The sequence below is a fragment of the Candidatus Bathyarchaeota archaeon genome, assembly GCA_026014735.1.
Classification (GTDB): domain Archaea; phylum Thermoproteota; class Bathyarchaeia; order Bathyarchaeales; family Bathycorpusculaceae; genus Bathycorpusculum.
In genome coordinates, this window is the sequence record JAOZHT010000001.1 from 1,094,959 (window position 1) to 1,138,178 (window position 43,220).

The following is a 43,220-nucleotide window of genomic DNA, read 5'->3' on the forward strand; positions in this document are numbered from 1 at the left end:
GTTTCGCGCCGAGCCAGCGCCTCAGCCCCGCAGCGTCTCAATGAATCCCCGTATCACATCATTCATCGATTGAATCAACGGATACCGAATAGTCCGCGGCGTAAGCTTCTCAAGGCGATTCACCCGGAAGTAAATGGGTGGATGCGGATCCAGCCCTATCCATTCCTGGATACGGTAGGAGGGCACACGCTCGTAGAGCAGCCGCTGAAAACCGATTTTCTCCAGCGACCCCGCCAGAACCTGCGGATTCCCCACCACCATCGCGGAAACAAGGTCAGCTCTGGCTTCGAAGAATTTAGCGATGAAGAAAATCAGCACCATAACCGCCCAGAAGTAGGCGAAGAAGAGGAACGAGGAGAAAATCAGCGGAAACAACGGAAACAGAACGTAGAATCGGAAGAGAAACTCCGCTGATACCAACCCGTAGAGTATGAGGGGGTCTCTGCCGCGGAGGTGCCCAAACTCATGCCCTAAAACTCCCAGCAACTCATTTTCGTCTAGCTGCACAAGGATGCCTGTGGTGATTAGGACTAAGCCGCGTTTGGGGCTGGGACCGGAGGCGGCGGCGTTAGGAACCATGGTGTTTGAAACCACTATTTGAGGCATCGGGAAATGGAAGCGGTCAGCAATGTTCTTCACAAGGCCGTAAACATTGACTTTTTTGGCCTTTAGGTTCTGCAGTTCACATGGTACACCGTGTTTGAGAAAGATTTTCTGGGCCGCATCCGTGTCAACCTCGCCATTTTTAGCGATGATTTCCTCGTAAATTTCCTTTTTGATAGCTATGAGAGTTTCCCGGGGGTAAGTTTTGTAGAAGTCGCTTTTTTCGCTCACGGGCAAATAGTACTCCAGCAGATGAATGATGGGGTTAGCTGCGGTGATGTGCCAGTCGGCGCTGCGGGCGATGAAGCGGTTAGCGTAGAAAACAAAGCCAAATTGGATGCCTATCAAAATCACCGGGGCAACCCAGAAGGCATCTGGAAGCGCCGTCGCGATGGTGACGAATATGAGCATGCCAAAAACGATGAAGACAACAAAGAAGAGAACCTGAGTTTCCAAGAAAAGCCGATTGAAGGATTTCTCGGGTTTAGTGTATGCTTCAGGCACGATTTCCTCGCCTTCTCGCCAAGCAAAAAAGACGGTGGCGTTGCGTACGTTCTGAGAGAAAATCTGCATGGCGATAAGCACGTCCTGTTTGGCTTCATCTACGGTTGTTTGGGAGGCAACCGATGTGAGGGGCTCGATTTTTAGTTCAAAGGGCGTGCCGCTTTTCACTGCTACCTCTGCAAGGCGGTTCCCGTGGGGGTCAGTTACTATGTAGGATAGCTTTTCTCCCTGTGCGTTTGACACGCGGGTTATGTCGCAGAATCTTTGTTTCTGGGCAAGCAAATATTCGGCGTATATGAAGTCGAATAGTTTCTCATAGTAGCTGGGAGGAACCTCAGGATTAATTCTGTACGAAAAAGGAGCAGATATCATTTGATACTGACAAAACCTACATTAATCAACGTTTTTCCATTTAATATCTATATTGCCGACCAAAAACTGCCCTGCAGAGCAACATACAAGAGACGCTTTTCCGGGCAGTTTAGAGGGAGGAGCGTTTATTAATATCGAAATAATCATTGTTGCATTGCCGTTAGAGGAAATCAGTTCTTGTCAGATCAAATCGCTCTCGGGACGGTTTGATGGAGAAGCTTTAGCGGCGACTATACGGTCTTGAGCCGTTGTTTGGAAGGTATGTAGGTGGCAACATCTAAAAAAACAATCCTGGTTGTTGACGACGACAAATCGATACTTCGAACTTTCACTCGTATTCTACAGAAAAGCGGCTATGAAATCGTCACGGCGGAGACAGGAAAAGAAGCCATAGAGAAAGCTGAGAATCGCCACTACGACTTAGCCCTAGTAGACATACGGTTACCTGACATGGATGGCACGGATTTGTTGGCGAAACTCAAAAAGCAGCTCCAGCAAACCGTAAAAATCATGATTACGGGTTTTCCGTCGCTGGAAACGGGCGTTAAAGCCCTCGACGAAGGCGCAGACGCATATCTGGTGAAGCCCGTTAAGCCCCAAGAGCTTTTGGTGCTTCTTGAAGAGAAACTCAAGAACCGCGAGGAAGCAACCGAAGTCAGCCACTAAGATGGCGTTTTTGACTTAGCCCTAGCAAACCATAAGGGTACTGATCAACCTCTTTTTGGCATCCATAAACGCAACTCGACACAAAAGAGTTTGCATTAGAAGATGTTTTGGATTGGGTTCGCTACCTGATATTAGTGTCAGGTGCCGTTTGGCAAATATGTGCTGTGCGGGGATGCCCAAGGATGCATATCTGGGAGCCTAAGCCCCATCGTGCATAGTTGGAGACGGAGCCTCGCGCATCAGCGGTTTATCTGCCAAACGACGCTTTTTCCGGCATGGTACAGTTTAGTTAACAGAAAATAAGGGTATGTGATTGTTGGTTATCAGTCACAGAGGGCCGATGCAAAGGCTTGCCGCGCCAACAAAAAATGATGTCTGTGGTTGAAGCAGCACTATCACACAGGTTAATACGCGTTTTCTCCGCTTCTTTGATGGTGAAAAATTGTGCAGACCACAAGTTTTAGCGACAAACAAGGAATGGAGATCTGCGAGAACGTTGGACGCATGCTCGTCGACGAACTCGATAATGAGGAAGTCTGGAACAAGGTTGAGCAGATGCTTGAGGGTTACCTCAAAAGCAACAACCTAAACGAAGACGCTAAGGAATTAACTGATCGGCTGGAATGGTCAGTTAAGGTTAGGCTAAAAAAATAGCTGTTCCGATTTTGGAGGCGACAAGCGTGACAGAGCAGGAACGCGGGCAAATCACAGTGGAGCAAAAGAAGAAAAACCGTGAAATATTTGAAGAGCAAGGCAAACGTGTGGAGGTTCCCCCTGACGTAAGCGAGCAGAAAAAGAAGGCGCTGAGGCAAACGGGGGAAGATGCGACTCAGGGTTGGTGAGCCGTTTCTGGGTAAAAAAGACACATTTTGCTTGTTTTCACTGTTTAAATTCAATAATTTTCCCTACGATTTAGCTGTAGGCAAATGTTTTATTAACTAGTTCTATAGAGATTTGGTGACGCAGAGTGAGCGAACAGTGGAAGAGGACATAATAGAAATCGGGAACATAACTCACTACTTCTCAAAAATAAACGTGGCAGTCGTCGCCTTGATGCTTCCGCTCTCCATTGGCGACCGAATCCAAATCAAGGGACCCCAAACAGATTTTGAACAACTCGTCGAATCTATCCAGATAGAAAACAGGATAATCCGACGCGCCGAAGGCGGCCAGAATGTCGGCTTAAAAGTTAGTCAGCCTGTCCGCGGAAAGGACGTTGTGTACAAAAAGTTTTAGGGAATAATTTCGCAGCCGTTAAATTTCAAGTAATCGAAATCCTTCAACTCAATTTTGCCTTCAGCTATCAGCCTGCGCATCCTCGGCACTTCTCCTTTTACAGCGGCGATGAGTTCCTCGACGGTGTGGCAGACTTTCAGGTAGTTCTCATCAGTCCACCGCTTGGTGATGTTAGTGTATAGGCAGCGTCCTCCACAGACCCCAAGGATTTTGCAGTCGCTACAGGGTTTTTGCTCCACAAACAGCTTAGGCAGCCGCAGCGGATCAGAGTTTTTTAGGTGCCCCAGGTAGTACTCTTTCATGCCCCACATGGTTGGGCAGGGAATTATGTATCCGTCGGTTTGGATGGAATAGTTAATCCAGCCGCTGCCGCATCTCATCAAGCATTCCTTCTCATCGTAGAGCAGCGAGTTAGCGATGCCCAGAAGCGGATAAAGCCTGAGCACAACACCTTTCTGCTCCATATAATCCACCCAAAACCGAGTTAACGCATGCACCCCGGGGATGTAGCTGCTTTGGCTCCACTGCTCAAAGTTCCGCCGGGGATAATCATTTCCCCAAAAGCCAGCGTTGAGTTGCCAATGAATCGAAGTGAAGCTGAAGTCCTCGTTGTCCAGCAGCCATCTAACCTGCTTTTCGATGTCGGTCTGCTCCATAACCGTCATTCGAGCAATCAATTCGCCGCTAAACCCGTTGCGCCGAACCAGCTTAAGGTTATCAACTACACGACGGAAGGTTCCTGAACCGCGGTAATGGTTCGTTAGGGTTTCTTGGCCGTCGATTGAAACCAGCAGTGTATGGAGGCGGTTGATGTATTTGGGTTCGAGTTTATCGAGCAGCAACCCGTTGGTCTGCATCATATACAGCTTAGGCGAGATTGCATCCATGATTTGGCGCAGTTTATCCATCTGCATCAGGGGCTCCCCGCCATAGAAAGTTAAAACGCAGTCGGGGTCCTTCTCCACAAACGCCTTCAGGTCCGCTATGTCGTAGGTGACTTTGCGGGGGAGGTTGTAGTCGATTTGTATGTCGTCTCCGAATTCCTCGTCGAAGTCATCGAGGCTTTCGCCGAAGCAGTAGCGGCATTGCAGGTTACAGTCACTGGTGAGGAGCAGATGAAAGAACATAGCTACTCATAGAATACGGGGTGCTTAATAGTATTTTTCCGCCAACTTTCGCGCTTCCTCGTACTCAGCGGAATCATCATCTTGTTTTTCTGGCTCTTGGCTCTGATCTTCTTGGTTTCCATCGGCTGGTTTCTTGGTTTCTTTTGTCACCATTTTTTGAGCTTTTTCAATGTAGCTTTTGAGTTCCCGGTCCTTCATGGTTTTCTCAGGCAAAGTTTCAGGTGCATACATCAAGGGAATAACTGCCAAGAACAAGAAGAAACTGGCAATAGAGAACGCGGTAGAAAGGGGAATGCTGTCTGCGTATGGCGTTACTATTATGGTTAAAAAAGTTGATAACAGAAAAGGCATGCCGCCGACAGTATAGAATTTCTCTTTCTCATATCTCTCACCTAGATCGCCCCAAATTACGGTAAAGAAGACTGAAAATAGTAAGCCCCAGGTGATGCCGTCAAGTATCAAAAATAGGTAGGCAACTGTCTGAGAGCCGGAAAAAGCGCTAAGTACAGCATATTCAATGCCAAGCATCACAAAACCTACAATTACAATTCGTTTTCTCCCAATAATGTCTGACAAAGCACCCCCTATAATCGCGAAGATTCCTGCGAGAGCATACTCAAACACTTGCATAGAACTGTACATTGTTGGGAAAGCCGCTTCCACTAATGGGCTCTCAGCAAAATTTATGATAGAGAACATGATCCATGGGAACAAATACAATAAGATTTGTCGATTTCGAAGGATTGAGATATAACTTGGCGCCTTGGTTGTTTTCTGTATTTCTGGTTTGTAATGTCTATTCATGATTGGAGATATCAATGCGCCAAGAAATCGCCAAGCAGTAAGAACAGCGAGGAAGACAAATGTCTCCACCTGTAAGCTGATTAAAGACGCGAGAATACACAATACCGCGAATCCAGTTAAACCCCAAATTATTCCACCTAATAGTCCACGCGTCTCTATCGTTGTCACATCAGCAAAATAGCTGAGACAGGAGGGTAAGCCTATGCCTATTGAGGCACCGAAAAAGAAGGCGATGCCGGAGCTAGCTAATAGGTTGGTGCTGGAAATGAAATTTAACAAGAAAGTTGCTAATACACCCATAAATAGCCATACATATAGTGCCTTGTTCCTCATCCGAGGAAATAGTTTGGATCCGATTATCGCTGTGATCGCTATACCGATATAGTACATTAAAAGCAGCGTAACTTTTTCGCTGTTAGTACTTACGATATCTGTGAAAACAAAATAAGTTAGCAGGTACCAAACAAATGTATTCAGCACTATGAAGGTTGCTGGCGCTGTCCTTTTGTAAGCTACTTTATCCTTTAGCGCTTTCAAGATAGCCATAGTGAACAGTTTGTTAAATGGGGGTTTTGGGATAAAACTCTTGCTTATTTGTGCTAAGTATTATGTCTCACAACATACTTTTAGCTGTAGATGTGTTCTACAAACAAAAAACTTATATGTATATATGTTCTACAAATATACCATAAAAGGAAAGGAGCAAGAGATAAGATGGCAAAAAGAGCTGCAAAGGTAAAGAAAGTCCCCGTTCGTATTGCCCCATAAGGGTCAAAGATCTTCAAGCATAAACTTCAAGAGATTTTGAAGCTTGCTTTTGGGCTTTGTCTCTAGGAGCTTGCTTGACAGATATAAACCTTCATCTACAAACTGTTGCATCACCGTCTTAAGTTTTTTAACGGGCGGTGAATCAACAGCTATTTCAACCAATTCTGCAACGTCACTCTTTGTAAGTTCAGGTTTACTAATAATTGGCATAATTGAAGCTTTGATTTCTTGATTCCCCATGGCTAATATGAGGGGGATGGGTAAATCTTGAACCTGGATTCTCTGATGCAACTCTTCTGCATCAAAGATGTCAACGATGTCATCTCGTAGAGTTAACAGGATACCAAGTAGCCTACCGATTCGGGCTAACGCCGCATTTTCAGCGTCTTTTGCTCCGGCGAACAACGCGCCAAAGTACATGTCTGCTTCAAGGCTTGCCGCCTTCAGTTCAGTAATATGCAGGTATTCGCTGGCTGTTATGTTTTTGCTGTCTTTGAGCGCTAATTCGAGGGCATGGGCATTTCCCACTTCATACAGGAGCTCTTGGAGCTTTCGGGGAGCATCTTTCTGTTTTTCTAAAGGCAGCTTGATGATGGATTCAGCGAAGAGTTTGAAGCCCTCAATCAAAAATGCGTTACCTAAAAGAAGCGCCATTTCAGCGCCGAATTTGCCGTAAACCGTTGGGACATTATGTTTTTCCGTGGACCTATCAATGATATCGTCATGAATGTCGAATGCTGCTGTAAACATCAGAATCGCCGCCTGTGCCTGCAAGCCCTCAGCGGGGTCTGCTCCTGCTGCCTCGTAAGCCATAGAAAACAGGCCCGGATGCGTAAACTCGCCCCAGTTGGCAACATAGTGTTCCAGTGCACAGTTAAGATCAGGCTGCTCGATTTTCTCGTCAAGAAGAATCTGCTTGGCGTATTCCAGGCTTTTTTGGCTTCGCTTCCTAAGGTCCTTGACCACTAGGTTGCCGACTTTTTGTTTGGTCATACCTACCATTATTTAGCTGTTTACTTAAAAAATTAGCCATCCCCAAACAGAGCACTGATGCGTAGGAAGCAAAACTCTTAATAGCCTAGGCTTTAATCAGTGGGTTTCATGAGCCAAACCAAGCAAATGGAGCAGAAGTGGCAGCGGCGATGGGAAGAAGCCCGCATATTCGAAGCTGACCCTGACCCCAAACGCGAAAAAAAGATGGTTACCTTCCCGTTTCCCTACATGAACGGTCCCTTGCATGTGGGGCACACCTTCACCGCCAGCCGAGTGGACGCCTATGCACGCTTTAAACGTATGCAGGGCTACAATGTTCTGTGGCCTTGGAGTTGGCATTGGACTGGGCAGCCGCTTCTTGGCGCTTCCCAGCGTGTGGCACGGGGCGATGAAGCATACATCAAGGTGCTGCGTGAAGTCGACGGAGTACCTGATGAAGTGCTTAAAAAGTTTGTTGACCCCTTCTTTATGGCTCAGTACTACACTGACGAGGGACGCTTAGCTGTTAAGGGCGTGGGTTTCTCGGTTGATTGGAGAAGAGAATTCACCACTGTCATGCCGACTTTCCAGAAATTTGTGGAATGGCAATACAAGAATCTTAGAGAAAAAGGCTACGTCACACGAGGGACACACCCGGTTGTTTGGTGCCCCAAAGACCAATCCCCAACCGGCGACCATGACCGCCAAATCGGCGAAGGCGTCACCCCCGAAGAGTACACCCTGATCAAGTATCGCCTCGACGAGGGCACGTTTTTGCCCGCAGCTACTTTCCGTCCTGAAACCGTCTATGGCATCACAAACATGTGGATTAACCCCGATGCCACATACGTGGAAGCCGAAGTTGACGGTGAATGCTGGATAATCAGCCGGGAAGCCGCCGAGAAACTTGGCGAGCAAGAACGCAAAGTCACTGTTAAACGCAGCTTTCCAGGCAAAGAACTCATCGGCAAAACCTTCACTAACCCCGTAACAAACCTCAAATTCCCCATCTTGCCCGGCTGGTTTGTGGACCCTAAAACCGCCACCGGCGTAGTCTACAGTGTCCCGGCGCATGCACCATACGATTATCTTGCCCTGCGTGACCTGCAGAAAAAACCCCAGGTTCTCGCGCAGTTCGGTGTGGATGCAGAGGTGGTTTTGGCGATTAAGCCGATTTCAATAATCAAGCTGGAGGGCTTTGGCGACTTCCCAGCAGTAGAGGTCGTTGAGAAGATGGGTATAGTTGACCAAAACGACGCCAAAGCTGACCAAGCCACCAAGGAACTCTACAAGAAGGAATTCCACGGCGGCATCCTCAAAGCGAACTGCGGAGTCTACGCGGGTAAATCAATCCGTGAAGCCAAAGACGTTCTCATCGCTGACTTCAAAAAGCTAGGCGCAGCCGGCAGCATGTATGATCTCTCTGAACCGGTGGTTTGCCGCTGCATGACTCAGTGCATCGTGAAAATCCTCTCGGACCAGTGGTTTTTGGATTACTCTGACCCCAAATGGAAAGCCCTTGCCCACCAAGTCATCGATCAACTAGCGGTTTACCCTGACTCCGCCAAACCATGGTTCCACACAGTTATCGATTGGCTCCGTGAATGGGCATGTGCACGCACCACAGGTTTTGGCACGCCGCTGCCCTGGGGTAAAGGCTGGATAATCGAGACGCTTAGCGACAGCACCGTGTACATGGCATTCTACACTGTTAACAAACATATTAAACAGAACAACATCAAACCTGAATCGCTTACGCCTGAAGTGTTCGATTATGTCTTCTTCGGCAGGGGCGACTCTGAGGGGTTGGGAACCACCACGGGCATAAGCCGTGACCTGCTCGACGCCATGCGCAGCGAGTTCCTCTACTGGTACCCCTTTGACCTTCGCAACTCCGCAAAGGAACTGGTGCCTAATCATCTTAGCTTTTGCATCTTCCACCATGCCGCGTTGTTTCCACGTGAACTCTGGCCAAAAGGAATCGGCGTCAACGGCATGCTTATGGTTGAAGGCACAGGCATGCACAAGAGCAAAGGCAACTTCATCACCATGAAGGGCGCCGTGGAGAAGTACGGTGCAGACGCCACCCGCTGCGCGCTGCTTTTGGGCGCGGAGGGCATGGATGACCCTGATTGGCGAGCTGAAAACGTCACTGACCTTAAAGCCAAATTTGAGGCTCTGATGGGTTTCGCCGGCGCCATAATTGCATCCGCCAAAGCCCCCGACGACACCGCCCTGGAACGCTGGCTGTCCAGCCGCATGCAGAGACGAATCCGCGAAGTCACCGTAAGCCTTGATGAACTTAAAACCCGCACGGCGCTGCAGACCGCACTGTTTGAAACCTGGAATGATTTGCGCTGGTACATTCAGCGGAAAGGCAACACCAACGCCAAAGCTTTGGGCGAGGCAGTGAAGGTGTGGCTGCGTTTGCTGGCTCCGTTTGCGCCGTTTATCGGTGAAGAACTGTGGAGCCAGACTGGCGAGGAGGGCTTTATCAGCCTTGCAAAGTGGCCTGAGCTTGATGCTGCGAAGGTGGATGCGTCGGCTGAGGAGCAGGAGAACTTTGTCACTGATGTGATGGATGACACCAACAACATCTTAAGAGCCATGAAGATTGCGCCATCCAAAATCTGCTACTATGCACCCGCAGCATGGAAGTGGCAGGTGTACCTTAAGGTGCTGGTGAAAACCCAGATTGGCGAAGCCAAAATCAATGAGCTTATGAAGGAATTCGCCGCTGATGCAGCCTTAAAACCCCACATGAAAGACATTGCTCCGATGGTGCCCCGAATCATCAAAGCATTCACTAAACTTTCAGGTGAACGCAGAGCCAACATGGCAAAAATCGGGGAAACAGACCAGACCACGATTCTGCAGGAATCCGCGGCGTTTCTACATGACCGCTTCAACTGTGAAATCTGCGTCTACCGCGAAGACGACGAAGCACGCTTTGACCCTAAACGCCGCTCCGCGACGGCTATGCCCTATCAACCCGCAATCTACGTTGAATGAGCCTGCGGTCTGTTGCTCTGCACCCCCTCTATTTATAGGGTTATAGCCTAGGCGTCTGCTGCTCCAGCACTCTCTCCCTCCCCTTAGTTAAAGCAGGTCTGTTTTTGGTTTTTGTTTACTTGTTGTTGTGGGGGACCCCTCTTTATTCACCAACAACCTAAGGATTGCCAGAAACAACCCAAATTGGAAAAGGGCTTTTTGGCATATTGCAGATTGGTTGTGGAGCAAACCACAAGCAGAACACTGGTCCACTATTGCTTCTTTGAATTTTTGGGGCCATTTTTACTGTAGTCTAAGGGGCCTTGCTCTTCTTCGTCTTCCGCCTGAGATTTTGGCTTCTGAGCAGCTGAGTTAGCTGCTTGTCAGCCTCTTGTGTGTGGGCTATTGGGTTTAATTTGGGCATCTTTGGGAATTTATTGGGATTGGATTTTGAAATATTCTTATTACCCGTCTTAGGCACCCCAATGATTCAAGGATGTTTAACCCATGATACCTAAACCCAAAAAAGTCTTAGCGCCAACGATGCTCTTAGCTATATTAGCAGTTGCATTCGTTTCTTTGGCAAGCGTCCAAGCAGCAACAGTGACCTTCACCGCCGCAGCCACCGACAACAGCAACGTCATAACGTTAAGCGGCAGCGGATTTGATGCCTCCGAAAACGTGAAGCTAGCAATGCTAAACCAAACCGGCAGCTCAGTGATTTACAACTTCACCGAAGCAATAGCAACCGATAGCAACGGCGCCTTCTCAGTAAACGTTACTTTGCCGCCGGGAATCTACGGAATATACAACATCACCGCCAAGACCTCCACCGTCTCAGCATCAACCCAATACACAATCAACGACACAGCTAAAGTAGCTGCCTCGCCCAACAACAGCAACATCATCCACGTAGTCGGCAGCGGATTCAACGCGGCAGAAAACGTGACTCTCCAGCTTAACGTAACAGGCACCGCCACCAACGCCTACAACTTCACCGACACCATAACAACCGATGCCAAGGGCAACTTTAACGCAACCGTAATCGTGCCGACAAGCCTACATGGAAACTACACCTTAATCGCATCCACCACCACCGCCTCAGCCAACACAACCATCACCGTTCCCGACCTCACCGGACCAACAGGCTCAACTGGCCAAACAGGCGCCAACGGAGCAACCGGTGCCAACGGCGCTGCAGGAGCCGACGCAGACCAAACAACCCTCTATCTTGCTTTTGTGCTAAGTGTAGCTGCTATTGCAGTTGCAGCAGTAACTGTGATAAAGAAACGCTAAACTGCAAAAAGCAGTTCCCTCCCTTTTTGTTTTGCAATTCACTTTATCGGTTTTATGATAACCGTGCAGAGGGTATCCTCGTTTAGGTGCTCGGCTGATGCTCGCCTTATATCCTCGCAGCTAACTTCCCTGATTTTAGTCACGTAGTCCTTGAGTGCTGAGTCGTTGCCAAACTGCATTTCCATATACGTGATGATTTCGGTGGTGTCATGGGGATCATCCATACCCCGCAATACACCGCCCAGCATAATCGCTTTTGCCCGCTCCAACTCCACCTCGGAAACCTTACGTTTACCCAAATCTGACAGCTCAGCAAAAATCAGCCTTCGGGTCTTCTCTACTTTCCGGTTCCCAACCGCACAATTCACGCTAAGATACCCAAAATCCGTGCCCTTACAGTGACCCGAGCTGACATCGTAGGTGACCGCATGCTTCTCCCGCAGCTCGATGAAGAGCCGCGAGGTGGTGCCGCCGCCTAAAAGGGTGCCGATTAAATCCAGCACTGGAGCGTCGGGGTGGGTGGCGTAGACGGTGCGGGCGCCAACGGCGAGGTAGGTTTGGGTTATGCCTGCTTTTTCCTCTACAATTACCGATTTGGGTTTGCCTGATTCTTGGGGCCACTGCTGCCGGGGTTGGTTGGCTGGGCACTCTTTGTTTTTGAAGGCTTCCAAAACCCGCATTTCATCGCCTTCCCCCACTTTACCAGTAAGGACTAAAACCATATTCTGCGGCACATAATGGCATCTGTGCTCATTAAGCAGTTGGCTTAACGTGAGTTTTTTAATGGTTTTTGGGTAGCCGCCGACTGGTCGCTGAATAGGATGGCGCCTATAGAGGTTCTCTAACAGCAGCTCCTCCAGCTTCACAGTGGGATCATCGGAGACCTCGGCAAGCTCGTTTAGAATGATTTTGCGTTCCAACTCAAATTTTGCTTCATCGAACTCATCGCCAAAGAAGAGATCGCAGAGTATCTCCGAGGCATCAGTCAGCTTGCTTGGCAAAACGTCCGCTGCACCCAAAACGTGTTCGCGGTCAGTGTAGAAATCCAGTACGCCGCCTGCTTCTTCGATGCTGCGTGACCGCTTTATTTTCTTATCTGAGCCGCCTGCCAGCATATGCTCGATGAAGTGGGCGACGCCTGCGGCGGTTTTGGGTTCTTGGTTGCTGCCGTATTTGACGGCGAGTGACAGCTGGGTGGTGTTGGCGTTTCGCCGGGGATAAACGATTGCGGTTAAGCCGTTGGGGAGGGTTTGTCTGCGCCATACTAGGTTAGCTGACATAGCACATGTCAATCACTTGCGTCTAAAAAAGTTTACACTACATTCATCTGTGGTTTGGCTTGGACGGATTTGTTGCTACGGGTAAAACCCTTTAATATGCAACCAGTGTAAATCCTGATGATCTGCCATGACACGTGTAAAATGCAAGAAATGCAGCGCCGTATTCGAGGCAGGTGCCTCAGCGGTTTTGGCGCCACATGTTGGTCCACTGCACTACATTAAATGCCCCGCATGCAGCAAGAGAAGCTGGCTAAACATGTACAGTTCAGTGAAGGACCCTTTGACTTGGCCACCTGAAGAAGCCAAAGCTCAGCAGCCACCGCGCCAGTTATCCGATGAGGAACTCGAGCAAAAACGCATCGAAGAATCAAAATACGAAAAAACAGCATAGCGGTGAATGATTATGACGCAGGCAGCTCCCGATTATGTAACCATAGCCATCGTCGTGGCAGTTGTGGCGGCGGCGATTTTCCTCCGCTTATACATGATGCGAAACCCCGGCATGATGCGGGCTAAGTGCCCTAAATGCGGCGCAGTCTTTGATGCCTCCCGCAGCTTCTCAGGAATCCACATTGGACCATTAAAGCAGCTTCGGTGCCCAGCCTGCGGCAAAACCAGCTTCATGAACTCCTACTCCAAAGCCCCCCTCAATTATCCGCCCCAAGAACAAAAACCCCTCGAAGCCTCAGCCATGTCAGAGGAGGAACTGCAAAGAAAAAGGATAGAGCAGTCCAAATACGAAAAAGCCTAAAGAACAGTCTTAACCTGCTCGGGGTCAAACTGGACAAGCTTCGCTTTTAACTCAACGATTTTAGCTTGGATTTCCGGTCGCCCACAGACCTCTGCGAAAACAAGCATATTCACGAACAGCGAAAAATCCGTGGGCTCCGCGCCTTCGGGAATTTCATTGTAGGCGGATAACTGCGCTACCATACGGTTCTGGATGCCCTGGTAGATGTCGAAGGCTTCTTTAAGGTTGGCGTTTTTGGGTTTAAAGTTAAAGAATTGCTCGGGAGCATAGTATGCGGCGGTGGCGCGGTAATACTTTTTTTCGAGGTTCCCGACTTTTTGGGTTTGGGTATGTTCGATGAGGTTAGCTTTTTCGAGTTTTTGCATGCGTCGCCAGGTGGTTAGGGTGGGCTGTTTGAGTTGGGCGGCGAGGTCGGTGGCGGCATGTGGGGCTGCGACGAGTTCACGGAGGATGGCTTGGTTGAGGGGGTCGGTGACGAGATTTGCGCTTTTGGAGTCAACCATCTTTAGCAGTTTCATACAGTGAAAGCGGTTTCATCTAACTTAAATACTTATTCTTGTAATCAATAACCAGCCCCCCAAGCGGAGGAAATAAACCATGATAGACACAATCCACCTAACCCGAACATTCGGCAACCTAACCGCCGTAGACGACGTCAGCTTCCACGTGGAAAAAGGCGAAGTCTTCGGCTTTCTAGGCCCCAACGGCGCAGGCAAAACCACCACCGTACGCATGCTCTGCTGCCTCATCGGCAAAACCAGCGGCGACGCCACCATCGGAGGCTACAGCATCGGCAACCCCGACGACTGCCTAAAAATCCGCAAAATCATAGGCTTCCTACCCGAAAACGTCGGCTTATACGAAAGCTTAAGCGCCTACCGCAACCTTGACTTCTACGGACAACTCTACGAGGTCCCTGAACCTGCCCGTAAAGAAAACATCGAGCGCCTGCTTAAGGCTCTGGGAATCTGGGAGCGCAGAGACGACGCAGTGGCAGGGTTCAGCAAGGGCATGAAGCAGAAAATCGCCATCGCCCGCGCCCTAATCCATGATCCGCAAGTGGTGTTCCTCGATGAACCCACCGCGAACCTTGACCCTGAAGCATCCAAAACCGTCCGAGAATTCGTGCTGCAGCTCAAAGAAGAAAAACGCACCATATTCCTCAACACCCACAACCTCGACGAGGCAGAACGCCTCTGCGACCGCATCGCCATCCTTAAAGGCAAACTCGTCGCCGTCGATTCACCTAAAAACCTTGAGCGCAGCCTCTACAGCCGAAAAACCATCGTGCACCTCACCAGCCTCTCTGATGCAGTGGTTTCAGCGGTGAAGGAGCTTGGTGCTGTTAAGGCGGTTCGTCAGGGCGATAACAAGTTGATACTGGATATGGATAACCCCGAGCAGGATAACCCTGAAGTCGTTAGGGCTATTGTGTCTGCTGGCGGCAGCGTGCAGTATGTGACGGAGCTTCGGTCCACGCTTGAGGATGTGTATCTGAAGTTGATTCGGGAGGTTCCAGCGCAATGAGATTCAGCAAAGCATGGATAGTAACCAAAAAAGACCTAAGCGTCATTCGGCGAAATAAGTACGTCTTCTACTCGTTGATAGCGATGCCCATAATTTTGGGTGTTGTGTTGCCGCTGATGCTAACGCAGGGAGTTAGCGCAGGCGTAAACCAGTTGACCTCTGAAGAGCTAACGCAGACCGTGTACCAAATTGGCAGCCTCTCAGCGATGTACTTCGTGCTCATACCCGCCGTGTTACCCTCCATCATCGCATCCTACAGCATCGTAGGCGAAAAAATCGAGAAAAGCCTCGAGCCGCTGCTGGCAACACCGACCACCGACGGGGAACTGCTGCTGGGCAAATGCCTTGCCTCGTTTGTTCCCTGCATGGCAGTCACCTACATAGCTATGGCGGTCTTTGTACCCATCGTTGACCTCTGGTCCTACAGCATGATAGGCGTCTACCTCTTCCCCAACGTATACTGGGCAATCCTGATGTTTGCCATCACACCACTGGGCTGCATCATGAGTGTCTTAGCCAACGTCATCGTCTCCAGCAGAGTCAGCGACATACGAGCAGCCCAGCAAATCGGCGGCTTAGTCGTGCTTCCACTGATATTCGTCGTCATCTTCGGCGCCATATTCTCCGAGGTGACATTGCTGGCGGTAATCGTTGCGGGCGCATTGGCAGCGGCGGATGTGGGCTTGTTCTACCTCAGCAAAGCCGTCTTCCAACGCGAAGAAATCCTGACTAAATGGAAGTAGCTAGCCTATTAAGGCAAGCCTCCTTTTTCTTTTTTGATAACCCATGAGTAATTCTCAACCCGTAAGATGCCAAAAATGCGGAAACCCCGTAGGCTACATAACCGTGCTAACTGAGGGCTTAATGGGTATTCAGCAGCCGCTGGGCAACGTCAAAGTAGTAGCTATCTGCATGGAGTGTCACCGAAAACAATAAACCACGCAGGCAGGGCAGTTCCTTTAGTCTTTGCAGGCAACACGAGGTGTGGGGCTGGAAAACCCCCTTTAAGGGCAACGTGTATTACTGCGGGCTTCAGGCGGCGGGTTTATGGCAAAAAATAACCAAAACGGCAACACCTACGCAGACGGCACATCAGTTGCCAACGTGAAGCCAGCGGTAAGCAGCGAAGAAATAGTCTGCCTCCCCGTCGAGGAACTCTTCAGCCGCCTAGAAAGCACGCCGCAGGGACTCAGCGCCCAGGAAGCCGCTGAACGGCTCGAATACTACGGCCCAAATGAGCTTGCCCGCCAACGCAAACACTCAGCCATCAAAGAGTTCCTGCTGCACTTCAAAAGCCCCCTTGTTATTATACTTCTAATCGCAGGCGTCATCTCGGGTTTCCTGCAGGAATACGCCAACGCAGCCATCATCTTAACCATAATTTTCATCAGCGTTATCCTCGATTACTACCAGGAGAGCAAAGCTGAGAAAGCCGCTGAACTCCTCAAGCAGAAAGTTACCTCAACCGCCACGGTGCTCCGCGACGGCATTCGACAAGAAATAAAGTTGCCTGAAATCGTGCCCGGCGACGTGATTTTCCTCTCAGCAGGCGACATCGCCCCCGCCGACGCCCGAGTCATAGCGGCCAAAGACTTATTCATCAACCAATCGGCCCTAACAGGCGAATCCTTCCCGGTGGAGAAAACCAGCGCGCCCATAAAAGCCAAAACAGGCTCCACGGTGGATTGGCTCAACTACTGCTTTATGGGGACATCGGTGGTAAGCGGCACCGCATCCGCCGTGGTCGCTAAAACTGGCGGCGCCACTGAATACGGCAAAATCGCCCGGAAACTCATCGAGAAATCGCCGGAAACCGAGTTTGAGCGGGGCATCAGGAGCTTTGGTTTCCTCATCATGCAGGTTACTTTTCTGTTGGTTATCTTTGTTTTCCTAATAATTTCGCTTCGCAACCCCACTGAGACAGGGGTGGTGCAGGCGCTGCTCTTCGCGGTTGCCCTAGCCGTGGGGTTAACGCCTGAGTTGCTGCCCATGATCATAACCATCAACCTGTCCCGCGGCGCCATGGCGATGTCCAAGAAGGGCGTCATCGTCAAGCGCCTCTCAGCCATCGAGAACTTCGGCAGCATGAACGTGCTCTGCACCGACAAAACCGGCACCCTCACCGAAAACCGCATCAAACTCATCTTAAACGTAAACATCGACGGTGAAGAAGACGAAAAAGTCTTCCTGCAATCCTTCCTCAACAGCAACTTCCAAACCGGCCTACGCAGCCCACTTGACGAAGCAATCCTTAAGCATAAAGAAGTCGACGTCAGCAAATACCAGAAAGTCGACGAGGTGCCCTTCGATTTCATCCGCCGCCGAGTCTCCGTGGTCGTTGAACGCGAGGGACTACGCTTCTTCATCGCCAAGGGGGCCCCCGAAGAAATCCTTAGGGTCTGCTCCTACTACGAACTTGGCAGCGTCATCGCCGACATGAATGATGAAACCCGCGTAAAAATCGAGCAGAAATACCAGCAGTACAGCAGCGAGGGACTGCGGGTGCTGGGCGTCGCGTATAAGCGGCTTAAAGAGGACAAAGCCGTCTACTCCATCAACGACGAAAACGAAATGGTCTTTTTGGGGTTTGTCGCGTTTCTTGATCCACCTAAAGAAACCGCTAAGCAATCCATCGCGTTGCTCAGCAAGGCAGGGATAGAACTTAAAATCTTAACCGGCGACAACGAGCTTGTCACACGCAAAGTCTGCGATGAACTGGGCTTTGAAGTTAAAGGTGTCGCCTTAGGCAACGACATAGCCAACGTAACCGACGAGGCGTTGATGGCGATTGTGGAGGAAGCCAACATCTTCTGCCGCGTCAACCCCGTTCAGAAAGACCGCATCATCACGCTTCTCAAGAAAAACGGCCACGTAGTCGGCTACATGGGCGACGGCATCAACGATGCGCCCTCATTAAAAACAAGCGATGTCGGCGTCTCCGTGGATAACGCCGTGGATGTTGCCCGGGAATCCGCTGACATTATCCTCTCCAGAAACGACCTCACTGTCCTTGCAGAGGGTGTTTTGGAGGGACGAAAAACCTTCGGCAACACCATGAAGTACATTATGATCGGCGTCAGCTCTAACTTCGGCAACATGTTCAGCGTCGCCATCGCCGCCGTGTTTTTGCCCTTCTTACCTATGCTCCCAGTGCAGATTCTACTAAACAACCTGCTCTACGATTTCTCCCAATCCACCATAACCACCGATAAGGTAGATGACGAATACGTCGAGCGCCCCAAACGATGGGACATCACCTTCATTCGAAGATTCATGGTGTCGCTGGGACCTGTTAGTTCACTGTTTGATTTCATAACCTTCTTCACCATGCTCTTCGTATTCATACCCATAATACCCGCCGCTACATTGCTAAGCAACCCAGATTACCCAGTGCAACTATTCCAGACGGCCTGGTTCATAGAATCCTTAGTCTCACAGATCCTGGTGGTTTTTGTCGTACGAACCAGGCGCCAACCCTTCTGGAAGAGCAAACCCAGCAAATACCTGGTAAGCAGCAGCATAGCCATCAGCGCCTTTGCCTTAATAGTGCCATTCACGCCCTTGGGCGAAATATTTGGGTTCGTAGCGCCGCCATTAACATTCTACCTGGCATTGGCTCTGCTGCTGGGAGCTTACTTGCTGGTAGCCGAAGGGGTAAAAGCCTGGTTCTACAAGCGCAACGCCTTCCGCCAAGAGCAGGTGCTAGTACCCAAACGCGCCTTCTACGTAACGCGGACCGCCAAACTCATGCAGGACACGATCGCAGCCATAAGCCTACGCGGTGAAGACGAATTCTCCATCGACTCGCTGATAGAGGACTTAAACAGCGCGCTTGCTTACCCCGTCAACAAGAATCAGCTGGGTCGAAACATCCAGTATCTGCGCCGCTCTAACTTGATTAGCGTGGACTGGAAGACACGTACCCTCAAGCGGGAAGACGCCTTAGTTGACTACGTAAAAAGCAGCATAATCGAGGGCCCGCTTTGGCCCAGCATCAGCGATGAATGGAGAAAAATCAATCAGATACTGCTCAGCAAACACGGCACCGTGAATCCTCAATATCAGGACCTGCTCCCTAAACAGTAACCCACCCGTCTTGGCTGTTGAGTTTGTCAAGTAGGCATGGAAAATTTTGCGAAGCCACCTTGACAAGACATTAGCCCTTGCCTGGCGGAGGCATTTTTCTTTCGTCTGCCCCTCTAACTTTGCCAAATGTGGTTCTCAATCAGGCAAATCAGCGTTCACAAAAACCGTTAATTTACAAGAAAACATAGGGCAAGCAAGAGGGCAAACGGATGGAGAATATCTGTTGGAACTGCAAACACAACACCTTGAAATTGAAGATTCTCGTGCCGCCTGACCAAACCATCAAAGAGCATGTGCATCAAACAGGCAACATGCAAGCAAACATTATTGCGTTAATTAAAGAAGAGCCAGAGAGGTACACTGTCTGGTATCGGATAGGCGACGCAGTTAAACTTATGACTTTTAGGATGCTGCATGTCTGTAAACTTAAAGTTGACCCCACAGAAAAAGCAGCCTGCAGCTGCCATGCAAAAAAGCAGGAAATCAACCGCATAAGCAACATTATCTACCATAAGGTGCCGCTGCCAGCGGAAGCTGAACTGATACATTAGCACAGCTGAAGATTTGGAGGAAACCGTGGTTGATGGACAAGACAGCTTGTGAAATCAGCACTCAGCTTGGACTAGCAGCGAGTTCGTAGAGTTGCTCTCGGGTTAAGCCTAAACCGGGTTTAGCATCGAGTCTTTTCTGCACTTTTCCTTTTTTGAAAAGCAGCACGGTGGGGTAGTATTCGATGCCGTATTTATCGCATAGATCTGAGCGGTAGTCAATCATGACTTCGACGCATTCATCAGGGTTTGCTTTGGAGTACTCCTCAAAAACGGGTAGGAACCGCTGGGAATGGGGACACCAAGAGGCATAAAAAAGCACATATGCCCGCTCTTTACTGTTCCACTGCCGCTCTACGTCGCCGTCGTCTTCTTTTTGGTTCATCGTTTCACCTCTTGGTACTCTTCGGGGTAGTGGCTGCTGTCACAGAAGGGCTTGTTTTGTGATTTGCCACAGCGACAAAGCGTCACCCGATTGCGGATATGGTAGGCTTTGCCGCCGGCGGAATAAACTGGGACGCCGCCCCTGACCCACAGCGGACCTAAAACGCCGACAGCGGGGTCAAGGATGACGCCGATGGATTTCTCAAGCTGCGGTTCAACTGTCACGCCCGTTTCCTTGTCGACCAGGACAAGGCGACCTGAAGGGCAGTCGCATTCGTTTCGGATGCTGTTTGCTTTGGTTTGGGGGTCGTCGGATTTGGCGATTTCATCCCAGATGTCGCCGCCCCGGTGGCAGAACCGAGCGGAGGCACATAGACCCTCAGCGTCATCAAGATGCAGATTTGGACCATCGATGGACTTTGCCATATCCAAGAAGGGCAAGTCGGGGCTGGTTTCGGTTCCGTCGAAGCCGGTTTTTGCGTGTGTACCGTCACAGAAGGGCTTGTTTTTGCTTTGGCCGCAGCGGCACAGCAGATACGTTTGGGTCGCAGAAAATTTTTTTCCAACCACCCATTCTGAGGGGATGTTTCCTTGGCCGCATTTGATTATCATCTCGTAGAGTGGTATGTTTCCGCTGACAAGGTAGGGACCGTTTCTGGTGACTGTTATTTTCATTGCTTGATTGTTGCCTCCCAAAAAATGCACTTCCATTCTTCGCTCGAATATTCTGTTTCTAATGAGTGAGTGGAGATTTATTAAGTTCTGCTGTGAACAAAACAAAATGTAGTTGCAGCTACAGAGTTACAGCTATTAAACCCAATCCACCACCATACTACGGAGGATAAATAACGTGGATGAAATGAAGAATTTTTCAGTCAGCGAGCTTAAGGAGTTCAACGGAAAAAACGGTAAACCCGCCTACGTCGGCTACAAGGGCAAAGTCTATGATGTATCAGATTCGTCCCAGTGGGGCGAAGGCGAGCATCTGGGACACATGGCCGGCGAAGACTTAACCGAAATGATGGATATGGCCCCGCATAGCGAAGAAGTTATGGAACGCATGAAAGCTGTGGGTACATTAACCTAACGCAGGGTTCCCGCTGGCAAAACTAAATTAGTGAAGATGCCTCATCTAGATAGAGGTGATTTTTGATGTTTGATTTAAGCGGTAAAGTCGCCTTAGTCACCGGCGCCGGACGCGGCATAGGAAAAGAGATCGCCCTTGCCCTCGCGCGGTCAGGAGCAGACGTTGCCGTATCGGATATTGCAGATGCAGTTTTTGAAACCGCCAAAGAAATCCAAGCTAAATGCGCAAACGTAAATGCCTTCGCCGCAAAATGTGACGTATCCAACTTTGCCCAAGCAGAAACCGCCAAAAACCAGCTGCTATCAAAGCTCGGCAGAGTAGACTTACTCATCAACAACGCAGGCATCTACCCCCAGAAGCCCTTTGTGGAGATGACTCAGGAAGACTGGGATAAAGTCATTCAGGTGAACCTCAACGGCGTCTTTCACTGCACCAAAGTGTTTCTGCCCGGGATGGTTGAGCGCAAATACGGCAAAATCGTGAATCTCTCCTCGATATCGGGTCCAGTGGTGGCTTTTCCCAACCTAGTCCATTACTCCGCCAGCAAAGGAGCCATATCCGGCTTCACCCGGGCATTGGCTCTTGAGATGGCAGGGCATGGCATAAACGTGAATGCGGTGGCGCCTGGTCCCATAGACGTTGGCGGCGCGGAAGCCAACCAGTCCATGTATGAGCAGGTGATAAGGGCAATTCCGATGGGGCACATGGGCAAACCCTCTGATGTAGCGGCGCTGGTGCTGTTTCTGGTAAGCGACGAAGCAAATTTCATCACTGGACAAACCATCGTGACCGACGGCGGCTACACCCTCCAGTAGATGCATATTGCAGTCTTTGCACAGTCACATAGGTTAATTAGCGAAGGGAAGTTTCGCCAATAAGTAGGTGACTTGTTTTGTCTGAGGATAAAAAGAAAATGTACTACTACGGCGGAAAAGAGAAGCCCGCCGGCGAAGTCAAGAAGAACCATGAAGTTACCCCCTACGTTGTGGGTGACATTCAAAGCGATTTAGACAGGCTGATGAACAGGTTCCAGAGGGACTTCGAAGACTTCTGGGATACCTCCTCAAGGTTTGGCCGAGAAATGACACAGAAAGCACGCGCCTCCGTGGTACCCTTCACAGGGATGCCCTCGGTGGATCTGGAAGATGAAGGAAAAGATTTCCGTTTAACCGTAGATTTGCCCGGCTTCAAAAAAGAGGACGTGCAGGTGGAAGTCGCCGACGACGTCGTAACCATAAACGCAAAGCACACCCAACTGGAGAACGAGCAGAAAAAGAATTACGTGCGCCATGAACGTTCAGCGCAGACTTTTTACCGCAGAATCCAGCTGCCGGAAGCCGTCCGCTCCGATGACTCCAACGCCAAACTAAACGATGGCATACTCGAAATCACCCTGCCCAAAAAGGCGCCTAAAGAAACCAAAAAACTCTCGATAACCTAAGTCTTCTGTTTATTCCAGAAGCCCTTGTTATCTCCATTGGCTTAGGTACCCTACCCATATGAAGAGAAAACAAAAGAAAAAGGCTGAAGGCCTATTCTGCCTCCGCCGACGAATCCACGATCTTCTTGATTTCCTTATTCAGCGAATCAGGCAACCCAAGGATACCCACGTCCATGAAGCCCCGGATAATCAGTGAAACCGCCTGTTCACGGCTCAGCCGCCGCGTCATCAGATAGGTGATTTCTTTCTCACTGATTTTGCCCACCGCTGCCTCATGGGTGATCTCCACGCCCTTCTTGGTTGCGATGAGCTCGGGGATGGATTGCATGAAGGATTCGTTATCCATAACTAAGCCCTTGCATTCCAGGTGTCCCTTGCAGTCGGGGGTGTGTCCCTCTATCATGCCGCGGATAATCATCTTGGAGCCCTCGCGGGTGATGGCGCGGCTCACCATCTCTGCTTTGCTGTCTCTGCCTGTTAGTACGGCTTTGGAGCCAATGTCAAGGAGGCTGTTTTTGTGGCCATAGAGGATGCTGTTAAAGCTGACGCGGCTGTTTTCGCCCTTGCAGTAGGCAACCGGGTACATCTGGGTATCGCGGACTGGCTGCATGCATACATAGTTTGAGATGAAGGTGGCGTTATCGTCGACTTGGGCGGCGCTTCTGGGGCGCACCAGCGTCTGCTCGCTCCACTGGTGAATCATGGTGAAGTTAAGCATAGCGCTCTTCTTCACGTAGATTTCAGAAATACCCAGATGGGATGCGTTAGGTACGCTTGAATGCTGCACGCAACTGGTTATTATGTGGGCTTTGGAGTCTTCCTCGGCGATGATGATGTTGTGGACGCGCTGCTCGAGGTTGCGTTGGGTAATCAAAAGGCAACTCTGCAGTGGAAAAGCGATTTCTGCGCCCTTCATTATCCGCATGAAGTAGCCGCCGCTGTAGTCCTCCGCCACCCTCTTGGTGTATTCATCCTTGTTTTTGTCAACTAGTTTCCAGCGGTACTCCTCCAGCCAAGGATACTTTTTAAGCGCGTCTTTGATGTCCATGAGTTCAAGTTTGCCCTCGTAGAGCTCGTTAATTTTGGAGGCCACGGTCTGCTGGTTTAGGTGGACAAAGGTTCCTGAACGGTTCTTCTCCGAGGTTTCAAGCCCGGCTCTTTGGGCTTCTTGGAGGATTGCATGGGGAATCTTGGTTAAGTCGCTTTCATTTTGCATTTTTCCAGCCCTCACTTGTTCTTATCCTGCATGCTACGCATTCCTCATAGCCCATCTCTTTGATGTCGTTGTAGATGCGCATGGGATCCTTGAAGCAGTGGAATTGCCCCCTCAAAAGGATGCAGCCGTAGGATGCTTTGATGTACTCTAAAATGTCGCCTTTATGCGTGATTATCAACGCCGAGGCACCTGAGCCTTCAACGTACTTTTGGATTTCAGTAGCTATCATCCGAAGACTCTCCACATCCACCCCTGAATCAGGCTCATCGAGCAGAAGCAACTTAGGTTTTAGAAAGATAAGCTGCAGTATCTCGGAGCGTTTGCGTTCGCCGCCGCTGAAACCCATGTTGACGTCGCGGCTAAGGAAGTTGGTTAGGCGGAACGCTTCTATCTGCGCCTTCTCCTCTGCACTGAACTCATCAGAGGCGGTTTTGCCCAAACAGAGCTTCAAGAGGTCGCCCAGCTTGACACCGGTGATTTCAGGCGGATTCTGGAAGCTCACGATAATGCCCAGCTTGGCGCGTTCGTCAACGCCTTTTTCGGTGATGTCTTGGCCGTTGAAGAAAATCCTTCCTGAGGCTACTTCGTAGCCCGGTAAACCCATCAGGGTGCTGATAAGGGTGGTTTTTCCTGAGCCGTTGGGGCCGAAGAGGATGTGGCTGGCGGCTTCTTTGAGGTTGAAGTTGAGGTCGTTTAGAATCAGTTTGCCTTCAACCTTCACGGATAAGTTTTTGACTTCAAGCATATCCATAAGTGGTCAACGAGCAAATAAAGTGGATCAGAGAAAATAAGCTTACCGCTACGCAGCAATCACTTTCCTCTCCAAAAAGACATGCATGAGGGGCGACCGAGGCAGTTTTATAGGTCATTTAGCCTTAACTTGTCTATGACTCGCTACGTCGCTTTTCTACGGGGAATCAACGTCGGCGGACACACCGTTAAGAAGGAAACGCTGCAGAAAATCTATGAATCATTAGGGTACCAGGACGTTTCCGTCTACAGGCAAAGCGGCAACGTAATCTTCCAAACCCCAAAAGAAAACACCCAAGAAATCAAAACCCAAGCCCAAAGCGCCCTCAAAGCCACTTTAGGCTATGATGTAGCGGTTCTCTTACGAACATTACCGCAGCTAAAAGCCATAATAGACTCCAACCCCTTCTATGGCCAAGGTTGCGAAGGCACAAGGTTTCTGGTAACTTTCCTGCCTGCTGCCCCGGATGCTTTTCCGCTGCTGTTGCCTTATACAATTCCCAAGTCTACCGCAGAAATAATCGGGGCCAACTCCGCTGAGGTTTTCAGTGTCACACATGGCGGCGGCGAAGGAGCGTTGCCTAATCCTTTCTTGGAGAAAGTCCTCAAAGTTAAGGCGACAACCAGAAACCTGAATGTAATAAAGGAAATAGCCAAACGCTTCAGTTAGTAAAAGGATATGCAGGCCGAGTCTAAGCCTTTTGTTGGCCGGTCCATTAAGGCTTGTTTTTCTCGCTTGGGGGTCTTTCACCGTTTTGACCCTCTTGCTCAAGCCTTACTGCAACATGCTGTTTCAGCCCATCGAGGCAGAGTCTTTGTCACGTATCGATTTTTCGCTGTTTTAATCGATGCGCTCTTTGCCTTGATGCATCGCCTTTCAAAGCGTACTTCTCGGCCTGCAATATACAATATGTCAGTGGCGAAATATACACGTTTTGTGCAGATAACAGGCAATTTATGGACAGATTTGGGGTGTGTTTTAAGTTTTAAAGACATCCGAGGGGGTTATGGGGGCAATATTCTCCGAGGGGCCAATCACCCATTTTCCGTTTTTGACATAAACAAAGCAATTTGACATGAACAGCGCAATTTGACATAAAAACGTCAAGTCTGCACCGTCAAATCCCACCCATCGACCTCGTCAGGAATTTTGTGAGTCTACAGATTCTTGCTTGAGAGCTACATAGGAACCTGTTTTTATCAGCAAACCCAAACTTGGTTTTGTTTAGGGTTTGTATTCGATTATTTCTACGCTTTCGCCGAGTTCTTTGAGGGGCGGAGCCATGGTTACTACGTCGCCGACTGCTTGAATCATCTTTGTGGGTATGGTGACAGTGGAGCTTCTAAATCGCTTCTTGAACCCAAGTTCGGTTGCGGCGTTATCGGTTAGTTTAACTTGGAGCTGTGGCACCTGCCATGTTTTGACGTCTAAGCTTGCGCCTTTAATTTCCCCGATTATAAAACCGCCTGTTCCAATAACCTGTTTGCCTAAAAGTTCACTAAAACTAATCAAAACATTCACCACTAACCGTCTAGTAAACGGTTTTTTTAAGGTTTTCGGGGCATATCTGCTCTGCTCGGAGCTAACCATTCATTAGGGTCGCTGGCAAAAACTTGAAATAGCCTTATGCCGCTGCAAAGAGAGCGCAGGGTTAAATGTGGGCTTAGACGAACTAATTCTTCGCCTAATGATAATCACGCTGGCAGCGTTAGCTGTCTTTTTAGTTTACAAATACAGGCGTTCCCCCGAAAAATTTTAATCCGGCTGGTCGCCGCCAACATCGCCTTGGACGTGGTCGCCATGGTGATTTGGCTGTTTCCCGAAACCCACTGGAGCGTCTACCAGCTGGGCTACGTGGCTGCCATCGTCGAGGATCGTCGAGGCGGGAATTGCCGCCGCAGTCTTCGCAGTTGCCCTCTATGGGTTAAGAGCGCAAAAAACGTGGGCGCCAAAACTCACCATCGCCACAACCATTGTGCAGCGGATTTTTGCCACCTACATCTTCTTCCCAAGCACCGCCCTCATCTTAACGCTGGTCTGGAGCTTAACAATCATCGCCTTCGGCTACTTGACAATTAAAACCCAAAACTGAGGTATCTGGGATGCTTTACCAGGCGGCGCTTGTTCCGCGTACCTCAAAATGCTCATCTTGCGCATTATGGGTAAAGGTCATCTCCACGGTTGTATAGGTGCCATCGTTGGTTACGGTGTAGCGGTCAGGGTTCTGCACGTAGTATTTCCAGGCTAAGGTGATGTTGCCGTCTAGCAGGCTGTTGGGGAAGGTGATTTTGAAGAAGACACTTTGGGTTGCTGAGCCTATGAAGTCGACAGAAATGTGTTTGAGGTCAGATTGGGACAGCGAAACCTTTGGGGCAGCATTCCAGTTGGTTTCAACATCTACGTTGTAGGTTTGCTCCTTGAGCTTAAGGGGGTAAGTGTATGTTTTGGCTGCGAATTCATACCACAAAGCCCCCGCGGTCGACGCTAAAACAACCGCTAGCACAAGTATACCCGCCACAGTTTTTCTCTTCATAATCCCCCATACTGCTAAACCTGACACACCTAATAGCGTTTACTAAAAGCGCACCCCAGCAAAACCGCCCAAAGCAAAGCAGGGGTTATGGGCAACTGCAGCTGTCGGCGTTGAGGTATTTTTTATGCCATTTGAAGTTCTCGCAGCCCTCTTTGGATTCGCATTTCATGCAGGGGTCCTCTTGGGTGGCTTGGTTTATCATGTCGATGAGGTATTTTTCGAATTGGGGGGCGAGGTTTAACTGTTTAACTTTTTTCTCGAATTCGCCGGTCAAAGCGCTGAGTCTCCTGACTGATTCTATGCATTGGCAGGTTATTAAGACCCCGCCCACGCCACTGGGAAAAGCGCCGAGTCAAGTTCCACAAGTTAAACCTAAGTCTACCGTGAGCAAGCATAAGCTAAAAAGGAAAGCGCTAATAAGGTTATCAAAAAGCTTATCTTTCAAGCGATTGTATAGCATACGCGGGGTGTTTAGGCGTGTCGCTTGAATCAGGCAAAAAACTTGGGTTTACCGCAAGCATTCTCAACATAGTTGTTCCTCCAATAATGGTTGTTGCCGTCGTTGTATTCTTCACCTCATTATTCAGTTCATTCTTAACTTCCATATTTGGGGGAGCACCGTCTGCACCGACAAGCTTTGCCCTCATAACTGCCTTTTTAGGACTCGCGATTGTTGCTGGCATCTTAGCCCTTGCAGCCTACATACTATTCCTCATAGCTATGCATCGCCTATCAAAATATTACAATGAACCCGTCATCTTCAAGAATATTCTTCGAGCTCTCATTATCCAAATCATTTTCGTAGTGGTTGCAGTGGCGGTTGTAGTTGCTTTTTCCGCAATTTCGTCAGTCAGCATAGCTTCTGCATCCACCACCGCTGTTCGCTCTTTCATATTGAGCCTGCTGGGGATTTACGCAGTTATACTGCTAGTAAGCTTCGCCTTATCTATTTACTACGGGTTACTCTACAAACGCTCCTTTGACCGGTTGGCAGAGAAGTCGGGAGTAGAGGACTTCAGAACCACCGGGCTGCTCTACTTAATCGGGTCAGTGCTCGCAATCATTGGCATCGGAGGCTTAATCGTCTGGATTGCATGGATCTTTGCAGCCCTAGGATACCGCAAGCTTGCACCGGCATCACCCGCGCCGGCGCCGTTTACTTATTCAACCTACCCAGCGCCCCTCAATGAGCAAAGCAAACGTTGTTCTGTGTGTGGCGCAGAGAACAGCCCCGACTCAGCCTATTGCCGATCCTGTGGCAGGCAAATCCAGTAGGCGCCAATCTGGTCGTCTGACCAGCGGCTTACCAGATGCTTCTTTGATAAAAAATCTTATATCTGAGGGATTGCCTCTTTGATTTTGTAAGTTGTGATATTTTATGGCTGTTAAAGTAACTACAGAGTATATAGACCTGCTTAACCGCGCAGTCGAACGTGAATTAGCCGTGTCCGTCCAGTATATTCTTCAGCATGGAAAAATGGAGAAGCTTATCCGCAAAACCATTCCTGAAAACATCCTTTTGGACAAAACAACCTATGACGCCGTCGGCAAATTCCTCCGAGACATCGCCATCCAAGAGATGAAGCACGCAGCAAACATTATGGAGCGCATCTACTACCTCGGCGGGCAAGCAACAACCAAAGCCGGCAAGCCAGTCATCGGCAACAGCATCAGCGAATTCGCCAAGCTTGGCGTAAAAGCCGAGGAGGAAGCCATGGCGCTCTACCGAGAAATCATCGTTGCCTCCGGGCAAATCGGCGACTGGAAAACCCGTGAACTCTTCGAGAAAATCTACGAGGAAGAAGAAGCGCACCTCTTCAAATTCCAAGAGTACACGGGCTTCCAAGACGAAAAAGACGAGCCAAGCAAAGTGGCGCTGCCGGAGTGGCGAAAAATCTACACCGATGACTACTTTGCGTTGCTCAACAAAGCGGTCTCAGCGGAAATCACCGGTATCGTACAGTACACTAACCAGCATGAGAAAGCCGCGTTTCTGCAGCTTCGCAAGAAAGACACCGCATTGGAGGCAGTGACGGAAACCAACAAAGCAGATGTGGTCAGCAAACTCCTCAAGTCCGTCTTCATGCAGGAGATGGATCATCTTGAAAAAATCAGCGAACGCATCTACCTCCTTGAGGGTGAAGCCGCAGCTAAACCGGATCCGTTGCCAGTGGTCGGCGAAACCTCTCAGGATTTCTTGGCGTTGGATCATAAGCTGGAAAGCGACACCATCGCGCTCTACCGCAAAATAATCGCTAAAGCACTTGAACTCGGCGACACCACCACAAGACGCATGTTCGAAGACATCATTATCCAAGAAGAGGAGCACTTCTGGACATTCGACGACTACGTAAAATAGTCCTTCCCCTCTTCTTTTTGTTTTTTCCTTGCCACTTTATGCCCGTTTAGGTTTTTTGTAAGCCGATGTTTTTAACCAGCTTTTCCAGGTCCTGATCGCTCATCCATTCCGTTTTAAGGTAAGCCCTGATCTGTTTCTCGCCCATTCCCAGCCGCTTTGCCTCCTCAACGGTGTAGCGGTAGGCCTCGATTTCGGTTGGGCGGTCAACGTAGCTGTAGTGGGGGTCGAAGAGTTCTCGGCCATCCATGAATTGCTTCACGTGGCAGAGTTCATGAATTAAGTCCAGGTAAATGTGTTTTCTGTCGCCGCTGTCAAGGTAGCCTTTGCTTATGACGATGTGCCCGTCTTCCCCATCCACGTACATGTAGCCTTTAAGCCAGCTTAACTCAACTTTAAGGTGACCCAGCACCTGCGTGGTTTTCTCTCCGAAGATAGCCTTAACCGATGCCACCTCATCGAAGCCCTTGAAGTAGTCGAGAAAAACCGCTTTTTGGCTGCCGATACTCAGCGGGTTAATTGGCAACCTGCGAAAAACACGCATCATACGCAAGAGTAAGCGGTCAAGACCAGACAAGGCAGGCTGCTCCTACTAGAAATCCGAAAGATACTCAAGTCGCATGCCCCGCTGAGCCATAACTGAAATATCCTCGACGCTTCCTACGCTGGCATCTATGTTGTTGTGTTTGGGGTGGCTCCACATCTGGGCGGGTGCAAGGTTAAACTGCAATGGAATCTCCAAGTTTACCCCGTATTTCTCATGTAAACCCCTGATTAACCCGCCGTTCTTGCAGGCGGCGCGTGCAGCGGAGTAGCTTTGAAGCAGCTGCATGGAACCATACGTGCCGATGCCATGCCAGATTACGGCGTCCTCGGGGGAACCCATCATATAGAGGGAAAACTGGGGGGAAGAAGGCGTCTGGGCGTAGCTGTAATCGGAGAGTTTTTTGCCCTCCACAGTAAAGTTGTCATCGCAAACCGCCATGGAGATGTCTTTGTTGTCTACGCCGTTGGGGTACAGCGCGGTGGTCTGGTATTTGACGGTGACGGATTCGAGTTCTCCATTTTCAAAGTGGAGTTTGCCCCGTGCGGCGCGTTTGGAGCCGTAGCCCTTCGTTGAATGAGGCACCGTCAGAAGGGTGGTGCGCTTGGACATGCTGCGTCCCATGCAGGTATAAGCCTCTTCTACCGAAGCGTAGTCGCGGTTGCTTTGGCTAATGACTTGGTGGAGCAAACCCTCTTTGGTTTCTGCCTCCAAAGTGGCTAGGGGCATCCGCAGGGTGTAGAGTGAGAGGTCCATGCCGCAGAATTTTGTCAGCTGCTGAAGCTGCTGGTACTTTATCGAGTCAACCATCTCTATGTATGAGCCCTTGCTCTCTTTGAGGGCGCCCTCTATGAGGTCGATTTCTTTTTGGGAGATCAGTTTACCCATGTACTTTTGAGTATATGCCTTATCGATTTTTAGCTGGTCGGTTTTGACGGTGGCAACTGGATAGGCGCTTTGTCCACTCTCAACGATTGAGCCTCGAAGGGGATTATTCGAGTAGCGGTCAGCCTCCACGTCGTCGGTGTTTAGCAGAAACGGCACAATGTAGCCGTCGGTGGGTTTATGCAGCGCCTCATAGATTTCCTCAACATCGTCTCTGTCGGGCTGACGCAAACCGGCTTTGCCAAAGTGGTTGCTGCAGGCTTCCAGCAGCCGCGTCGCCACGATGCCCTGGATTTCCTCCAGTGTAATCTGCGGGTTGCTGTATTCCACCGACCCCCTCAGAAAGAAGTGGTCGCCTCTGAAGGGCACCGATATTTTCTCTCCGTTGGAGTAGCGGAACAATGTGAACTGTCGATTGGGATTCTGTCCCTTGGCAACCTCGATTTTTTTAACCAGCGCCTCAACGCTGGAAAAAGAATAATTTAAAAAGTCCTCAAGCATAATTCTGCAGTAATCTTCCATAAGCTTAGCCTCTCTCTAAAGATTCAGCCATGTATATACAATTTTTTGCTGACAATTGCCCAAGAAACATGCGTGTCACAGAGAAATCCTGCCTAAACCCTGCTTCACCCAAAACCTCCATCAGATCCACATCGGCTTTGGAGACCACTGCATACGCTGTTTTGCCGCCTAAACGGGAGAGGGCAGCTTTGACGAGCAGACGCGCAGCGTCGCGTCTTTGGACCTGACAGATTAGGGGTCCAATCCATGCCAACGTCGGATAAACCGTTGCTGCAATATACCCTTTTAACTCGGCCTTTTCGACGAATTTGAAGGCTATGTTGTCGTCGTGGAGGAGTATGGTTTGGAGCAGCCGTGTCCTGTCGCCTCCGAAGCATGCCCTGTCTAATGCGCATACCTTGGGTAAATCGTGTATTTCGATGGGGGGAAGTTTTTGTGAAGCCACCTCGCCAGCTTGATCGGTGTGCATCACCAAGAAGTCTTTGTCAACGTTGAAGCCCAGGCGGGCATAGAAACTGGTGAGGTGGGGGTAAGCGTAGAGCCCGATTGTTTGGACGCCTCTGCCGTGTAAAAAGTTGATTGCGTGCTCTACAAGGATGCCTCCGCCGCCTTCTCTGCGGCATTCTTTTTTTACTATCAAGTTGCCGAACCAACCGACTTCTCCGTAGCTGACCGCAGTGGCTATCCCCAGCTTCTCTTCGCCGTCGACGAGAAGGAACAAACCGTCTGGCTCAAGCAACCTCATGAACTCAAAGTCTTCGGTTGCCATGTTCCAATTCATAGTGTTGGCTAAGTCTACCGCGAACTCAAAATCAGCCCTGCCCATTTTCCTGACTTGGAACATACAAAACATTGTGTGCCCGCAGATTAAGTCTGTTTCTCCAAGACCGCCGAGCCCAGAGTCCTTGGATGTGTCAACTTTTTTGTGCCAACAAAACATTATATCCAAAAGGTCGCATACCCAAAAGTGAGTTTTGAGCATTTCGTGGCTTAAACATCCCGTGCTTTGTCTATGTAAGGGCTTTTTATGTTTGTGGTTAGGCGGCGTGTCTTCTTTTTAGCTGCAATCTGGGTGCTGCTGCTGTTGGTGTCTCTGTCCCTGCTTTCTATGCTTGAGGCAGTATTCAGCCGCGACCCTGATAGTCACACAGTAGTAAGTGTAGGCTGGGCAGGATATGTGGTGTCAAAAAGCTTCAACGAGCAACGTGAAGTCACCGGCATCAGCGCCGAATGGATTGTGCCCTACGTAAACACCTCTGCTGGGAACGGTTACTCTTCAGCATGGATAGGCATCGGGGGGCAATCAGATAAGACCCTGATTCAGGTTGGAACCGAACATGACGTTTTAGACGGCAAAGAATTCTACAGCGCATGGTATGAGCTTCTCCCCGAATACGCCATACGAATCACCGAATTCGTCGTGAACCCCGGAGACAAAATATTTGCCTCGATAATGCTGGTTAACCCCGAAACCAACGAATGGAACATACACCTTGGCGATGTAACCAACGGACATGTCTATAACCGTAACTTCTACTACAACTCAACCTGCGCTTCAGGCGAATGGATCGTGGAGCGCGCGCTAGTTAACGGGCAAATCGCCGACTTAGCCAACTTCGGTTCATTGACCTTTCAAGACTGCCAAATAGACCTCAACAAATCCGAGGGGTCCATATGCAACTTCACCTACTCCAAAGTCCACATGGCAAACCAGCAGCTTGACAGGTTAGCTTCAGCCTCTCAACTGAGCGCGGACGGCGCAAGCTTCTCGGTACATTACACAATGAGCAACTAGCAGCCTCATCCGGTAGGCGACAGCGCCGCTGCAAGGGCATCGGAGCTCTTCTGGATTTCCTTAGTCACCGTCGAAAGCAGCTTAATTCGGTTTTCTAACTTGCGTTTCTGCATGTTGGTTAAGCTTTTGAATTTCGGCAGCACATCACTGACAACCGCCATCATGAGGTCACGGTTTTTCTCCTCGCTGAGATCCTTAAGCTCCACGTGTCCATCGATAAACTGTAGCACCAGATGTCCCGTGGGGTCAATGTGGGCGCGGGTAACGTCGGCGTACTGCGCTGGAAGCGCCAACTGAGCCACCTCTATCGAAGAAGTCAACGGCTGCATCAGTTTTAGCAGAGAAGAAAAGAACTGAGCAACCAAGATTTTCTCCTCCGAGCTTAATTCGCTGATTTGCCCTATGTCATCGGCGGTGCTCTTGAGGGCTTCAACTAGCTCTTGAACGTTAACTTGCTTTTTTCTCTCGGCTTGCGCGGAGGATTCTGCAATCTCCGGTTTAGTTACTGCTTCTTGGGTCAAGGTGAATTCAACTCAGAGATAACGCTGGGTTTAGAATAAAATGCTTGTATGTCATGGCATAGACACACAAGTGCAAAGGAAAGGTTGAGGCGGCTTAGTTGACGTTGTATTCCTCGAGGAAGCGGTTAAGGAGGCTTTTTCGGTGCTCGATGGCTGAGATAAGGTCGTTTTTCATGTTCTCAGTGACCTCCGCCATCTTGGTGACTTCCACAACCACTGTATTGTTGTTTTTGCCAACGGTCTCTGCCTGCTCCAGGATTAGCTTAGCGGATTCCTCAACTTGCCCCGCGTCGCTGACGACCCCTTGGGCAAGCTTAGCCATGTCTTTAGCTTCAACCACGACGCCGCTGGTAACCTGCTGCACCTGCTCTGCAGTCGATGAAACATCCTTAGCTATACTTGCCACCTGCTGAGACGAGGCTGTCTGCTCCTCCACCGCGGAGGAAGCTTCCTCTGAGGCTGAACTGCTTTCCTCAGCGATACTGGCGACTTCCTCGATGGTTCTAACCACCGAACTTAAGGCGCCAAGTCCACGTTCAACGCCGTTTGCAAGGTTCGTTACTTTGCCAGTCATTTCACCCATGATTTTGCCTATGCCCTCGGATTCTTTGATGGCGCCTAAAACCACGTTGGCTCCTTCCGCGGCTCCCACCTGTGACTGCTGGGTTATGCTGCTGGTCTGCATGCCGGCTTCCTTGATGCCCTTCACTAACTTTATGGCTGAGCCGGCGGCTTCTTTAGATTGTCCCGCTAGGCCCTTAACTGCGTCGGCGACCACTGCGAATCCGCGTCCTGCTTCGCCTGCGCGTGCGGCTTCGATGGCTGCGTTGAGTGCCAGCATGTTAGTTTGGCCTGCGATGTCCGAAACCGAGTTAGCCATCAATCCGACTTGATCGACGGAGTTAACCATGGAGGTAACTGCTTCGGAGACCCGGGTGATGTTGCCTTTTATGTTCTCGATAGCCACCAATCCCTGTTGGCTTTTTTCGTTGGCTTCTTTGGATTTTTTTAGCGCATCCTCAGTGACTGTTGATGCTTCCTTAGCGATTACCCCGGCTTCATCCATGACTCTTTTGAGGGCTTCGCTGCTTCTAGCCGCGTCCTGAGATAACTCCGCTAGCTTCTGGGCTCCGATGGAGACCTGCTGGGAGGCGGTGCTGACCTGCTGCATTCCCAAGGCCATCTGGTTGGAGACGTAGGCGGCTTCTTTGCCCATCTCAGCTACCCTAGCGGTGGCTTTGGATGCGCCGTCGGCGTTTTGCGCTACCTTATCGGCGACTTGCTCGACGTTTCTTGCGTTAAGCGTGACCCGGCTCACTACCTCGTTTGCGCCTGTGACGAGCTCAGCGACTTTTATGGCTGCCTGCTCTGCTTGGTAGGCAAGGTCTGCGGCTACCGCGGCGTTCTGGATGGTTTCGTCGGCTTTAGCGCTTATGTTCTCTGCGCTTTCGATGGTTTCTTTGAGAACTTCGATGATTTGTTTTCTTAATTCCTGATTTTTCTCTTGGAGAATTCTGTTTTCAGCTTGAAGTTTTTCAACCTGACTTGATTGTTCGGACCTTTTCTTTTCCTTGGGCTCTTGGGTCATCTACTCTACTATCCACGGGGTTATGAGTGTGTGTTAGCGGTTTACTTATAAGTAAATTATGAAAACCCTATATGGATTACAGATATGCTTAGCTGCATGCCTTAACAATCTCTTTAGGGATATCCTCAAGGGAAGCAACCACGTCGACGCAGCCTGTTTTAAACGCAACCTGCGGCATCCCATAAACCACGCTGGTTTTTTCGTCCTGCGCAATCGTTGCGCCACCCCGCTCCTTGATGGCTCGGACCCCGTTGGCGCCGTCAGACCCCATACCCGTCAGGACCACGCCGACGTTTTTGGCGCCATACACGCTTGCCATCGACTGCATGAGCACATCCGCGGCTGGGCGAACATAATTGACGGGTGCATCGGCGTTAAGGTGGATTCTGCCGTCTTTCGTAACCACCATATGGAAGCCTCCGGGGGCAACCAACGCTAGCCCCTCTGCTACGCGGTCACCCTCCTGGGCTTCTTTCACGGGAAATTTGCAGCGCAGGTTTAAGCCTTCAGCGAAGAGTTTGGTGACGCCCTTAGGCATATGCTGCACGATTAGGATAGCTGGTGATTGGCTTGGGAGCGCAGTTAAAACCTTTGTCAGCGCCGGGGGACCCCCTGTGGAGGCGGCTATCGAGATGACTTTTTCGCTTCTTTTTGCTGCCAGGCCATAGTCGGTTTGAGCCTGGAACTTGACGAAGGAGAGGTTAGCGGACGCGGCTGTTTTAACTTTAGAAACCAATTCCTCGCGGACCGAGCCCATTTCAAGCCATCCTTGACCCGAAGGCTTAGGCACATAGTCCACGGCGCCAAGCTCCAGTGCCTTAAGCGTCAACGAGGCTTCCCGCTGCGTCAAAGCGCTAATCATGACGATGGGTGTGGACTGCGTCTGCATGATTCTATGCACTGCAGTTAAACCGTTCATCTTGGGCATTTCAACGTCCATGGTGACGACGTCGGGTTTAAGCTGCGCAACCTTGCTGATGGCTTCTTCGCCGTTGCGGGCGGTTCCCACAACCTCGATTTCTCCATCTGCCCCTAACAGGTCAGAGAGGACCCTCTGCATTAAAAGTGAATCATCCACGATTAGGAGCTTGATTTGACCCATAGCAGGCAACAGCGTCAATTAAATCTGGGTCATGGGGCGGCTTGTTTTTCGGTTTGTATCTGGAATCCGGTTTTCTCGCCTATGCTGAGGCTTTCTTTTGAGGCGACGCGGAGGAGGTCGAGTAGTATGATGAGTTCCTTGTCATGCTTAGCCACGCCCAGAACCGTTTCGGATTTATCCATGATTAAGCTGTCGCTGTTGGCTTCGATGTCGCTTTTGGGCAACGTCAAAACCTCCATGACTGAATCCACCATGATGCCTACGGGATGTTTATCCTGCACAATAATCATGATGTTAGAGTTTCCGTTGCTGACTTCTAATCCGAAGCGTTTACGCAAATCGATGACGGGGATGACTTCGCCACGCATATTTGTTACTCCACGCACATAGGCGGGGGCGTAGGGAACCGGGGTTACGCCTTCAAAATTTTTGACTTCCCTCACTTGGCTTACGTTTACTCCGTAGAGGGTGCTGTCTAAAGTGAAGGTCAGCATCTGTATTTCGTCGCGGGAATTTCCTTTTCCATTCAGGGACAACTATACCACCAAACGCTATCTCATCTGCTGAAGTGGTTATAAGTTCTTATGAAAAGCCGCTAATGACTAAAAATATTTATCTTAAATCAAAAGGATGGGCTAAACGATGTAGCCTCTGCCGCAGGAGCTGACTACTTGGTGTTTAAGCCAATCCTCGCTCATCAAGCACCATTTCGCGTTGGCGCCCTCAATCTGCAGCACCATAATTAAGTCTAGTTTATCGAGTTTAGCGTACTCCATCAGTATATCGTAGGTGCCCTGATTGATTTCTATGTCGAGGTCTTCAAGACTGTTGTCTTGGGCGCGTTTGGTGTGGAAAATGGCTTTCAGCCGACCCTGATCCTGCAGCATTTGCACGTTGACGCTGTTAACGTAGTAAATCGAGTCTTTGTAGCTTAAAATTACGTTTCGAGCGTTCTCTGATTTAACTTCGCTGTGCTCCATTTTCTTTTCTCCCCTAACTGGAATAGGAGCGGCGGCATGAAATAAAGGTAATCTTCCTAGCGGAGGAATATGTCCAGAAACGCACAGCATAGACTGGTGCCCAAAAAGGGGTGGAGAAAGAAGGGGGTTAGTTGTTTCTGTGCCTGACGCATTGCGGTACATCTAAGACCAGAACCACTTGGCCGTCGCCCAGAATCGTGGCGCCGCTGACGCCTTTGATGCCGGAGAGCATCTTGCTTAGCGTCTTAACCAGTATATCCTGCTGACGCAGCACCGAATCAACCGCCAAAGCCACCTTGCTGTTTTCGTCGCCGAGGTAAATGATAAGCAACTCCAGTTCCTCCTCGTTTGCGTCGGGGAGATTTAGCAGCTGATGCAGATGCACTATGGGAACCACCTTGTCCCGCACCAGGATAGCGCTGCTTTTACCCAGCCGTTTGATGTCAGCCTTCTTCACCCGCACGATTTCGCTAACTTGGCTTGTGGGGATAGCGAAGGTTTCTGTGGTGTCCTTGACCAGAATAGCCTGGATAATCGCCAATGTAATCGGCAGCTTAATGGTGGTTCGGGTTCCGTACCCGATTTTGCTGTCAACATGCACCGTGCCGCCTAAAGCTGATATCTTTGTTTTCACAACATCCATACCTACACCTCTACCGCTTGTCTCAGTTAACTTCTTAGCAGTAGAAAACCCAGGTAGGAAAATCAGGTTAATCAGCTGTTCCTTGTTCATTTTGTCAAGTTCAGATTGAGTCGCGATGCCTTTTTTGAGTGCGGACTCCTTGATTTTCTGGGGGTCAATGCCTTCTCCGTCGTCGAAGACTTCGATGATGACGTGGTTGCCGTTGCGCTGGGCTGAGAGCACGATGCGTCCAGTCTCGTTTTTGCCATGGGCACATCTCTCCCGGGGTTCTTCTATGCCGTGGTCCACGCTGTTTCGGAGCAAGTGAATCAGGGGCTCTCCGATTTCGTCAAGCACCGATCGGTCAACTTCGATTTCTTTGCCCTCCAAGACCAAATCAATCTTTTTCTTCTGCTTCAGCGATAGGTCACGGACTAAGCGGGGAAACCTGTCAAAGACCTGGCTAACGGGGACCATGCGGACCTCCATGACGAGGTCTTGCAGGTCAGCGGTTAAGCGGTCGATGTTTTCGGTAACCCGCCTTAAGCCTGCATTGTGGTTGTCTGTGGTGACTTGCAGCAACGCGATTTTGTTGATGACTAATTCCCCGACCAGATTCATCAGCTTATCCAGTTGATCGAACTTTACACGCACCGTCTGGGCTGTTTGGGTGTCGTGGGCGATTTTGGTTACGGCTTTGTCCTCTACTGTGACGACATAGTTGTTTTCAGCTGGAAGCGCAGCTGTTTCTTGGGGCTTCTCTGTGAAGGTCTGCAGTGCAGCCGCTTCGGATTCGAAGCATTTAACGTCTACGTTTTCAACTTCTAAAACCTGTTTAACCGAGTTTTCGATTGTTTGCTGGTCGCTGCTGCTTGAAACAAGGATTTTAAAGCCTGAGGCGAGTTTTTGCTCGTTTAAGTTGTCTTTTTCAGGAATCGACTTTAAGATTTTCGCGACCTCGTTTATTCGGTCCAGCACCATTCCTGCCCTGATGCCCTTGAATTCGCAGTCGGAGGCGAAACTTAGGCATAACCCAAAGAATCTCTCTGGGCCAACGCCCTGTTTTGCTTGTGGGGCGCTGACTTGGGGGGTTTGTTGGGGTTCAACTAATGGGGGGCTGGCCTGTTCTAATTGCAGTTTGCAGTCTAGTGGCCCATTGGGAGCAGACTCGATTTTTTCAAGCTGGCTTCTCATGGTTTCCAGTTTACCTTTGAAATCGGAGGAGTCGATTTCTCCCTCCACGCTGTTCTGGATGTTCTCTAGGCGCTGGGTGAGTGCATCCACGCATTCCAGGAGCAGGCTGATTAACTCGCAGGAGGGGCTGCTGCCTTTACGCATCAAATCAAAGATGTCTTCCATGGCGTGGGTGAGTTCCTGGAAATCCTTATACCCCATCATCCCCGAGGAGCCTTTGAGTGTGTGGGCGGAGCGGAATAGCATGTTGATGACTTCTTGGTTCTGGGGCTCTTTCTCCAAAATAAGCATAGACTTCGTTAAGGTCTCGATATGTTCCTTGGCTTCTTCGATGAAGACTTCCCTGTATGCGTCACTGTCTAAAGACACACTGATTCACCCAATATCCAGTAAGCTTAAGCTACCATAAGCCCCAAAAGACGTAATTTAGTGATGTGCGTCTCGGCTTGGACACTCAACCCCCAGCGACGGTTTCTGTGGCTCTCTGTTGCTTGCACAAAACTAAAGGCCCCTTTTAAATAGGCAGCATACGAAAACGTATGCGCAACCAGCAAGAGCTTTCTTTCCGTGCTAAATAGCGCTATGCAAGCACAAACACAACTGAATCGCTGGCGCCGCCAAAGCATCCGCCCCAAGCCTACATACGCAGATGCAGAGGCAAATTGATTCCACAAAATTTGTTTACATGAAAAGTCCTAGCGATAACAGTGCAAATAGAATCAATCTGGAAAACAGAACTTTCCATCTTGACGTATAGAGACTTACCGCTTGAGCTTCTTAAAGTACACAGCAATTCCTACAACTGCAACCATAACTAAAACCGTCGCTATAGCTGCAATGGATGTCAAGGGAAAATCTGACGCCAACTGATCAGAGGTAGGCTCAAGGCTGCTAAAGGGGTATACTGCATTTATCTATTATTTTATCGCCCAGCATTAGATTTATTACCGCTTTGTGTCCTGCAATTTGGCTGAGATTCTCATATCCGTTGTGAAGCAGAATAACGTACATCTGGACCTCTGATGTTTGGCCCGGCTGAATCGTGCCTATTGGCTCAGAGGTGCCCCAATTATAAATATCGTCAGGCACTCCTGTAATAGTAAGGTTCAGATTCAAGTCGCTGACTGAGTTAATGTCGTCATTGCGGATTGTAACATTAAACCAAAAATCCATAGCCATTCCCACCGGATTACCCCAATGGTCGCTTGGTGTTAAGGCAATAATTTTAACGCTATCGTTATTTGAAGTAACTGTATCGTTAAGTGGCGTTCTTGTAGCATTACTCGATGCAATGGCATCATTGATTTGCGGACCAAAATGACTTGTTTTATAGGTCAAAGCAAGAGTTAAGGGTACAACGACCAGAACAGCAATAACTAACAGGAGTGCAATTTTTTTACTCATACTGACCCTTCTTAATTTAAGGCTATGAATGATATAAAAGTTTCTTGTGTTCCATTTTTGAATAGTACGCTATTTTAGTAAGCTAGCTTTAAAATTTCACAAATGTTATAAGCTGATTGTGATATATTGTACATCTGAAAGCAACCAACCGGTAGCTCTCAAATACGTCAATGGAAGTTAAGAAAATGGTAAATAAATTATTTCTTACGGGAATTATCATTTTTGTGCTACTTACTTCGATTGCATACCCCTTCATTCCTAATACACAAGCTGCAGGACTCACCAGCCAGCAAAAAGCAATCTCAACATTAAACAATGTTGTTGGTCTTGACACACCAAAATACAACATTTCAATAAATCAAGAATCAAATGATTTGTATAGAGATACTCTATCTAGAGAAAACATTCACATTAAACTAGATGCAGCAGATAGCAACGTAGATACACTCTGTAGTTTCATCAACGGTGATTTACAAATGATTTATGTCAGTGCCAATGAAGGTTCGCCTCGCATGAATACATTGATCAATAGTGATGTCGACACGGCACAAAACTTCCTTGTAAACTACCAAACTCAGAATAAAGGTCTTTATGAACAATTAAATACACTCCTCACTAAGACTGATGCCACCAAAAACTCTTCGATAACGATTGGTAATATTAAGCTAGATGTCACGGCGCTAGAAAAAGATACAACTTTTCAATGGACGTATATCGAAAATGGCATTGTTGCTCCGGATAAATGTGTTGCCCTACGGTACAACAATGGATTCCTAAATTATTTTGTTGATAATTGGAACCTTTATCAAGTAGGCAGCACAAAGATAAAACTTTCTGAGAAGGATGCTATATCTATTGCGATGAATAAAGCGCAAAATTATTCGGTAGACGGTTCTGAAGTTGGAACTATAGGTGGGTTAAAATTTAACGTAACAAATGCTATGGTAATTGAAACACTACTATCCTCAGCTGTATATGCAGAGCCCAATAAAGCCCGCAGCCAAGATCCACTTGAACTTTATCCGATGTATAATATCTGGGTTAGCCTTGACAAGTTCTATCCAGGGAATGTCTATGGTTTCAACGTTTATATATGGGCTGACACAAAAGAAGTCTACTACATTCATCAAAGGGTTTCAACAATTGACCCGCCCGCAGAGCTAGTGGCCTCTGCAACAGACAGGATATCGCAGTCATATTGCCCAACGGCCAATTCATCCCCCACTTTAACTTTAAACTCATTTCTAGACTTTCCAGTATATATCCTGATTTTCATCGTTGTCATATCTCTAATAACGCCATTTTATCTTAGTAGACAAAAGAAAAATGCCCCAACTCTTCTACGTTTGCCAAAAATTAGTTGTCTAAAGGCTGGCGGAATAGTACTTTGTTTATTAATTTTGTCTCCAATAATAAGCGCGTTGTCGGCATCACCTGTAGCTGCTACTAATGTCGGTGGGGCCTCTGTTTGGGGTGCAGAAAGCATAGGTTCAATAAACTCCAGCCTTAATCCACCAGAAAGCTGGCGAAAAACGAACGGTGAAGTCGAATGGCAAAGAAGCACCTCAGCATATATTGCTACTTTATTCGCTAATAATGGTTACATCTCTACTAACAATCAAGGTGTCAATAACTATGGGTCTAATAAAGGCCCTGTCTTAGATCAGATTCAATACTTTGAGTCAAACTATCCGCGGGTTGCAGTTGTCGATTTCGACCATGGTAATGGCGCAAACGAAACAGATATTACAGGTGCGTCTGGTGATGAATTCCACTACCTGTTTGAGGATAATTGGGGGACACGAGAAGGACCAGTTTATAACAGTGATGACTCGAATGCTAACCAGCATGCTATTTATGATTCTAATATCTATGAAGAGACAGTGGCTGGCAAGACTTGTTTTGCGTTCATTAATACATGTAATTCAGCGCACGTTGGAGATAGCTATTATGGACAGTATGTTTCTACACAGGGGCTAGTCGACAATTCAATCCATAAGGCCCGTGGTATGCCATTCGCTTGGAGCCACGGCATAAAGGTCACCGCTACACCTAATTCAACTCCTCCTTCCGGCTGGATGAGCCGAGATGGTTTCTCATATGCCGATTCAGGCGATTTCTGTTTCATAGGATTTGAATTAGGTTCAGCAGCATTAGACCAAACCCTTGCAAGCAGCAGTTATCATTATTACTACTGGGTTTACCACTTCTTTCACTATGCTTTGGAGGGTGATAATTCCATACATACCGCTTTGAACTTAGCTTCTCACGACACATTTTCGGGTAGCCCTAATTTCGATGCCTCTCCACTTTCTAACAGTACCGGCTTTGAAGCAATTTGGCCCATGTTTATCGATGGTCAATGGAATTATGATGATTACAGTGTTCCTAATTGTCATATGCGCGTTTACGGAAACTCGTACATTAAACTCTATCAGCCTCTTGTGAATTTTTCTGCTGTTTGCAATACGTCTGGTCATGAAAATGATGTTTTATATCCTCAGTTCGCTGTGGGTGGTGAAACTCATTATTGTGGGAATCAGAGGTTAATCGGTAAAACCTATTCGGTCAGCGTCGCTCCTTTGCATAACTATCTTTTCAGCTATTTCTCCTTCAATGGCCAAAACTATGCTCCAGGAAATATTCCGCTAACCTCAGACGGAAATTTGGTTGCGCATTATATTTGGTATCCAGTATATTATCCGCTAACAATTTCTTCTAGCGGTTCAGGTAGTACTTCGCTGTCTGGGGTTCAATCTTGTCT

Annotated in this window: 44 protein-coding genes; 21 read left to right on the forward strand and 23 right to left on the reverse strand. The window is 49.1% G+C overall.

The window, feature by feature from the left end; all coding sequences use genetic code 11:
- Positions 1–21: 21 nt before the first annotated feature.
- Positions 22–1,479, reverse strand: a complete 1,458-nt coding sequence (locus tag NWE93_05635) for a M56 family metallopeptidase (GenBank protein ID MCW3999700.1) — start codon at positions 1,477–1,479, stop codon at positions 22–24.
- Between the two features lie 267 nt (positions 1,480–1,746).
- Between NWE93_05635 and NWE93_05640 the strand changes: the two genes are divergently transcribed.
- From NWE93_05640 to NWE93_05655, 4 genes are all read left to right on the forward strand, one after another.
- Complete coding sequence (locus NWE93_05640) at positions 1,747–2,145, forward strand: response regulator (GenBank protein MCW3999701.1); 399 nt, start codon at positions 1,747–1,749, stop codon at positions 2,143–2,145.
- 444 nt (positions 2,146–2,589) lie between these two features.
- The gene (locus NWE93_05645; protein MCW3999702.1) at positions 2,590–2,799 is read left to right on the forward strand and encodes a hypothetical protein; all 210 of its coding nucleotides are present in this window, start codon (positions 2,590–2,592) and stop codon (positions 2,797–2,799) included.
- A 26-nt stretch (positions 2,800–2,825) separates the two neighbouring features.
- The gene (locus NWE93_05650; GenBank protein MCW3999703.1) at positions 2,826–2,987 is read left to right on the forward strand and encodes a hypothetical protein; all 162 of its coding nucleotides are present in this window, start codon (positions 2,826–2,828) and stop codon (positions 2,985–2,987) included.
- A gap of 115 nt (positions 2,988–3,102) precedes the next feature.
- Positions 3,103–3,381 carry a translation elongation factor-like protein gene (locus NWE93_05655; GenBank protein MCW3999704.1) on the forward strand — a complete coding sequence of 93 codons (279 nt, stop codon included), beginning with the start codon at positions 3,103–3,105 and terminating at the stop codon, positions 3,379–3,381.
- On the opposite strand, the gene NWE93_05660 is transcribed toward NWE93_05655, so the two are convergent.
- The 3 genes from NWE93_05660 to NWE93_05670 all read right to left on the reverse strand — a co-directional run bounded on the left by NWE93_05660 (position 3,378) and on the right by NWE93_05670 (position 7,073).
- Positions 3,378–4,508 (reverse strand): TIGR04084 family radical SAM/SPASM domain-containing protein, encoded by a 1,131-nt coding sequence (locus NWE93_05660; GenBank protein MCW3999705.1) that lies wholly within the window; start codon positions 4,506–4,508, stop codon positions 3,378–3,380. The genes NWE93_05655 and NWE93_05660 overlap by 4 nt on opposite strands.
- A gap of 24 nt (positions 4,509–4,532) precedes the next feature.
- Entirely contained in the window at positions 4,533–5,858 is a 1,326-nt protein-coding gene (locus NWE93_05665) for a hypothetical protein (protein ID MCW3999706.1), read from the reverse strand.
- A gap of 225 nt (positions 5,859–6,083) precedes the next feature.
- Complete coding sequence (locus tag NWE93_05670) at positions 6,084–7,073, reverse strand: polyprenyl synthetase family protein (protein MCW3999707.1); 990 nt, start codon at positions 7,071–7,073, stop codon at positions 6,084–6,086.
- Positions 7,074–7,181: 108 nt separating this feature from the next.
- Here NWE93_05670 and leuS point away from each other — a divergent pair, with 108 nt between their 5' ends.
- Positions 7,182–10,064 (forward strand): leucine--tRNA ligase, encoded by a 2,883-nt coding sequence (gene leuS / locus NWE93_05675; protein ID MCW3999708.1) that lies wholly within the window; start codon positions 7,182–7,184, stop codon positions 10,062–10,064.
- Between the two features lie 486 nt (positions 10,065–10,550).
- Positions 10,551–11,339, forward strand: a complete 789-nt coding sequence (locus NWE93_05680; GenBank protein MCW3999709.1) for a hypothetical protein — start codon at positions 10,551–10,553, stop codon at positions 11,337–11,339.
- A gap of 38 nt (positions 11,340–11,377) precedes the next feature.
- On the opposite strand, the gene NWE93_05685 is transcribed toward NWE93_05680, so the two are convergent.
- Positions 11,378–12,619, reverse strand: coding sequence for an insulinase family protein (locus tag NWE93_05685; GenBank protein MCW3999710.1), 1,242 nt, complete (start codon positions 12,617–12,619; stop codon positions 11,378–11,380).
- 127 nt (positions 12,620–12,746) lie between these two features.
- Here NWE93_05685 and NWE93_05690 point away from each other — a divergent pair, with 127 nt between their 5' ends.
- The gene (locus NWE93_05690) at positions 12,747–13,010 is read left to right on the forward strand and encodes a hypothetical protein (GenBank protein ID MCW3999711.1); all 264 of its coding nucleotides are present in this window, start codon (positions 12,747–12,749) and stop codon (positions 13,008–13,010) included.
- Positions 13,011–13,022: 12 nt separating this feature from the next.
- The gene (locus NWE93_05695; protein ID MCW3999712.1) at positions 13,023–13,370 is read left to right on the forward strand and encodes a hypothetical protein; all 348 of its coding nucleotides are present in this window, start codon (positions 13,023–13,025) and stop codon (positions 13,368–13,370) included.
- On the opposite strand, the gene NWE93_05700 is transcribed toward NWE93_05695, so the two are convergent.
- Positions 13,367–13,888 (reverse strand): helix-turn-helix domain-containing protein, encoded by a 522-nt coding sequence (locus NWE93_05700; GenBank protein MCW3999713.1) that lies wholly within the window; start codon positions 13,886–13,888, stop codon positions 13,367–13,369. The genes NWE93_05695 and NWE93_05700 overlap by 4 nt on opposite strands.
- A 79-nt stretch (positions 13,889–13,967) precedes the next feature.
- Here NWE93_05700 and NWE93_05705 point away from each other — a divergent pair, with 79 nt between their 5' ends.
- The 5 genes from NWE93_05705 to NWE93_05725 all read left to right on the forward strand — a co-directional run bounded on the left by NWE93_05705 (position 13,968) and on the right by NWE93_05725 (position 19,534).
- On the forward strand, positions 13,968–14,897 hold the full coding sequence (locus NWE93_05705) for an ABC transporter ATP-binding protein (protein ID MCW3999714.1): 930 nt from the start codon (positions 13,968–13,970) through the stop codon (positions 14,895–14,897).
- Positions 14,894–15,640 (forward strand): ABC transporter permease, encoded by a 747-nt coding sequence (locus NWE93_05710; GenBank protein MCW3999715.1) that lies wholly within the window; start codon positions 14,894–14,896, stop codon positions 15,638–15,640. Before NWE93_05705 ends, NWE93_05710 begins: the two co-directional genes overlap by 4 nt.
- A 43-nt stretch (positions 15,641–15,683) precedes the next feature.
- A complete protein-coding gene (locus NWE93_05715) occupies positions 15,684–15,833 on the forward strand; it encodes a hypothetical protein (protein ID MCW3999716.1) in 150 nt (49 codons plus the stop codon).
- Positions 15,834–15,944: 111 nt separating this feature from the next.
- Entirely contained in the window at positions 15,945–18,983 is a 3,039-nt protein-coding gene (gene mgtA, locus NWE93_05720) for a magnesium-translocating P-type ATPase (protein MCW3999717.1), read from the forward strand.
- Between the two features lie 209 nt (positions 18,984–19,192).
- The gene (locus tag NWE93_05725) at positions 19,193–19,534 is read left to right on the forward strand and encodes a hypothetical protein (GenBank protein MCW3999718.1); all 342 of its coding nucleotides are present in this window, start codon (positions 19,193–19,195) and stop codon (positions 19,532–19,534) included.
- 61 nt (positions 19,535–19,595) lie between these two features.
- On the opposite strand, the gene NWE93_05730 is transcribed toward NWE93_05725, so the two are convergent.
- Both NWE93_05730 and NWE93_05735 read right to left on the reverse strand, forming a co-directional pair.
- Positions 19,596–19,916, reverse strand: coding sequence for a thioredoxin family protein (locus NWE93_05730; protein ID MCW3999719.1), 321 nt, complete (start codon positions 19,914–19,916; stop codon positions 19,596–19,598).
- Positions 19,913–20,611: a CDGSH iron-sulfur domain-containing protein gene (locus NWE93_05735; GenBank protein ID MCW3999720.1), complete on the reverse strand. Its 699-nt coding sequence runs from the start codon at positions 20,609–20,611 to the stop codon at positions 19,913–19,915. The genes NWE93_05730 and NWE93_05735 overlap by 4 nt, the downstream gene beginning before the upstream one ends.
- A gap of 163 nt (positions 20,612–20,774) precedes the next feature.
- Here NWE93_05735 and NWE93_05740 point away from each other — a divergent pair, with 163 nt between their 5' ends.
- The 3 genes from NWE93_05740 to NWE93_05750 all read left to right on the forward strand — a co-directional run bounded on the left by NWE93_05740 (position 20,775) and on the right by NWE93_05750 (position 22,443).
- Positions 20,775–21,002 (forward strand): cytochrome B5, encoded by a 228-nt coding sequence (locus tag NWE93_05740; protein ID MCW3999721.1) that lies wholly within the window; start codon positions 20,775–20,777, stop codon positions 21,000–21,002.
- 65 nt (positions 21,003–21,067) lie between these two features.
- Positions 21,068–21,817 (forward strand): SDR family oxidoreductase, encoded by a 750-nt coding sequence (locus NWE93_05745; GenBank protein MCW3999722.1) that lies wholly within the window; start codon positions 21,068–21,070, stop codon positions 21,815–21,817.
- A 77-nt stretch (positions 21,818–21,894) separates the two neighbouring features.
- The gene (locus tag NWE93_05750; protein ID MCW3999723.1) at positions 21,895–22,443 is read left to right on the forward strand and encodes an Hsp20/alpha crystallin family protein; all 549 of its coding nucleotides are present in this window, start codon (positions 21,895–21,897) and stop codon (positions 22,441–22,443) included.
- Between the two features lie 91 nt (positions 22,444–22,534).
- Here the strand turns inward: NWE93_05750 and NWE93_05755 are convergent, their stop codons facing one another.
- Together NWE93_05755 and sufC are read right to left on the reverse strand one after the other, a co-directional pair.
- Positions 22,535–23,659, reverse strand: a complete 1,125-nt coding sequence (locus tag NWE93_05755) for a SufD family Fe-S cluster assembly protein (GenBank protein ID MCW3999724.1) — start codon at positions 23,657–23,659, stop codon at positions 22,535–22,537.
- Positions 23,649–24,410, reverse strand: coding sequence for a Fe-S cluster assembly ATPase SufC (gene sufC / locus NWE93_05760; protein MCW3999725.1), 762 nt, complete (start codon positions 24,408–24,410; stop codon positions 23,649–23,651). Before sufC ends, NWE93_05755 begins: the two co-directional genes overlap by 11 nt.
- A gap of 135 nt (positions 24,411–24,545) precedes the next feature.
- On the opposite strand from sufC, the gene NWE93_05765 reads away from it, so the two are divergent.
- Positions 24,546–25,079: a DUF1697 domain-containing protein gene (locus NWE93_05765; GenBank protein MCW3999726.1), complete on the forward strand. Its 534-nt coding sequence runs from the start codon at positions 24,546–24,548 to the stop codon at positions 25,077–25,079.
- A 555-nt stretch (positions 25,080–25,634) separates the two neighbouring features.
- Here NWE93_05765 and NWE93_05770 read toward each other — a convergent pair.
- From NWE93_05770 to NWE93_05780, 3 genes are all read right to left on the reverse strand, one after another.
- Positions 25,635–25,922 carry a hypothetical protein gene (locus NWE93_05770; GenBank protein MCW3999727.1) on the reverse strand — a complete coding sequence of 96 codons (288 nt, stop codon included), beginning with the start codon at positions 25,920–25,922 and terminating at the stop codon, positions 25,635–25,637.
- Between the two features lie 595 nt (positions 25,923–26,517).
- Positions 26,518–26,943 carry a hypothetical protein gene (locus NWE93_05775; protein ID MCW3999728.1) on the reverse strand — a complete coding sequence of 142 codons (426 nt, stop codon included), beginning with the start codon at positions 26,941–26,943 and terminating at the stop codon, positions 26,518–26,520.
- Positions 26,944–27,028: 85 nt separating this feature from the next.
- Entirely contained in the window at positions 27,029–27,217 is a 189-nt protein-coding gene (locus NWE93_05780; protein ID MCW3999729.1) for a hypothetical protein, read from the reverse strand.
- Between the two features lie 203 nt (positions 27,218–27,420).
- On the opposite strand from NWE93_05780, the gene NWE93_05785 reads away from it, so the two are divergent.
- Together NWE93_05785 and NWE93_05790 are read left to right on the forward strand one after the other, a co-directional pair.
- The gene (locus NWE93_05785) at positions 27,421–28,218 is read left to right on the forward strand and encodes a DUF996 domain-containing protein (protein MCW3999730.1); all 798 of its coding nucleotides are present in this window, start codon (positions 27,421–27,423) and stop codon (positions 28,216–28,218) included.
- 103 nt (positions 28,219–28,321) lie between these two features.
- Complete coding sequence (locus NWE93_05790) at positions 28,322–29,302, forward strand: ferritin-like domain-containing protein (protein MCW3999731.1); 981 nt, start codon at positions 28,322–28,324, stop codon at positions 29,300–29,302.
- Between the two features lie 46 nt (positions 29,303–29,348).
- On the opposite strand, the gene NWE93_05795 is transcribed toward NWE93_05790, so the two are convergent.
- The 3 genes from NWE93_05795 to NWE93_05805 are packed head-to-tail and all read right to left on the reverse strand — an operon-like array spanning position 29,349 to position 32,076.
- On the reverse strand, positions 29,349–29,876 hold the full coding sequence (locus NWE93_05795) for a hypothetical protein (GenBank protein ID MCW3999732.1): 528 nt from the start codon (positions 29,874–29,876) through the stop codon (positions 29,349–29,351).
- A 15-nt stretch (positions 29,877–29,891) separates the two neighbouring features.
- Positions 29,892–31,250, reverse strand: coding sequence for a hypothetical protein (locus NWE93_05800; GenBank protein MCW3999733.1), 1,359 nt, complete (start codon positions 31,248–31,250; stop codon positions 29,892–29,894).
- A gap of 4 nt (positions 31,251–31,254) precedes the next feature.
- Positions 31,255–32,076 (reverse strand): GNAT family N-acetyltransferase, encoded by an 822-nt coding sequence (locus NWE93_05805; GenBank protein ID MCW3999734.1) that lies wholly within the window; start codon positions 32,074–32,076, stop codon positions 31,255–31,257.
- Between the two features lie 201 nt (positions 32,077–32,277).
- Here NWE93_05805 and NWE93_05810 point away from each other — a divergent pair, with 201 nt between their 5' ends.
- Positions 32,278–33,045 (forward strand): G1 family endopeptidase, encoded by a 768-nt coding sequence (locus tag NWE93_05810; GenBank protein ID MCW3999735.1) that lies wholly within the window; start codon positions 32,278–32,280, stop codon positions 33,043–33,045.
- 5 nt (positions 33,046–33,050) lie between these two features.
- Here NWE93_05810 and NWE93_05815 read toward each other — a convergent pair whose 3' ends face one another.
- The 7 genes from NWE93_05815 to NWE93_05845 all read right to left on the reverse strand — a co-directional run bounded on the left by NWE93_05815 (position 33,051) and on the right by NWE93_05845 (position 40,456).
- On the reverse strand, positions 33,051–33,566 hold the full coding sequence (locus NWE93_05815; GenBank protein ID MCW3999736.1) for a hypothetical protein: 516 nt from the start codon (positions 33,564–33,566) through the stop codon (positions 33,051–33,053).
- Positions 33,567–33,660: 94 nt separating this feature from the next.
- Positions 33,661–35,154 carry a methyl-accepting chemotaxis protein gene (locus NWE93_05820; protein MCW3999737.1) on the reverse strand — a complete coding sequence of 498 codons (1,494 nt, stop codon included), beginning with the start codon at positions 35,152–35,154 and terminating at the stop codon, positions 33,661–33,663.
- A gap of 88 nt (positions 35,155–35,242) precedes the next feature.
- Positions 35,243–36,265, reverse strand: coding sequence for a chemotaxis response regulator protein-glutamate methylesterase (locus NWE93_05825; GenBank protein ID MCW3999738.1), 1,023 nt, complete (start codon positions 36,263–36,265; stop codon positions 35,243–35,245).
- A 20-nt stretch (positions 36,266–36,285) separates the two neighbouring features.
- Entirely contained in the window at positions 36,286–36,792 is a 507-nt protein-coding gene (locus tag NWE93_05830) for a chemotaxis protein CheW (GenBank protein ID MCW3999739.1), read from the reverse strand.
- Positions 36,793–36,891: 99 nt separating this feature from the next.
- Positions 36,892–37,236 (reverse strand): hypothetical protein, encoded by a 345-nt coding sequence (locus tag NWE93_05835; protein MCW3999740.1) that lies wholly within the window; start codon positions 37,234–37,236, stop codon positions 36,892–36,894.
- 127 nt (positions 37,237–37,363) lie between these two features.
- On the reverse strand, positions 37,364–39,421 hold the full coding sequence (locus tag NWE93_05840; GenBank protein ID MCW3999741.1) for a chemotaxis protein CheA: 2,058 nt from the start codon (positions 39,419–39,421) through the stop codon (positions 37,364–37,366).
- 522 nt (positions 39,422–39,943) lie between these two features.
- On the reverse strand, positions 39,944–40,456 hold the full coding sequence (locus NWE93_05845) for a hypothetical protein (GenBank protein MCW3999742.1): 513 nt from the start codon (positions 40,454–40,456) through the stop codon (positions 39,944–39,946).
- A gap of 185 nt (positions 40,457–40,641) precedes the next feature.
- Here NWE93_05845 and NWE93_05850 point away from each other — a divergent pair.
- Positions 40,642–43,220 (forward strand): hypothetical protein (locus tag NWE93_05850; GenBank protein MCW3999743.1); only part of this gene is annotated, 2,579 nt, incomplete at its 3' end.

What these genes read in the sequence shown, in the direction of transcription:
- NWE93_05635 (MCW3999700.1), bottom strand. Translation starts at nt 1,479, where the DNA reads ATGATATCTGCTCCTTTTTCGTACAGAATTAATCCTGAGGTTCCTCCC.
- NWE93_05660 (MCW3999705.1), bottom strand. Translation starts at nt 4,508, where the DNA reads ATGTTCTTTCATCTGCTCCTCACCAGTGACTGTAACCTGCAATGCCGC.
- NWE93_05665 (MCW3999706.1), bottom strand. Translation starts at nt 5,858, where the DNA reads ATGGCTATCTTGAAAGCGCTAAAGGATAAAGTAGCTTACAAAAGGACA.
- NWE93_05670 (MCW3999707.1), bottom strand. Translation starts at nt 7,073, where the DNA reads ATGACCAAACAAAAAGTCGGCAACCTAGTGGTCAAGGACCTTAGGAAG.
- leuS (MCW3999708.1), top strand. Translation starts at nt 7,182, where the DNA reads ATGAGCCAAACCAAGCAAATGGAGCAGAAGTGGCAGCGGCGATGGGAA.
- NWE93_05680 (MCW3999709.1), top strand. Translation starts at nt 10,551, where the DNA reads ATGATACCTAAACCCAAAAAAGTCTTAGCGCCAACGATGCTCTTAGCT.
- NWE93_05685 (MCW3999710.1), bottom strand. Translation starts at nt 12,619, where the DNA reads ATGTCAGCTAACCTAGTATGGCGCAGACAAACCCTCCCCAACGGCTTA.
- NWE93_05690 (MCW3999711.1), top strand. Translation starts at nt 12,747, where the DNA reads ATGACACGTGTAAAATGCAAGAAATGCAGCGCCGTATTCGAGGCAGGT.
- NWE93_05695 (MCW3999712.1), top strand. Translation starts at nt 13,023, where the DNA reads ATGACGCAGGCAGCTCCCGATTATGTAACCATAGCCATCGTCGTGGCA.
- NWE93_05700 (MCW3999713.1), bottom strand. Translation starts at nt 13,888, where the DNA reads ATGAAACTGCTAAAGATGGTTGACTCCAAAAGCGCAAATCTCGTCACC.
- NWE93_05705 (MCW3999714.1), top strand. Translation starts at nt 13,968, where the DNA reads ATGATAGACACAATCCACCTAACCCGAACATTCGGCAACCTAACCGCC.
- NWE93_05710 (MCW3999715.1), top strand. Translation starts at nt 14,894, where the DNA reads ATGAGATTCAGCAAAGCATGGATAGTAACCAAAAAAGACCTAAGCGTC.
- NWE93_05715 (MCW3999716.1), top strand. Translation starts at nt 15,684, where the DNA reads ATGAGTAATTCTCAACCCGTAAGATGCCAAAAATGCGGAAACCCCGTA.
- mgtA (MCW3999717.1), top strand. Translation starts at nt 15,945, where the DNA reads ATGGCAAAAAATAACCAAAACGGCAACACCTACGCAGACGGCACATCA.
- NWE93_05725 (MCW3999718.1), top strand. Translation starts at nt 19,193, where the DNA reads ATGGAGAATATCTGTTGGAACTGCAAACACAACACCTTGAAATTGAAG.
- NWE93_05730 (MCW3999719.1), bottom strand. Translation starts at nt 19,916, where the DNA reads ATGAACCAAAAAGAAGACGACGGCGACGTAGAGCGGCAGTGGAACAGT.
- NWE93_05740 (MCW3999721.1), top strand. Translation starts at nt 20,775, where the DNA reads ATGAAGAATTTTTCAGTCAGCGAGCTTAAGGAGTTCAACGGAAAAAAC.
- NWE93_05745 (MCW3999722.1), top strand. Translation starts at nt 21,068, where the DNA reads ATGTTTGATTTAAGCGGTAAAGTCGCCTTAGTCACCGGCGCCGGACGC.
- NWE93_05755 (MCW3999724.1), bottom strand. Translation starts at nt 23,659, where the DNA reads ATGCAAAATGAAAGCGACTTAACCAAGATTCCCCATGCAATCCTCCAA.
- sufC (MCW3999725.1), bottom strand. Translation starts at nt 24,410, where the DNA reads ATGGATATGCTTGAAGTCAAAAACTTATCCGTGAAGGTTGAAGGCAAA.
- NWE93_05765 (MCW3999726.1), top strand. Translation starts at nt 24,546, where the DNA reads ATGACTCGCTACGTCGCTTTTCTACGGGGAATCAACGTCGGCGGACAC.
- NWE93_05775 (MCW3999728.1), bottom strand. Translation starts at nt 26,943, where the DNA reads ATGAAGAGAAAAACTGTGGCGGGTATACTTGTGCTAGCGGTTGTTTTA.
- NWE93_05790 (MCW3999731.1), top strand. Translation starts at nt 28,322, where the DNA reads ATGGCTGTTAAAGTAACTACAGAGTATATAGACCTGCTTAACCGCGCA.
- NWE93_05800 (MCW3999733.1), bottom strand. Translation starts at nt 31,250, where the DNA reads ATGGAAGATTACTGCAGAATTATGCTTGAGGACTTTTTAAATTATTCT.
- NWE93_05805 (MCW3999734.1), bottom strand. Translation starts at nt 32,076, where the DNA reads ATGGGCAGGGCTGATTTTGAGTTCGCGGTAGACTTAGCCAACACTATG.
- NWE93_05810 (MCW3999735.1), top strand. Translation starts at nt 32,278, where the DNA reads ATGTTTGTGGTTAGGCGGCGTGTCTTCTTTTTAGCTGCAATCTGGGTG.
- NWE93_05820 (MCW3999737.1), bottom strand. Translation starts at nt 35,154, where the DNA reads ATGACCCAAGAGCCCAAGGAAAAGAAAAGGTCCGAACAATCAAGTCAG.
- NWE93_05835 (MCW3999740.1), bottom strand. Translation starts at nt 37,236, where the DNA reads ATGGAGCACAGCGAAGTTAAATCAGAGAACGCTCGAAACGTAATTTTA.
- NWE93_05845 (MCW3999742.1), bottom strand. Translation starts at nt 40,456, where the DNA reads ATGAGTAAAAAAATTGCACTCCTGTTAGTTATTGCTGTTCTGGTCGTT.